The 57,671-nt window shown below is 59.4% G+C and carries 42 protein-coding genes and 1 tRNA gene (1 of these 43 cut by a window edge); 29 read left to right on the top strand and 14 right to left on the bottom strand.

The genetic code is table 11. The features are described from left to right. The first annotated feature begins 7 nt into the window (after positions 1-7). Positions 8-2,341, top strand: coding sequence for a primase-helicase zinc-binding domain-containing protein (locus ACJ8IL_RS14115; RefSeq protein WP_442516609.1), 2,334 nt, complete (start codon positions 8-10; stop codon positions 2,339-2,341). A gap of 390 nt (positions 2,342-2,731) precedes the next feature. Here the strand turns inward: ACJ8IL_RS14115 and ACJ8IL_RS14110 are convergent, their stop codons facing one another. Both ACJ8IL_RS14110 and ACJ8IL_RS14105 read right to left on the bottom strand, forming a co-directional pair. After that, positions 2,732-3,997 (bottom strand): tyrosine-type recombinase/integrase, encoded by a 1,266-nt coding sequence (locus ACJ8IL_RS14110; RefSeq protein WP_197762517.1) that lies wholly within the window; start codon positions 3,995-3,997, stop codon positions 2,732-2,734. 165 nt (positions 3,998-4,162) lie between these two features. Further along, positions 4,163-4,247: transfer RNA gene (locus ACJ8IL_RS14105), tRNA-Leu, on the bottom strand. A gap of 279 nt (positions 4,248-4,526) precedes the next feature. Here ACJ8IL_RS14105 and deoC point away from each other — a divergent pair. The 5 genes from deoC to ACJ8IL_RS14080 all read left to right on the top strand — a co-directional run bounded on the left by deoC (position 4,527) and on the right by ACJ8IL_RS14080 (position 10,464). Beyond that, positions 4,527-5,240 carry a deoxyribose-phosphate aldolase gene (gene deoC, locus ACJ8IL_RS14100; RefSeq protein WP_442516608.1) on the top strand — a complete coding sequence of 238 codons (714 nt, stop codon included), beginning with the start codon at positions 4,527-4,529 and terminating at the stop codon, positions 5,238-5,240. A gap of 65 nt (positions 5,241-5,305) precedes the next feature. Continuing rightward, entirely contained in the window at positions 5,306-6,832 is a 1,527-nt protein-coding gene (locus tag ACJ8IL_RS14095; RefSeq protein WP_043136284.1) for a xylulokinase, read from the top strand. Beyond that, entirely contained in the window at positions 6,832-8,163 is a 1,332-nt protein-coding gene (fucP, locus tag ACJ8IL_RS14090; protein ID WP_427192546.1) for an L-fucose:H+ symporter permease, read from the top strand. The genes ACJ8IL_RS14095 and fucP overlap by 1 nt, the downstream gene beginning before the upstream one ends. Position 8,164: 1 nt before the next feature. Beyond that, the gene (locus ACJ8IL_RS14085; RefSeq protein ID WP_049208826.1) at positions 8,165-8,557 is read left to right on the top strand and encodes a VOC family protein; all 393 of its coding nucleotides are present in this window, start codon (positions 8,165-8,167) and stop codon (positions 8,555-8,557) included. A gap of 1,214 nt (positions 8,558-9,771) precedes the next feature. Further along, the gene (locus ACJ8IL_RS14080; protein ID WP_080287126.1) at positions 9,772-10,464 is read left to right on the top strand and encodes an acyl-homoserine-lactone synthase; all 693 of its coding nucleotides are present in this window, start codon (positions 9,772-9,774) and stop codon (positions 10,462-10,464) included. On the opposite strand, the gene ACJ8IL_RS14075 is transcribed toward ACJ8IL_RS14080, so the two are convergent. Then, positions 10,465-11,181 carry a helix-turn-helix transcriptional regulator gene (locus ACJ8IL_RS14075; protein ID WP_033636878.1) on the bottom strand — a complete coding sequence of 239 codons (717 nt, stop codon included), beginning with the start codon at positions 11,179-11,181 and terminating at the stop codon, positions 10,465-10,467. It lies immediately after the preceding gene. Positions 11,182-11,381: 200 nt separating this feature from the next. On the opposite strand from ACJ8IL_RS14075, the gene ACJ8IL_RS14070 reads away from it, so the two are divergent. Continuing rightward, a complete protein-coding gene (locus ACJ8IL_RS14070; protein WP_033636877.1) occupies positions 11,382-12,140 on the top strand; it encodes a DeoR/GlpR family DNA-binding transcription regulator in 759 nt (252 codons plus the stop codon). 61 nt (positions 12,141-12,201) lie between these two features. On the opposite strand, the gene lptG is transcribed toward ACJ8IL_RS14070, so the two are convergent. Together lptG and lptF are read right to left on the bottom strand one after the other, a co-directional pair. Further along, positions 12,202-13,272, bottom strand: a complete 1,071-nt coding sequence (gene lptG, locus ACJ8IL_RS14065) for an LPS export ABC transporter permease LptG (protein ID WP_019453290.1) — start codon at positions 13,270-13,272, stop codon at positions 12,202-12,204. Further along, positions 13,272-14,366: an LPS export ABC transporter permease LptF gene (gene lptF, locus ACJ8IL_RS14060; protein ID WP_043139168.1), complete on the bottom strand. Its 1,095-nt coding sequence runs from the start codon at positions 14,364-14,366 to the stop codon at positions 13,272-13,274. Before lptF ends, lptG begins: the two co-directional genes overlap by 1 nt. Positions 14,367-14,648: 282 nt before the next feature. On the opposite strand from lptF, the gene pepA reads away from it, so the two are divergent. The 5 genes from pepA (at position 14,649) to ACJ8IL_RS14035 (ending at position 22,268) form a co-directional block, all read left to right on the top strand. Further along, positions 14,649-16,160, top strand: coding sequence for a leucyl aminopeptidase (gene pepA / locus ACJ8IL_RS14055; protein ID WP_004933352.1), 1,512 nt, complete (start codon positions 14,649-14,651; stop codon positions 16,158-16,160). Between the two features lie 231 nt (positions 16,161-16,391). Continuing rightward, positions 16,392-16,841, top strand: coding sequence for a DNA polymerase III subunit chi (locus ACJ8IL_RS14050; RefSeq protein ID WP_004933353.1), 450 nt, complete (start codon positions 16,392-16,394; stop codon positions 16,839-16,841). 12 nt (positions 16,842-16,853) lie between these two features. Next, positions 16,854-19,730, top strand: a complete 2,877-nt coding sequence (locus ACJ8IL_RS14045; protein ID WP_063918055.1) for a valine--tRNA ligase — start codon at positions 16,854-16,856, stop codon at positions 19,728-19,730. A gap of 199 nt (positions 19,731-19,929) precedes the next feature. Next, on the top strand, positions 19,930-20,433 hold the full coding sequence (locus tag ACJ8IL_RS14040; RefSeq protein WP_004933360.1) for a GNAT family N-acetyltransferase: 504 nt from the start codon (positions 19,930-19,932) through the stop codon (positions 20,431-20,433). 227 nt (positions 20,434-20,660) lie between these two features. Continuing rightward, positions 20,661-22,268 carry a GMC family oxidoreductase gene (locus ACJ8IL_RS14035; RefSeq protein WP_060434041.1) on the top strand — a complete coding sequence of 536 codons (1,608 nt, stop codon included), beginning with the start codon at positions 20,661-20,663 and terminating at the stop codon, positions 22,266-22,268. A 15-nt stretch (positions 22,269-22,283) separates the two neighbouring features. On the opposite strand, the gene miaE is transcribed toward ACJ8IL_RS14035, so the two are convergent. Together miaE and rraB are read right to left on the bottom strand one after the other, a co-directional pair. Then, complete coding sequence (gene miaE, locus ACJ8IL_RS14030; protein WP_015376459.1) at positions 22,284-23,048, bottom strand: tRNA isopentenyl-2-thiomethyl-A-37 hydroxylase MiaE; 765 nt, start codon at positions 23,046-23,048, stop codon at positions 22,284-22,286. 180 nt (positions 23,049-23,228) lie between these two features. Continuing rightward, positions 23,229-23,654: a ribonuclease E inhibitor RraB gene (gene rraB / locus ACJ8IL_RS14025; RefSeq protein ID WP_261425342.1), complete on the bottom strand. Its 426-nt coding sequence runs from the start codon at positions 23,652-23,654 to the stop codon at positions 23,229-23,231. A gap of 162 nt (positions 23,655-23,816) precedes the next feature. Here rraB and argF point away from each other — a divergent pair, with 162 nt between their 5' ends. The 6 genes from argF (at position 23,817) to ACJ8IL_RS13995 (ending at position 32,171) form a co-directional block, all read left to right on the top strand. After that, complete coding sequence (gene argF / locus ACJ8IL_RS14020; protein ID WP_147823132.1) at positions 23,817-24,836, top strand: ornithine carbamoyltransferase; 1,020 nt, start codon at positions 23,817-23,819, stop codon at positions 24,834-24,836. 194 nt (positions 24,837-25,030) lie between these two features. Further along, a complete protein-coding gene (locus ACJ8IL_RS14015) occupies positions 25,031-26,599 on the top strand; it encodes an ABC transporter substrate-binding protein (protein ID WP_261425343.1) in 1,569 nt (522 codons plus the stop codon). A gap of 424 nt (positions 26,600-27,023) precedes the next feature. After that, the gene (gene pyrB, locus ACJ8IL_RS14010) at positions 27,024-27,959 is read left to right on the top strand and encodes an aspartate carbamoyltransferase (protein WP_148123084.1); all 936 of its coding nucleotides are present in this window, start codon (positions 27,024-27,026) and stop codon (positions 27,957-27,959) included. Between the two features lie 12 nt (positions 27,960-27,971). Continuing rightward, positions 27,972-28,436, top strand: coding sequence for an aspartate carbamoyltransferase regulatory subunit (gene pyrI / locus ACJ8IL_RS14005; RefSeq protein ID WP_033641690.1), 465 nt, complete (start codon positions 27,972-27,974; stop codon positions 28,434-28,436). Between the two features lie 159 nt (positions 28,437-28,595). Beyond that, positions 28,596-28,982 (top strand): 2-iminobutanoate/2-iminopropanoate deaminase, encoded by a 387-nt coding sequence (ridA, locus tag ACJ8IL_RS14000; RefSeq protein ID WP_004933379.1) that lies wholly within the window; start codon positions 28,596-28,598, stop codon positions 28,980-28,982. 204 nt (positions 28,983-29,186) lie between these two features. Continuing rightward, a complete protein-coding gene (locus tag ACJ8IL_RS13995) occupies positions 29,187-32,171 on the top strand; it encodes an amino acid adenylation domain-containing protein (RefSeq protein WP_442516607.1) in 2,985 nt (994 codons plus the stop codon). A gap of 36 nt (positions 32,172-32,207) precedes the next feature. On the opposite strand, the gene ACJ8IL_RS13990 is transcribed toward ACJ8IL_RS13995, so the two are convergent. Both ACJ8IL_RS13990 and mgtA read right to left on the bottom strand, forming a co-directional pair. Then, on the bottom strand, positions 32,208-34,601 hold the full coding sequence (locus ACJ8IL_RS13990) for a family 20 glycosylhydrolase (protein WP_442516606.1): 2,394 nt from the start codon (positions 34,599-34,601) through the stop codon (positions 32,208-32,210). 211 nt (positions 34,602-34,812) lie between these two features. Then, the gene (gene mgtA, locus ACJ8IL_RS13985) at positions 34,813-37,521 is read right to left on the bottom strand and encodes a magnesium-translocating P-type ATPase (RefSeq protein ID WP_288398352.1); all 2,709 of its coding nucleotides are present in this window, start codon (positions 37,519-37,521) and stop codon (positions 34,813-34,815) included. Positions 37,522-37,944: 423 nt separating this feature from the next. On the opposite strand from mgtA, the gene treR reads away from it, so the two are divergent. The 3 genes from treR to treC all read left to right on the top strand — a co-directional run bounded on the left by treR (position 37,945) and on the right by treC (position 42,177). Then, positions 37,945-38,892 (top strand): trehalose operon repressor TreR, encoded by a 948-nt coding sequence (gene treR, locus ACJ8IL_RS13980; protein ID WP_042783558.1) that lies wholly within the window; start codon positions 37,945-37,947, stop codon positions 38,890-38,892. Between the two features lie 137 nt (positions 38,893-39,029). After that, positions 39,030-40,445: a PTS trehalose transporter subunit IIBC gene (gene treB / locus ACJ8IL_RS13975; RefSeq protein WP_097102885.1), complete on the top strand. Its 1,416-nt coding sequence runs from the start codon at positions 39,030-39,032 to the stop codon at positions 40,443-40,445. Positions 40,446-40,512: 67 nt separating this feature from the next. Then, positions 40,513-42,177: an alpha,alpha-phosphotrehalase gene (gene treC / locus ACJ8IL_RS13970; RefSeq protein ID WP_406902865.1), complete on the top strand. Its 1,665-nt coding sequence runs from the start codon at positions 40,513-40,515 to the stop codon at positions 42,175-42,177. Between the two features lie 28 nt (positions 42,178-42,205). Here treC and ACJ8IL_RS13965 read toward each other — a convergent pair whose 3' ends face one another. After that, positions 42,206-42,730: an NAD(P)H-dependent oxidoreductase gene (locus tag ACJ8IL_RS13965; RefSeq protein ID WP_060434030.1), complete on the bottom strand. Its 525-nt coding sequence runs from the start codon at positions 42,728-42,730 to the stop codon at positions 42,206-42,208. Between the two features lie 105 nt (positions 42,731-42,835). Here ACJ8IL_RS13965 and ACJ8IL_RS13960 point away from each other — a divergent pair, with 105 nt between their 5' ends. The 3 genes from ACJ8IL_RS13960 (at position 42,836) to nrdG (ending at position 46,766) form a co-directional block, all read left to right on the top strand. After that, a complete protein-coding gene (locus tag ACJ8IL_RS13960; RefSeq protein WP_060434028.1) occupies positions 42,836-43,750 on the top strand; it encodes a LysR family transcriptional regulator in 915 nt (304 codons plus the stop codon). 244 nt (positions 43,751-43,994) lie between these two features. Further along, positions 43,995-46,133, top strand: a complete 2,139-nt coding sequence (nrdD, locus tag ACJ8IL_RS13955; protein ID WP_060448234.1) for an anaerobic ribonucleoside-triphosphate reductase — start codon at positions 43,995-43,997, stop codon at positions 46,131-46,133. Positions 46,134-46,301: 168 nt separating this feature from the next. Beyond that, positions 46,302-46,766 (top strand): anaerobic ribonucleoside-triphosphate reductase-activating protein, encoded by a 465-nt coding sequence (gene nrdG / locus ACJ8IL_RS13950; RefSeq protein WP_117187880.1) that lies wholly within the window; start codon positions 46,302-46,304, stop codon positions 46,764-46,766. Between the two features lie 229 nt (positions 46,767-46,995). On the opposite strand, the gene ACJ8IL_RS13945 is transcribed toward nrdG, so the two are convergent. The 4 genes from ACJ8IL_RS13945 to ACJ8IL_RS13930 all read right to left on the bottom strand — a co-directional run bounded on the left by ACJ8IL_RS13945 (position 46,996) and on the right by ACJ8IL_RS13930 (position 54,030). Further along, a complete protein-coding gene (locus tag ACJ8IL_RS13945; protein WP_049204460.1) occupies positions 46,996-48,147 on the bottom strand; it encodes a reverse transcriptase family protein in 1,152 nt (383 codons plus the stop codon). A 203-nt stretch (positions 48,148-48,350) separates the two neighbouring features. After that, positions 48,351-49,667, bottom strand: a complete 1,317-nt coding sequence (locus ACJ8IL_RS13940; protein WP_442516605.1) for a phosphoribosyltransferase-like protein — start codon at positions 49,665-49,667, stop codon at positions 48,351-48,353. Positions 49,668-50,154: 487 nt separating this feature from the next. Further along, positions 50,155-52,494 (bottom strand): KAP family P-loop NTPase fold protein, encoded by a 2,340-nt coding sequence (locus ACJ8IL_RS13935; protein WP_049204458.1) that lies wholly within the window; start codon positions 52,492-52,494, stop codon positions 50,155-50,157. A 480-nt stretch (positions 52,495-52,974) separates the two neighbouring features. Then, the gene (locus ACJ8IL_RS13930; RefSeq protein ID WP_442516604.1) at positions 52,975-54,030 is read right to left on the bottom strand and encodes a permease; all 1,056 of its coding nucleotides are present in this window, start codon (positions 54,028-54,030) and stop codon (positions 52,975-52,977) included. Positions 54,031-54,257: 227 nt separating this feature from the next. Here ACJ8IL_RS13930 and phnF point away from each other — a divergent pair, with 227 nt between their 5' ends. The 5 genes in view from phnF to ACJ8IL_RS13905 are tightly spaced (at most 3 nt apart) and all read left to right on the top strand, a layout consistent with a single transcriptional unit that may run on beyond the window. Further along, positions 54,258-54,986, top strand: a complete 729-nt coding sequence (gene phnF / locus ACJ8IL_RS13925; protein WP_015376439.1) for a phosphonate metabolism transcriptional regulator PhnF — start codon at positions 54,258-54,260, stop codon at positions 54,984-54,986. Continuing rightward, positions 54,987-55,430 carry a phosphonate C-P lyase system protein PhnG gene (phnG, locus tag ACJ8IL_RS13920; RefSeq protein ID WP_019453314.1) on the top strand — a complete coding sequence of 148 codons (444 nt, stop codon included), beginning with the start codon at positions 54,987-54,989 and terminating at the stop codon, positions 55,428-55,430. It begins immediately after the preceding gene. Positions 55,431-55,433: 3 nt separating this feature from the next. Next, positions 55,434-56,015, top strand: a complete 582-nt coding sequence (gene phnH, locus ACJ8IL_RS13915) for a phosphonate C-P lyase system protein PhnH (RefSeq protein ID WP_442516603.1) — start codon at positions 55,434-55,436, stop codon at positions 56,013-56,015. After that, positions 56,015-57,100: a carbon-phosphorus lyase complex subunit PhnI gene (locus tag ACJ8IL_RS13910; RefSeq protein WP_342122676.1), complete on the top strand. Its 1,086-nt coding sequence runs from the start codon at positions 56,015-56,017 to the stop codon at positions 57,098-57,100. The genes phnH and ACJ8IL_RS13910 overlap by 1 nt, the downstream gene beginning before the upstream one ends. Next, positions 57,093-57,671 carry the 5' portion of an alpha-D-ribose 1-methylphosphonate 5-phosphate C-P-lyase PhnJ gene (locus tag ACJ8IL_RS13905; RefSeq protein ID WP_019453317.1) on the top strand. Its footprint extends 282 nt past the window's final position, so the window shows 579 of its 861 coding nt (coding positions 1-579); it begins with the start codon at positions 57,093-57,095; its stop codon lies beyond the right edge, outside the window. Before ACJ8IL_RS13910 ends, ACJ8IL_RS13905 begins: the two co-directional genes overlap by 8 nt.

Below are 57,671 nucleotides of genomic sequence, written 5' to 3'. Positions count from 1 at the left end.
CAAAACAATGACCGCAACAAGCGTTTCTCACACCTCACGTGCAGCGACCGGCCACTGGCCGGTCTTACTCACCGCGCTGGGCATTCACATTACTGCAGGGGGCCGGGCGCAGCCCTGCCCGGTCTGCGGCGGCAAAGACCGTTTTCGCTTTGATAATCTGCAAGGCCGTGGCACATGGTTCTGTAACCAGTGCGGCGGTGGCGACGGCCTGAATTTGGTCGAAAAAGCACTGGCCGTGACCACCAAAGAGGCCGCCGCGAAGGTAGCCGGGATATTAGGTGAACCGTCATGCAGCGCCATGCCGGAGCACAATCCCCAGCAGGTACAGCAGGACAAAGCGCAGGCGCGGTATCATGCAGCGCAACAGGCCAAAAAACTGCTCGCCAGTGCCCAGCAACTGGCCGGGAATAGCTATCTGACTGCGAAAGGCTGGCCGGACACTGACGCCCTGACATTACAGGGGGCGTCACTGCGTGTCGGCGGTATCACTTACCAGCCCGGCGACCTGCTGTTGCCACTGACCGACAGCACCGGGGACGTGGTCAACGTCCAGTTAATTAATGCCGCGGGCGACAAGCGCACGCTGGCCGGAGGACAGGTGAAAAACGCCTGCCATTTCCTGCCGGGGCAGGATGACGCCGTTATCTGGCTGACCGAGGGTTACGCCACCGGCCTGACCGTGCACCACCTGACCGGGGAAAGCGTCTGCGTTGCGCTCAGCGCCAATAACCTGCCCGCGATGGCGCAGCAGTTGCGCGCTCACTATCCAGATGCGCTGTTGTTGCTGGCGGCCGACAATGACGAGAACGGCACCGGGCAGGCCCGCGCTGCCGAAGCCGCGCAACTGAGTGGCGGTAAACCGGCGTTACCGTCAGAAACAGGCGACTGGAACGACGTATACCAGCAACAGGGCAAGCTGGCCGCGCTTGCACAATTGACTGCCTTTAGCCAGCCCAAGCAACCCAGTCCGTTTGATACGCTCAGCGATGCCGACCTGAAAGCCATGAGCGCGAGTGAAAAGGCCGAACTGCTGGCGGAGCACTACCAGCACCTGCTGGCCGTGCCACAGGTCGGTGAAGACCTGTGCCGCTATGAAAACGGTGCATGGCAGGTGTTGCCGTACCGGGTGCTTAGCCGGGAAATTGCCGCCCTGTTTCAGAAAATCCGCGCGCCGTTCTCGGCGGCGGGTATCAACAGCATTCTGGACACACTCAGGCTGATGGTGCCGCAAATGGGCACGCCGGCACGACACCTGATTGGCTTTCGTAACGGGGTGTTTGATACCACCACAGGGCAATTCGGTGCGCACCAGAAAACGCACTGGCTGCGCACCGTCAACAGCGTGGATTACACGCCGCCCAAGACCGGGGAAAATCTGGCCGACCACGCCCCGCACTTCTGGCGCTGGCTGACCCGCGCTGCCGGGCAGCAACCCGACAAGCAGGCGCGTATTCTTGCTGCGCTGTTTATGGTGCTGGCGAACCGTTATGACTGGCAACTGTTCCTTGAGGTCACCGGTCCCGGCGGCAGCGGCAAAAGCGTGATGGCCGCGATAGCCAGTCTGCTGGCGGGGAAAGACAACACCACATCAGCCACCATCGATAACCTCGAGTCGGCACGCGAGCGTGCATTGGTTGTTGGCTTTTCGTTGATTATTCTGCCTGACCAAGAAAGGTGGAGCGGTGACGGGGCAGGCATCAAGGCGATCACCGGTGGCGATGCGGTGGCTATCGATCCGAAACACCGTGCCCCTTACGCGGCGCACATTCCGGCGGTGATTCTGGCGGTGAATAACAACCCGATGCAGTTCAGTGACCGCAGCGGCGGCGTGTCTCGTCGCCGGGTGATCCTGCCGTTCCCGGAGGTGATACCGGCCAGCGAGCGTGACCCGCAGTTGCTGGCAAAAATCACCGGCGAGCTGGCGGTGATCGTGCGCCACCTGATGCAGCGTTTTGCCGTGCCCGATGACGCCCGCACATTGCTCGAAGCGCAACAGAACTCCGATGAAGCGCTGGAGATTAAACGCAGTGCCGATCCGCTGGTCGATTTTTGCGGCTACCTGCTGGCAGTCAATGCGCCTGACGGTCTGTATATCGGCAATGCCAACATTACCCCGGCGAACCCGCGTAAATACCTGTATCACGCGTACCTCTCTTACATGGAGGCCCGGGGACACAAGTACCCATTGAATCTGACCGCGTTCGGGCGCGCCGTGCCACAAACCTTGCGAGAGTATGAAATAGCGCTGTTGAAGCGCAAGACCAATCAGGGGATGCAGACTAACCTGATATTAAACGAAGACTGTGAAGCCGACTGGCTCCCAAAGTGTGAAATGCGCTGAGCGAATGGCGTCACGATCGTTTCTGCCGATCAATAGCCGGTTATTGATCTACCGAACCCATTGGACGCCGTTGCGCGGGGCCACTTATAGTCGAACGGTACAAACCGCATACACCCAACACCGGGGAACCCCGTAGCGGTGACTACTCAGGCCTGCATTGCAGGCCTTTTCTCTGCCTGAAATCTCTCCCTGCCCTTCACCCACAGCGCAATAAATCACCGGTTCAGGCCGGTATTTTGCATTTTTGGGTCTGACTGTTCACTGTGAGTGACCAGTCAGGGCAAACTCATCACCAACTAATCACTGGTTAATTGATTGTTTTTAAACAACTAAAACCAAAAGTGAACACTGTGACCAGTTTTTCTATAAATCTTTTTTTTCTGTCTCAGCTTACCGAGGTTGTTTTGTCATTTTTGCAAACTCATACGGTGTGATGTAACGCTCACTGTTCATATCCAAATAATCAGCCCACCATTGCACCATCAACCGGCGTTCTTCCATATGCTCGGCTTTATGAATATATGCTGCCCTCACGCCGTTGCGTTCTTGGTGGCTCATCTGGCGTTCAACCGCATCCCTCGACCACAGACCTGATTCGACCAGCGCGCTGCATGCCATAGCCCTAAAACCATGGCCGCATACTTCAGTTTGAGTGTCATAACCAATAGAGCGTAGCGCCTTGTTTACCGTATTCTCGCTCATTGGTTTATGTGGATGGTGATCCCCGGGAAAAACCAGATCATTGCCTGCTGAAAGTTCGTGTATTTGTTCAAGCAATTGGATCGCTTGTTTGGATAGTGGCACGAGGTGAATAGTCCGCATCTTTGATCCTCGGTGCGAATGCTTAACCCCCTCGATAGCTTCACGCTCAGCAGGAATTGTCCAAAGTGCCTTTTTAAAATCGATCTCTCCCCAACGAGCAAAACGTAATTCACTGGAACGAATGAAAATACTGAGTGTTAACCTGACCGCTAGTCCGGTCAGCATTCTGCCTTTGTGAGTATCAAGGCGCTGAAGGAATTCAGGGAGACGCTCAAGCGGTAAAGCAGGCCGATGTATGGCCTTACGGGTTGTAATCGCTCCTGCTAAATCTTGGGCAGGATTACGAGGAATAAGCCCACTTTGCACCGCAAAACGCATAATGCCGGTAATTCGCTGCTGCAACCGGGAGGCGACATCCAAACGACCACTTAACTCAACCTCTCTCAGAGGGACTAAGAGGTCTCTGGTTTCAAGGTCAGCAATATTACGCTTTCCAATCACCGGGAAAATATTCCTCTCTAAATCCCGCATCACTCGCAAAGCGTGGCCTTCAGACCAACGCTTATTCATCGCATGCCAGTCACGGGCAACCTTTTCAAAGGTCAAGGTTTCAGCTAATGCCTCGACCTTACCCTGTTCTCTCTGAGCGCTAGGGTTAATCCCATCGGCAAGTAATGCTCTTGCTTCGTCACGTTTTTCACGTGCTTTCGCCAGTGTCACAATCGGGTAAGCGCCAAAAGCGATCCGGCTCTCTTTGCCTTCATGTCGAAATTTGAGGTACCAGCGCTTTGAACCGTTTGGTTTGACTAAAAGATATAAACCGTGGGAGTCAGTGATTTTGTATTCTTTGTCGCGAGGCTTTGCTGTGCGGGCTGCTACGTCTGTTATTGCCATAAATTGGGGGTCAAACCTTTATCGAACCGAGCTGACCCCCATTGTGACCCCCAAAAGATCTGGATGTCAACGGATGTGCTCGGACGGATTCAGACCAAAAAAAAAGCCTTTCGGCTTTGATTTTAGTAACTTACGGACTGTTACGGACGTTCTCGAACATACTAATGGTGCCGAAGGCCGGACTCGAACCGGCACGTATCTCTACGGTTGATTTTGAATCAACTGCGTCTACCGATTTCGCCACTTCGGCACTGAAGTAGTATGCGGAAAACGGGTGCATTATACCTTCCCGCGATCGGTGCGCAAGAGTTATCAGGCATTCAATGAGTTAAATGTCGAAAAAAGCGTCACAATCCCCATTTACCCTCTTATTGCGGCGTTTGCCGCATCTTCCTCCCGCACTTTCATGCCCCCCATAACAAAATCGCAGAACCGATCACAATTTCACCAAATGATGATTTTAAAGCCATATGAAAGAGAATAAGGTGAAAAAATAAAATCAAATGAAAATAAAAGAAGGATAAACGCAATGAATGAAACAACCAGACGCATGGCCAGGTTGATCGATCTGAGCGCGGTGCAGGCCACCAATACCGAGGAAGACGTGCGTCACTGCGCCGCGCTGGCCAGCCGCTATCGCATCATCTCGGTGCACGTGCTGCCATGCTGGACGCGTTTCCTCAGCACCCTGCTACCGGAGCGCGGCCAGGCGGACGTGATGATTGGCGGGCCGGTCGGCTTTCCCGGCGGCGGGCAGACCACCGATCTCAAGGTGCAGGAGGTGCGCCAGCTGATCGCCGAGGGCGCACGCGAGGTCGATATGGTGGTGAACATCGGTAAGGTGCTGTCGGGGGATTACGGCTACGTGCGTGAAGATCTGCGCCGAATAGTCGAGGCCGCCGCACCGGTGCCAGCCAAAGTCATTCTGGAGACGCACTATCTGAACGAGCAGCAGATCCGTCGGGTGTGCGATATCGCCGTCGAAGTCGGCATGGTCTGGGTGAAAACCTCCACCGGCTGGGCACCGACCGGCGCCACGGTAGAGAAAGTGGCGATCATCGCCGATCAGTTGCGTGGCCGCATCCAGATCAAAGGGGCCGGCGGCATTCGCGATTTGGACACGGTGCGCGCGTTGTATCGGCTGGGCGTACGCCGCTTTGGCATGAGCGCGGCGGCCACCCAGCGCGTGCTGGAGCAGCTCGAACAGGAGCCAGGCCTGTTCCCAGAGCTGAACGATAACTAATCTTGCGCGATCCCAGCGCACGCTTCTGCGGGTGGCCCGCACCATCCGCCACGGGAGTGATAACAATGAAAGATTTACTTCTTACCCTTGATATCGGCACCGGCAGCACCCGCGCCGGGCTGGTCACCAACACCGGGGAAATCCTTGGCTTCGCCCAGCGTGAGTACGAACAGATCACGCAGCAGGCCGGTTGGTCGGAACAACCGCCTTCACTGTGGTGGCAGAGTGTCTGCCAGTGTACGCAGGAGCTGTACGCGCGCTACGCCGAATACTGGCCGCGTATCGCCGCCGTCGGCGCCTGCGGGCAGATGCACGGCACGGTCTTGCTCGATGCCGACGGCGAGCTGGTCGTCGATCGCGCCATGCTGTGGAACGACAAACGCGCGCAGCCGCAGGTGGCGCGCTTTAGCCACCAACAGCCGCCGCAGCCCTGGCTCGAACTGTTGAACAATCCCCCCACCGCCGCCTGGCCGGCGTTCAAGCTGGCCTGGCTGCGTGAGCATCACCCATCGCAGTGGGAGCGCATCGCCACGGTGTTGATGCCTAAGGATTACGTCAATTTCCGGCTCTGCGGCGTACGCGCCACCGACTACAGTGAAGCCTCCTGCTATTACCTGATGGACAGCGCCACGCTGCAGTGGTCGCCAGAGGCGCTACGGCAGTTCGGGCTGCGCGCCGATCAGCTGCCCGCCATCCACCTCTCCAGCGAGGTGATTGGCCACATTACGCCCGCAGCGGCAAGCGTTACCGGTCTGCCGCCGGGCGTGCCGGTAGTAGCGGGCACGGCGGATATGGCCGCTACCCTGCTCGGTTCCGGCGTCTATCAGGCTGGCATCGCCTCCGACAGCACCGGCACCTCCACGCTGCTCACCGTGGTCTCGGAACACCCGCTGCTCTCTGCCAGCGTCAACAACCTGCACCTGGCCAACTCGGCCTGGGGCGGCTTTACCCTGCTCGATGCCGGTGGCGACGCCATGCGCTGGGCGCGTTCGGCGCTAAGCGCCGGCCAACTCAGCCACCAACAGATGCTCGATATGGCGGCCGAGGTGCCGCCGGGTGCCGAGGGGCTGCTGTTCCTGCCCTACCTAACCGGCGAGCGGCTGGCGGAACACACCAACTCGCGCGCGCAGTTCTTCGGCCTGCAGCGCAAGCATGGGCAGCCGCATCTCTACCGCGCGGTGCTGGAAGGCGTAGCGCTGGCCTCCCTGCGTAATCTGCAGCAGCTCAGGCGCCACGCACAGGAGCCGGAGGCAATGATCGCCTCCGGCGGCGGCGCGCGCAGCCCGCTGTGGCTGCAGATCAAAGCCTCGGTCTATAACCTGCCGCTGCTGCAGACGCGCAATCAGGAGAACGGCACCACCGGCTGCGCGATCGTCGCCGGGGTCGGCGTCGGGTTATTCAGCAGTTTCGCCCAAGGGGTGAGCCGCACTGTCAGCATCGAGCGCGAATTTACTCCCGATCCACGCCAGCACGAGCACTACCTGCGCTGCTTCGAGCTGTTCGAACAGCTCTACCGCCAGGCGCAGCCCCTCTACGAGCAGCTTGACGTTATTAGCTCGTTCTCTTTTTCTCCGGATGAAGGAACACCGTAATGAGCGACTCTCTGATTAATAAGGGCGACGTGGCGCAACACGCCGCGGCCGAAAGCATCGACCGCAGCGCCTATCTGCCCGCCACGCCCTGGCTGCAGCTGATGCTGGTCTGCTGCCTGTTCGCCCTGTGGGGCATGGCCGGCAACCTGAACGATATTCTGATCGCCCAGTTCAAAAAAGGCTTCGATCTGTCGGATACCCAAACCGCACTGGTGCAGTCGATCTTCTTCCTCGGCTACTTCGTGATGGCGCTGCCCGCCGCAGCGGTAATCAAACGCTACTCGTACAAGGTGGCGATCGTGATCGGCCTGTGCCTGTACGCGCTCGGCTGCTTCCTGTTTATCCCTGCAGCGCAGATCATGACCTACGGCGCTTTCCTGGCCTGCCTGGGGGTGATCGCCACCGGGCTGTCGTTCCTGGAAACCTCCGCCAATACCTACTCCAGCCTGCTGGGGCCGCTGGAAACCTCCACCCAGCGCATCAACTTTTCGCAGATCTTCAACTCGCTGGGGATCATTTTTGGCGTATTGATCGGCCAGCAGCTGGTGTTCGGCAAAAACGATCCCAGCCACGCCGAGCTGCTGCAGATGCCACCGGCGGCGGCCGAAGCGGCACGCACCCAGATGGTGTCACAGGTGGTCACACCTTATCTGATCATCGGCAGCGTGCTGATCGTGCTGGCGCTGATCTTCGTGGCGGTGAAATTCCCCGCCTGCAAAACCCAGCGCTCGCACCAGGGAGCGGGCAAGCCGCTGATGCAATCGCTGAAGATCCTGCTGGCGCTGCCGCGCTTCCGGTTGGGAGTGCTGTCGCAGTTCCTGTATGTCGGCGCGCAGGTAGGGCTGTGGAGTTTCACCATTCGTTTTGTGCAGATGATTGAACAGGGGGCAACCGAGCATTCAGCCACCTACTGGCTGCTGGCCACGCTGGTCTGTTACTCGGCCGGCAAGGTGGTCACCACCGCGCTGATGAAAAAGTTCAGCCCGGCGCGGCTGCTCGGCGTGTTCTGCTCGGTATGCGTGCTGCTGTTGCTGCTGGCCGTCAACATCCAAAGCCTGCTGGCGGTGGTGGCGATCATGGGCGTCAACTTTTGCATGGCGCTGTGCTGGCCAACCAACTTTGGCCTGACGATCAAAGGGCTGGGCGAAGAAACTCAGGTGGCCGGTTCGATCGTAGTGATGTCGATCATCGGCGGTGCGGTGGTGCCGTTAATCATGGGCATCATCTCCGATCTCAACGGCGGCGATATGCAGATCGCCTTCGCGGTGCCGCTGATCTGCTTCGCCTACGTCGCCTTCTATGGCTTCTACTGCGCGCGCAAGGGGATTTGATATGGCACACCGAATTAACGGGCTGATGCACGTCGGTTTGCGCTGCGCCGATATCGAACGAGCCGCCGGCTTCTATCGTTCACTCGGTTTCGAACCCCGGCAAACGCTGGCGCTCAGCGGCCCCGTCACCGTACAGTTTTTGCAGTTGGGTGAGTTAACGCTGGAGTTATACCAGCTACCCGCCGAAGGGCTGACTCGCCCCGCCAGCGCCTATGGTATCGACCACATCGCTTTGCGGGTCACCGATCTGGCGGCCACGCAACGCTGGCTGGCGGATCTGGGCTATCCGGTGATTGAAGGGCCGACGCTGCAGCCCAGCGGCGCCAACGGCGTGCGCTATCTGATGATCGCCGGGCCGGACGGTGAGCGGGTGGAGTTCAGCCAACCGTTGTAATGTTTCTTCCCACATAGCACAAGGCCCGATGGCTGTTATAAGCCATCGGGCCTCATTCGCTTTTTTGTCAGCTCACGCGTCTTTATAACCTTGGCTCGCCGCTTGTCGGGTTATGCTTGTTACTCCCCCGATCTATGTAAACGATGCCAAATAATCCCGAACCGGGATAACAATGCTGAAAATAATTGCATCACAATAATTCAGCCAATAAAAAATATGTTTGCACAACATTTCGACAACACTATTTTTTCATCTACGGCAGTCATAACTGGAATAAGTCAATGGGAACGGGGTTGTCAGGGGAGAGATGTTATTTCTTGATATGGGATTTTATCTAGAACCAACAGAAAATAGCGTGCATACGTAACAAAACAGCAACCCAAAGCTAAAAACCAGCAGAGAACACTTGCCTCTGCTGAGTTGATAGCTTTAAGATGGTGTAAGAAAATTTTCCCTGGTGTTGGCCGATCTTGGCAGCCTGACCCTACGAGGTCAGGTTTTTTTTATGTTTTTTTCATCAAAAATTGACTAGAAAAGTGTATCGCCTTAGGGAGTTAGAAGCTAGTTAGACTAAAGTATAGTACCCTACTAGACCTTCATCAGTTCAGTTGGGTTATTATTTCACATAGCGGAAATCGGGTGCTAGCACTATTTTTCGCTCTGTATCTCAGCCGCCACGGCGTTCTATCAAGACCACCACACATTGCTCATTTCACCCAGCAGCCCAACATACCCGCAGAACCATCACGAAATAGCACCGTTCCTGTCATTACAATAATGTGATCTCTATCAGATATTTTTTAATAGCGGACTTGGTCACGCAGGAGTACAGGTCCGAGGACATACTGTAAAAATCACACTGGCCGCCATTTTCACGCTTATTCCTCTGCGGGACGACGAAGTCATGCCTTATAGGCAAATCTTCAGTAGGAAAATATCACCAATTCACTATTAAAATAATTAAGACACCATTCATTATAAAATCACCAGTTAATATTTCGCCATGGCAGACAAGGCCGGGCAGCCCATGATAGCAATTCTGGAATCCTCTCCTGTCTTTAATCGGCCAGGCCGTTCAATTTCGCCGGCCTGCTGTGTTCACTGTGCCATTGCCCTGAAACTGCCTCGCGGCACGGCATAATAAGGTTAGCGCCGATCGCTTAAAAAGCCTTATCATTCTCACGCACCGGCATGCTCGTAGTGAAACTTCGCTGATGTTACTGGATAAAGTTATTTCTCTTAATTTATTCAAAGGTAACATTATGTTTAATATTTACAGCACCAACTACGCATCAATGAGCACCGAAAAATCAGCAGATCTTTATGTTTTAAGGAAAAATGTCTTTAAAGACAGGCTGCAATGGGCCGTGAACTGTTCAGACGGCAAGGAGCTGGATGAGTTTGATAATGATAAGACAAACTATATATTTGGCGTAAAGGACAACATGATAGTTTGTGGTACCAGGATGATTGATATGAAACACAAGAATATGCTCAACAGCGCATTTTCCTCTTTCTTTCATGACATCGTCATTCCAGAAGGGAATTTCATCGAATCCACACGCTTTTTCGTTGATAAAGAAAGAACCCAGTCACTGCTGGGTCGCCGGTTCCCTGTGACTCTGGCGCTGTTCTTGTCGCTGATCAACTATGCGCGGCAACACGGCTATGACGGCATACTGGCCGTCTCCAGCCATCCGATGTTGCATATCATCAAAAGCTCCGGCTGGAACGTCACGCTGCTGAAGACAGGCATATCGGAAAAGAACGAGCCCGTTCATTTGCTGTTGGGCCACGTTGATCGTCAGAGCCAGGAGGCATTAAAAAACAAAATATTCAAAAAGTTGAATACGCAAGACGAGCACATGCTAAACGCCTGGCCGTTGAGCGACGAACCTGCATTCTAATCACCCCACCGGTTTAATCAGCTGAAGTTCCATCCCTAAACGGATAGCATGCCGGGCATTCGCCACCCCCAGCTTTTTGACAATGTTCCCCATATGAAACTTGATGGTGCAGGTTTTGATCCCTAGGATCATACCCATTTCCTGGTAGGTTTTCCCTACGCTGGCCCAATAGAGGATCTCGTTTTCTCTCTCGGTAAAACGGGCGTTTTTTTCCTGGCGCGCGGTGTTTTTTTCGGACAGTGAAGTCAGCGTCAAATACATCTCATGGGTCGATGCCAGCAGCAACGAAATATCGCCTTTATGCTGATTCAACATCTGCATGGTTTCCGCCTTGCGCTCGGCAGCGAGGGTAAAGGAAAGGGTCACCAGATTATTATTAAAATCATGCAACACGAAGGTATAGCCGTCGGCTACGCCGAATTCGCGTGCTTGCTCGAACAACTCAGAAAAGCGGAAGCCGGCACCGGCCATCAGATTTTCATCCCAGGCAAAAGGCGTCAGGCGATTGAGCGCCGTAATGACTACCGGATCGGTATATTGTAGCCCTTGCTCTTTATATTGCTTTACCCATTCACCGGGATAATTGGTGACGCCAAAGATACATGACATATCTTTCTTGGATAACACCACGTAGGCCCAGATAAGCTCGCCGAAATCGCCTAATGCCGCTTCCAGATGCTTGCTGATAATGTGACTGATATTCTCTTCATATTCCATTAACTGCCTGCCCCGCTACCCAATACGCTGCTGGGTAGACTATACCAAAAAGGATCGACGCGCCGTAACCTTCACATCTTGCACGGATAATGCCCGGTGGAATATTGCCAGCGACGGCCGGCACGCGCTTTGCCTGCGGCCGATGTGCAAGGTATATTAGCCGCACATCCATTGTGCCGGTCAGGAGTGAATGAGTGAGCATGTTCGCAGAAGAGCGCCAGGAAAAACTTCTCGCCATTCTCAAGGAGAAGCGCAAGCTCTCCGTGGGGGAAATGAGCTCGCGCTTTAACGTCTCCGGCGCCACCATCCGCACCGATCTGCGCATTCTTGAAGACGCCGGTATGCTGACACGTACCCACGGCGGCGCCATTCTGCGCACCCGTGCCAGCTTCGAGGTCGGCTCCGATCAGCGTGAAGAGGTGAACCTCAGCGCCAAGGAGCAAATCGGTCAATTGGCCGCCGGCCTGGTGGAAGACGGCGACATCATCGTATTGGATACCGGCACCACCACCCTGCAGATCGCCCGCCATCTGCGCCAGCGCCGCAACCTGACCGTGGTCACCAACGATTTCATGATCGCCAAGAGTCTGGAAGACGTCGAATCGATCCAGATCATCCTGCTGGGCGGCATCGTCAAAAAGGGTTATCACTGCGCGGTCGCCATCAACGGCCGTTCGCTGCTGGATACGCTGAACATCGACAAGGCGTTTATGGGTGCCAACGCATTGTCGCTGAAACAAGGCGCCTGTGTGGCCGACATCATGCTGGCCGAAACCAAGCGCGCGATGGTTGAGCATGCCAATCAAGTGATCGTAGTGTGCGATCACTCCAAGCTGAGCAACACCTCGCTGGCGCAGTTCGCCTCCCCTGCACAGATCGATACCCTGGTGCTGGATCGCCTGCCGGAAGACGCGCAGGCCTATCAGGATGCCGGCATCGCGCTGCTGAGCGTTAGCTAATCCTCCCAACAAAAAAGGCGCGGCCCCACGGCCGCGCCTTTCTTCACTACCGATCGCCCCGCTACTTGCGTTTGAGCAGCATATATACGCTGATCAGCAGGAATAGCATGCTCGGCAGCAGCGCGCCCAGCACCGGCGGCATGCTGTAGACCATGCTCAGCGGGCCGAAGATCTGATCCAGCACGTAGAACAGGAAGCCGAAGCTGATGCCGGTCACCACGCGGATACCCATCGGCACGCTGCGCAACGGGCCGAAGATGAACGACAGCGCCATCAGCATCATCACCGCCACCGACAGCGGCGAGAAGATTTTGCTCCACATGTTGAGCTGGTAACGGTTGGATTCCTGGCCGCTCTGCTTCAGGTACTTCACGTAGTTGTGCAGCCCACTGATGGAGAGCGAATCCGGATCCAGCGCCACCACGCCCAGCTTGTCCGGGGTTAGGTTAGTTTTCCATTCGCCGGTCAGCGTCTGGGTGCCGGTCACCTGTTTCGGGTTGGTCAGATCCGAGGTGTCCACCTGCGAAAGCTGCCACAGGCCGTTCTCGAAGCTGGCGGTAGCGGCATAGCGCACCGTTTCCAGGCGACGCTGATCGTTGAAGTGGTAGATGTTCACACCGGAGAGTTCTTTATCGCCGGAGACGCGCTCGATGTAGATGAAGTCATTGCCGTCCTTCGCCCACAGCCCGCTCTTGGTGGAGAGCAGCGAGCCGCCGTACATCTGCTGGGCGCGGTAGTTGCGCGCCATCTGCTCGCCCTGCGGCGCTACCCACTCGCCGATCGCCATGGTCAGCAGCACCAGCGGAATGGCGGTTTTCATCACCGAGCCGGCGATCTGCAGGCGGGTAAAGCCGGAAGCCTGCATCACCACCAGTTCGCTGCGCGTCGCCAGTTGGCCCAGGCCGAGCAGCGCGCCAAGCAGCGCCGCCATCGGGAAGAAGATCTCGATGTCTTTCGGCACGCTCAGCAGGGTGTACATGCCGGCGCTCAGCGCGGTGTACTCGCCCTGGCCGACCTTGCGCAGCTGATCGACGAACTTGATGATGCCGGACAGCGACACCAGCATGAACAGCGTCATGATGATGGTGTTGAAAATCGTTTTACCGATATACCGGTCTAATACGCCAAACATCAGGCCGCTCCTCTCAGGCGTGCGCGCAGCTTACGCATCGGCACGGTATCCCACAGGTTCAGCGCCAGCGCGATCGCGAAGTAAACGCCGTTAACCAGCCACAGCCACAGCATCGGATCCAGCTTGCCCTTGCCGGCGTTGGAGCGCAGCGAGGTCTGCAGCAGGAAGAAGATCAGATACAGCAGGATGGCCGGTAGCATGCTCAGCACGCGGCCCTGGCGCGGGTTCACCACGCTGAGCGGCACCACCAGCAGCGCCATCAGCGCCACCGAGACCACCAGCGTCAGGCGCCAGTGCAGCTCGGCGCGCGCGTCCGGATCGTCGGACTCCCACAGCGTCTGCATCGACATCTGTTCGGATTCGGTGTTGTCCGCCGCCACGGTGCGGTGGCCAATCACCGCCTTGTAATCGGTGAAGTCGGTAATGCGGAAGTCGCGCAGCAGCGCGGTGCCTTCAAAGCGGGTACCCTTGTCGAGCGTCACCACCTGCGAGCCGTCTTTCTGCTGCACGATGTTGCCGTGCTCGGCCACCACCACCGACGGGCGTTGGTTGCCGTTTGGTCGCAGCTGCGCCAGGAACACGTCGTTGAAGGTGCTGCCCTTCACGTTGCCGATAAACAGCACTGCGTTGCCGTCCTGCGAGGGTTTGAACTGCCCTTCCGCCAGCCCGGCGATGCTCGGGTTGGCCTTGGCTTCGTTCACCACCACGTCCTGATAGCGCGAGGCCCAGGGGCCGGCCCAAAATACGTTCACCGCCGCGATCGCAGAGGTGAGCAGCGCCAGGATCATGGCAGCGATAATCAGGGTACGTTTGCCCAGCCCGCAGGCGTGCATGACGGTGATTTCGCTCTCGGTATACAACCGCCCAAGCGTCATCAGCAAGCCGAGAAACAGGCTCAAAGGCAGGATGAGCTGCGCCATTTTCGGCACGCCCAGAGCGAGCAGAGAGAGTACTAAGTTTGTCGGGATATTGCCGTCCACCGCGTCGCCCAACACCCTGACCAAATTCTGACAAAAGAAGATCAGAAGCAGGATGAACAGGATGGCGATTTGGCTCTTGAGCGTTTCCCGTACCAGATATCTTATGATGATCACGCTTATTACGCCTGTGAAAACTTGTCTTTTTGCAGGAAAATCGATAATTTCATCGTTAATCCGCCATTTATTCTCATCATATGGCAACCTTCACAGCTAAAATAGTATTACAACATCAAGCCGTTTGGGTGTCCTATAGGAACTTGCTTATAGTCGCCAAAACAGAGCAATTTATGCCGTTCAGGTTAACATAATCCGTTAACTCAAATGGCAGGAGATCGTTACGGAGTCGGTTATTCTAGCCGTAGCGTCCGCCTTTGTCTTTAAGATTCAGGAGAGTGCATGGAGTTCAGTGTAAAAAGCGGTAGCCCGGAAAAACAGCGCAGTGCCTGTATTGTAGTCGGCGTTTTCGAACCGCGCCGCCTGTCCCCTATCGCAGAACAACTCGACAAAATCAGTGATGGTTATATCAGCGCATTGCTGCGCCGTGGCGAACTGGAAGGCAAGGTCGGGCAGACGCTGCTACTGCACCATGTGCCCAACATTCTCTCCGAGCGCATCCTGCTGATCGGCTGCGGCAAAGAGCGCGAGCTCGATGAGCGCCAATACAAGCAGGTGATCCAGAAAACCATCAATACCCTCAACGACACCGGCTCGATGGAAGCGGTCTGCTTCCTGACCGAACTGCACGTGAAAGGCCGCAACACCTACTGGAAAGTGCGTCAGGCGGTGGAAACCGCCAAAGAGACGCTCTACACCTTCGATCAGCTGAAAAGCAACAAGGTGGAGCCGCGTCGTCCGCTGCGCAAAATGGTGTTCAACGTGCCGACCCGCCGTGAGCTCACCAGCGGCGAGCGCGCTATCCAGCACGGCCTGGCGGTGGCTTCCGGCATCAAGGCGGCCAAAGATCTCGGCAACATGCCGCCGAACATCTGTAACGCCGGCTACCTGGCCTCGCAGGCCCGTCAGTTGGCGGACGCCTTCAGCACCAATATCACCACCCGCGTCATCGGCGAACAGCAGATGAAAGAGCTGGGCATGAACGCCTATCTGGCGGTCGGCGCCGGTTCGCAGAACGAATCATTGATGTCGGTGATGGAATATAAGGGCAACCCAAATCCGGACGCTAAGCCGATCGTGCTGGTAGGCAAAGGGCTGACCTTCGACTCCGGCGGCATCTCGATCAAACCGGCCGACGGCATGGACGAGATGAAATACGACATGTGCGGCGCGGCGACCGTGTACGGCGTGATGCGCGTGGTGGCGGAGCTGAACCTGCCGCTGAACGTGATCGGCGTGCTGGCCGGCTGTGAAAACATGCCGGGCGGCCGGGCGTATCGTCCGGGCGACGTGCTGACCACCATGTCCGGCCAGACCGTCGAGGTGCTCAACACCGACGCCGAAGGCCGCCTGGTGCTGTGCGACACCCTGACCTACGTCGAGCGCTTCGAACCGGAGCTGGTGATCGACATCGCCACCCTGACCGGCGCCTGCGTGATCGCCTTGGGCCACCACATCACCGGCCTGATGTCGAACCACAACCCGCTGGCGCACGAGCTGCTGGGCGCTTCCGAGCAGGCCGGCGACCGCGCCTGGCGCCTGCCGATGGCCGACGAGTACTACGAGCAGTTGGACTCCAACTTCGCCGACATGGCGAACATCGGTGGCCGCCCTGGTGGCGCCATCACCGCCGCCTGCTTCCTGTCGCGCTTCACCCGCAAGTACACCTGGGCACACCTGGATATCGCCGGCACCGCCTGGCGCTCCGGTAAAGCCAAGGGCGCGACCGGCCGCCCGGTGGCGCTGCTGTCGCAGTTCCTGCTCAACCGTGCAGGTCTGAACGGCGACGATTAAATACCCTTCATCTTTCAAGCCGCAGCGTTGTTGGCCGCATTCGTTCACCCCAGTCACTGACTTGATGTCAGCTCCTGGGGATGAACGAACTTGCCGCCTAGCTGCAACTTGAAATCTATTGGGTATATAATCCTCTCAGCAGCGAAGGGGTAGAGTTATCTGCTCCGTTCCCAAAAAGGGCGCAACCTACATGTTGTGCCCTGTTTTTTTATCGGCAGCGGTGGATCCTTAATGAAACAGGCGACGTTTTATTTGCTCGACAACGCGGAACCGTCTGGTGCGCTCAGCGCCCATGAGGCCGTGGCCTGCGCCGTTGCCGCCAACGGCTTCCGCGCCGGCAAGCGGGTGCTGATCGCCTGCGAGAGCCAGGAGCAGGCCCAGCGGCTGGACGAAGCGCTGTGGCAGCGCGAGCCGCATGAATTTGTGCCGCACAACCTGGCCGGCGAAGGGCCGCACTACGGCGCGCCGGTGGAACTGTGCTGGCCCGGCAAGCGCGGCAACGCCCCGCGCGATCTGCTGATCGCCCTGCTGCCGCAGTTTGCCGATTTTGCTACCGCTTTCCATGAAGTGGTAGACTTCGTTCCTTACGAAGACACTCTGAAACAGTTGGCGCGCGACCGTTACAAGGCCTATCGCAGCGTCGGCTTCCATTTGACCACGGCTACGCCGCCAACTCACTGAATACGATAAAGAATGGAAAAGACAAACAGTCAGCTCGACACCGCATACGACCCAAAACAGATCGAACAGAAGCTGTACGATCACTGGGAGAATCAGGGTTACTTCAAGCCGAACGGCGACACCAGCCAGGAAAGCTTCTGCATCATGATCCCGCCGCCGAACGTCACCGGCAGCCTGCACATGGGCCACGCGTTCCAGCAGACCATCATGGACACCATGATTCGCTATCAGCGCATGCAGGGTAAAAACACCCTGTGGCAGGCGGGCACCGACCACGCCGGCATCGCCACCCAGATGGTGGTGGAGCGCAAGATCGCCGCGGAAGAAGGCAAAACCCGCCACGACTACGGCCGTGACGCGTTCATCGACAAAATCTGGCAGTGGAAGGCGGAATCCGGCGGCACCATCACCCGCCAGATGCGCCGTCTGGGCAACTCCGTGGACTGGGAGCGCGAGCGCTTCACCATGGACGAAGGCCTGTCGAACGCGGTGCGCGAAGTGTTTGTCCGTCTGCACAAAGAAGACCTGATCTACCGCGGCAAGCGCCTGGTGAACTGGGATCCGAAGCTGCGCACCGCCATCTCCGATCTGGAAGTGGAAAACCGCGAATCCAAAGGTTCCATGTGGCACCTGCGTTACCCGCTGGCCGACGGCGCGAAAACCGCCGAGGGCAAAGACTACCTGGTGGTCGCCACTACCCGTCCGGAAACCGTGCTGGGCGATACCGGCGTGGCGGTCAACCCGGAAGATCCGCGCTATAAAGATCTGATCGGCAAAGAGATCATTCTGCCGCTGGTCGGCCGCCGCATCCGCATCGTCGGCGACGAACACGCCGATATGGAAAAAGGCACCGGCTGCGTGAAGATCACCCCGGCGCACGATTTCAACGACTACGAAGTCGGCAAACGCCACGGCCTGCCGATGATCAACATTCTGACCTTCGACGGCGACATCCGCCAGGAAGCGGAAGTGTTCAACACCCTGGGCGAAGTCTGCACCGACTACTGCAACGAGATCCCGGCCGAGTTCCGTGGCCTGGAGCGCTTCGCGGCGCGTAAAGCGGTAGTGGCCGCCTTCGACCAGCTGGGCCTGCTGGACGAGATCAAACCGCACGACCTGACGGTGCCTTACGGCGATCGCGGCGGCGTGGTGATCGAGCCGATGCTGACCGACCAATGGTACGTGCGCACCGCGCCGCTGGCCAAAGTGGCGGTGGAAGCGGTCGAACAGGGCGAAATCCAGTTCGTGCCGAAGCAGTACGAAAACATGTACTTCAGCTGGATGCGCGACATTCAGGACTGGTGCATCTCGCGTCAGCTGTGGTGGGGCCACCGCATCCCGGCCTGGTACGACGTGAACGGCAAAGTCTACGTGGGCCGCAGCGAAGAAGAAGTGCGCAGCGAGAACAACCTGGGCGCCGACGTGGTGCTGACCCAGGACGAAGACGTGCTGGACACCTGGTTCTCGTCCGGCCTGTGGACCTTCTCCACCCTGGGCTGGCCGGAGCAGACCGAGGCGCTGAAAACCTTCCACCCGACCAGCGTGATGGTCAGCGGCTTCGACATCATCTTCTTCTGGATCGCGCGCATGATCATGCTGACCATGCACTTCATCAAGGATGAAAACGGCAAGCCGCAGGTGCCGTTCAAGACCGTCTACATGACCGGCCTTATCCGCGACGACGAAGGCCAGAAGATGTCCAAGTCGAAAGGCAACGTGATCGATCCGCTGGACATGGTCGACGGCATCTCGCTGGAAGATCTGCTGGAAAAACGCACCGGCAACATGATGCAGCCGCAGCTGGCGGAGAAGATCCGCAAGCGCACCGAGAAGCAGTTCCCGAACGGCATCGAGCCGCACGGCACCGACGCCCTGCGCTTCACCCTGGCGGCGCTGGCTTCGACCGGCCGCGACATCAACTGGGACATGAAGCGCCTGGAAGGCTACCGCAACTTCTGTAACAAGCTGTGGAACGCCAGCCGCTTCGTGCTGATGAACACCGAAGCGCACGACTGCGGCTTCAACGGCGGCGAGAAAGTGCTGTCGCTGGCGGATCGCTGGATCCTGGCCGAATTCAACCGCACGGTGAAAGCCTACCGCGAAGCGCTGGACACCTACCGCTTCGATCTGGCGGCCAACATCCTATACGAATTCACCTGGAACCAGTTCTGCGACTGGTATCTGGAGCTGACCAAGCCGGTGGTGAGCAACGGCAGCGAAGCGGAACAGCGCGGCACCCGCCACACGCTGATCACCGTGCTGGAAGCGCTGCTGCGCCTGGCGCACCCGATCATTCCGTTCATCACCGAAACCATCTGGCAGCGCGTGAAGCCGCTGACCGGCACGACCGCAGACACCATCATGCTGCAGCCGTTCCCGGCCTACGACGCCGCGCTGGAAGACGAGCAGGCGCTGAACGATCTGGAGTGGATCAAGCAAACCATCATCGCCGTGCGCAACATCCGCGCCGAGATGAACATCGCGCCAAGCAAAGCGCTCGACGTGCTGCTGCGCAACTGCAGCGCCGACGCCCAGCGCCGCGTGCAGGAGAACCAGAGCTTTATCGCCCGTCTGGCGCGCCTGGAATCCATCGCGCTGCTGCCGGCCGGTGAGAAAGGCCCGGTCTCCGTCACCAAACTGGTGGACGGCGCCGAGCTGCTGATCCCGATGGCCGGTTTCATCGACAAGGACGCCGAGATCGCGCGTCTGGCGAAAGAGATGGGCAAGCTGGATGCGGAAATCGCTTCGATCGAAGGCAAGCTGGCGAACGAAGGCTTCGTGGCGCGCGCGCCGGAAGCGGTAGTTGCCAAAGAGCGCGATCGTCTGGCGGCCTGCAAAGAAGGCAAAGTGAAGCTGCAGGAACAGCAGGCGACCATCGCCGCGCTGTAATCCACCGGCTCACGCCAACGCCTGAAAAACAGCGGGGTCTTCCCCGCTGTTTTTTTATCGCCGTTGCATCCGGGCCGGGTTAGATGTTATTACAAGATATTACTGCCGCAAGGACGCCGCCGGGAAATAACCCCGGCGCGTTTCGCGCTGCGATAAAAATGAAAAACGAACGTGGTCTCTTTCAATGGCGAGTGTAAACATGACAACAGCAACCCCGGCGCGCCTGCTGGTGCGCCCCATCACGGCGGAAGACAATCCCGCCATTGCTCACGTCATTCGCGAAGTCTCCGCCGAGCACGGCCTGACGGCGGATAAAGGCTATACCGTCTCCGATCCCAACCTGGATGCCCTGTATCAGCTCTACAGCCTGCCGCGCAGCGCTTACTGGGTGATCGAGGTGGACGGCCAGGTCGCCGGCGGCGGCGGCATCGCGCCGCTGCAGGGTGGCGCAGACGATATTTGCGAATTGCAGAAAATGTATTTCCTGCCGGTGTTGCGCGGCAAGGGATTGGCGAAACGCCTGGCGCTGCAGGCGCTGGATTTCGCCCGCCAGCACGGCTTCCGCTGTTGTTACCTCGAGACCACCGCCAGCCTGACGCAGGCCGTTGCGCTGTACGAACACCTGGGCTTCGAACACATCGATCACGCGATGGGCGCCACCGGCCACGTCGATTGCGAAGTCACCATGCTGAAAACGCTGTAATCGCCCCCCGCCTCTTCATCAGGGCGCAGCTTGCTGCGCCTTTTTTATTAATATCGCAATCAATCAGTAAAACTCGCTATAACGCCGTTTTTCAAGCAGATAAACTGACGTTAAAAACCACGATGTAAATTTAATGTGAAGTTCGTTAATAAATTAACGATCGTAAATTGACCGTTTTTCCCCCCGCGTTACTCTGCCAGTATCCCAATCGCGCACGGAGAGCTGTCATGTCGGAAAATACCTTTGATTACATCATCGTCGGCGCCGGATCCGCCGGCTGCGTGCTGGCGGCGCAGCTGATCCGCCGCACCCAGGCGCGGGTGCTACTGCTGGAAGCCGGCGGCGACGACAATAACCTGTTCATCAAGATGCCGGCCGGGGTGGCTAAGATCATCGCCAAAAAAAGCTGGCCCTACGAGACGGAACCGGAACCGCACGCCAATAACCGCCGTATGCAAATCGCGCAGGGCAAGGTGCTGGGCGGCAGCAGCTCGGTCAACGGCATGATCTACCTGCGCGGCCAGCCGCAGGACTACGACGACTGGGCCGAACGCTACGGCTGCACCGGCTGGAGCTACCGGGAGGTGCTGCCCTACTTTAAACGCGCCGAGGCCAACGAAAGCCTGTCCGACGACTACCACGGCGCCGACGGGCTGCTGCCGGTCAGCGAAAACCGCTACCGCCACCCGCTCAGCATGGCGTTTATCCGCGCCGGCCAGGAGCTGAACCTGCCCTATCGCAACGACTTCAACGGCGACAGCCAACACGGCGTCGGTTTCTACCAAACCACCACTCACAACGGCGAACGCGCCAGCACCGCCCGCACCTACCTGAAGACGGTGCGCGACGAACGGCGGCTGGTGGTGAAACTGAACGCCCTGGCGCACCGGCTGACCTTCGAGGGCAACGTCGCCACCGGCGTGGTCTACAGCCAGAACGGCGGCGCCGAAGTCACCGCGCGCGCCACCAAAGAGGTGATCGTCAGCGCTGGCGCGGTCGGTTCGCCGAAGCTGCTGATGCTGTCCGGCATCGGCCCGCGCGACCATCTGCAGCAGTTGGGCATCGAGGTGCGGGCGGATCTGCCGGTGGGCAAAAACTTCCACGACCATCTGCACATGTCGATCAACGTCAGCACCCGCGAGCCGATCAGCCTGTTCGGCGCCGATCGCGGCCTGCAGGCGCTGAGCCACGGCGCGCAGTGGCTGGCGTTTCGCAGCGGGGTGCTCTCGTCCAACGTGCTGGAAGGCGCCGCCTTCACCGACAGCCAGGGCGACGGCCGGCCGGACGTGCAGATCCACTTCCTGCCGCTGCTGGACAGCTGGGACGACGTGCCCGGCGAGCCGCTGCCGAACATTCACGGCTTCACGCTCAAGGTCGGTTACCTGCAGCCCAAGGCGCGCGGCGAAGTGCTGCTACGCAGCAGCAACCCGCGCGATCCGGTCAAGCTGCACGCCAACTACCTCGGCCACCCGGACGATCTGGCCGGCAGCGTGCGCGCGGTGAAGTTCGGCCTGGGCTTCCTGCAAACCGCGGCGCTGAAGCCTCTGATCAAAGATCTGCTGATGCCGCAGCCGGAGTGGACACGCGACGAGGCGCAGCTGGAAGAGTTCGTGCGCAACTTCTGCAAGACGGTGTATCACCCGGTGGGCAGCTGCCGCATGGGGCCGTCGCCGCAGGACGCAGTGACCGATCCACAGCTGAGGGTGCACGGTTTTGAACAGCTGCGGGTGATCGACTGCTCGGTGATGCCGCAGCTCACCAGCGGCAACACCAATGCGCCGACCATCATGCTGGCGGAAAAGGCGGTGGATCTGTTGCTGGGCGCGCCGCAGTAGGGGCGCCCCTCAACGTCATGCGGCGGCGGGCACGCCGCTGTGGAAGCGCAGCTCGCTGTCCGGCGACAGGATCAGTTCAGCTTCGAGGCGGCCGAAATGCGCCACCCGTTCGCTGATGTCACCGCCGGCGATCTGCTCGGCCAGCGTCAGGTAGTCCTGATAGTGGCGCGCTTCGGATCGCAGCAGCGAGACGTAAAAGCGGTTCAGCTCATCATCCAGGTGCGGCGCCAGTTTGGCGAAGCGTTCGCAGGATCGCGCTTCGATGTAAGCGCCGCAGATCAGTTTGTCGATCAGCGTCGCCGGATCGTGAGTGCGGATCTCGCGGATCATGCCCTTGGCGTAGCGGCTGGCGGTGATCTTGCGATACGGGATCCCGCGCGCCTGCATGATCTCCAGCACCTGCGAGAAGTGATGCAGCTCTTCCTTGATCAACAGCACCATGCGATCGGCCAGATCCTGGCCGTAGGCCGAGCCGTTTTTCGGCAGGATCTTGCGGGTGAACTGGCCCTGGCGGAACAGCGTGTCCGGCGCACCCTGCGCCTCGTGCAGAAACGCCTCGTAGGGCCGCAGCAACGCCAACAGCGCGTCGCCGCTCTCTTTGTCCGCCACGTAGCGGCGGATCAGCCACATGCCGGTCTGCGCGGCTTTCAGCTCGCACACCAGGTGGTCGGTCAGCAACAGCTGCAGGTTTTCCGGACGGCGCGCGGCGTCTATCCAGGCGTCGGGAGTTTCACAATGCAGGAAGCTTAAAATCGGGGCTAACAGGGATTGGTATGTCATCGGCTTCATTGCCCTATGTATTTCAAGTTGCAGCTAGGCGGCCAGCTCACTCATCCCCAGGAGCTTACTCAGGTAAGTGACTGGGGTGAGAGAGTGCAGCCAACAACGCTGTAACTTGAAAGACGACGGGGATATCAGGGGCCGGCGAGAGCCGGCCCACAGGCATTAATCGGAAAGGAATCAGTGGCGTTTGCCGTCGTCGTCTTCGTCGATATAGTCGCCATCTTCGTCACCCTCACCGTCTTCACCGTTCGGATCTTCGAAGTAGGTGCCCCAGCCGTCGTAGTTGACGCCGCAGCGTTCCGCCAGCGCCACCAGCTGTTCTACCTGGGCGTCGATCAGCTCGGCGTTCAGGCCGACTTCGCTGATCACGTCGCAGCACATCACCATCGAACCGTCTTCCACTTCCAGCTCTTCGGCGTCGGTCACTTCGTAGCCCAGCTTGAAGGCTTCAACGGCGGCCTGCTCCAGAACCTCAAATTTCTCGGCGGACAGATGGTGCTCGATGGTGTAGAGCGCGTCCGGATCGCTGCCGTCTTCCAGCAGTTCTTCGATGATCAGGCGGGTCTCTTCACGTTGTTCTTCCAGCAATTCGCGGTTTGCCATGCCTATATCCTCAAGTCAAATGGCCTTCATTCCTTCTATTTTCACACACCGCCGACATTGCTTCCACGATAAACGTGAAAGATTTCCTCGCTGGGGTTGAAATTGAATATTCATACATATAAAGTGAATTTTAATTCAATTAAGCAATCAGGGAATCGGACTATGAGCACCGGCAATGCGTTCTACCAACGTCACTTTCTGAGGTTAATGGATTTCACCCCCGCCGAGCTGCAGGCGCTGCTGCGGCTTTCGGCCGATCTGAAACAGGCCAAGAAGCAGGGGCAGGAACAGCGCCGGCTGCAGGGCAAAAACATTGCGCTCATCTTCGAAAAAGACTCGACCCGCACGCGATGCTCTTTCGAAGTTGCCGCATTCGATCAGGGCGCGCAGGTGACCTATCTCGGCCCAAGCGGCAGCCAGATCGGCCATAAAGAGTCGATGAAAGACACCGCCCGGGTGCTGGGCCGCCTGTACGACGGTATTCAGTATCGCGGCTACGGCCAGGCGCTGGTGGAAACCCTGGCGCAGCACGCCGGCGTGCCGGTGTGGAACGGCCTGACCGACGAGTTCCACCCTACCCAATTGCTGGCGGATCTGCTCACCGTGCAGGAACACCTGCCGGGCAAGGCGCTGAGCGAGGTGAAGCTGGCGTACGTCGGCGACGCACGCAACAACATGGGCAACACGCTGCTGGAAGCCGCCGCGCTGGCGGGCATGGATCTGCGGCTGGTGGCGCCGAAGGCCTGTTGGCCGCAGCCGGAACTGGTGGCCGAATGCCAGGCGCTGGCGCAGCAAACCGGCGCGAAACTCACCCTGAGCGAAGACATCGCCGAAGGGGTACAAGACGCCGACTTCCTCTACACTGACGTCTGGGTGTCGATGGGCGAACCGAAAGAAACCTGGCAAGAGCGTATCGCGCTGCTGCGGCCGTATCAGGTCAACATGGCGATGCTGAAGCTGACCGGCAACCCGAACGTGAAGTTCCTGCACTGCCTGCCGGCTTTCCACGACGACCAAACCACGCTCGGCAAGCAGATGGCGCAGCAGTACGACCTGCACGGCGGCATGGAAGTGACCGACGAGGTGTTCGAATCGGCGCACAGCGTGGTGTTCGATCAGGCGGAAAACCGGCTGCACACCATCAAGGCGGTGCTGGTCGCCACGCTGAGCGAAACCCTCTGATTGTTCCCCCTCCGCCCTGGCACCCCCGGCCAGGGAGGCTAATATATTCCTGGAATATCAAATAGCGGATTAACCTTTGCCCGCCGCCGGCAAAGGTTCTACCGTGACAGGCCGACGGCGCCCGCGCCGTAAAAACCAACGATAACAAACCGTTCTCAGCGCCGCCTTGCGGCGCCTTCAGGGGATACACACCGATGAAAGCCAAACTCTTGCCGCTGTTCCTGCTCGCCGCCCTGCCCACCGCCACGTTAGCCGCCACGCCGCCGAATACGCTGGTGGTGGTGCAATCGCTGGATGACATCGTCAGCCTCGATCCGGCGGAAGCCAACGAACTCTCCAGCATCCAGACAGTGCCCAGCCTGTATCAGCGTCTGGTGCAAGCGGATCGCGACGATCCAGCTAAGGTGGCGCCGGTGCTGGCGGAAAGCTGGCAGGGCGATGCGGCGGCCAAAACGCTGGCGGTGAAACTGCGGCCGCAGGCGGCGTTTGCCTCCGGCAATCCGCTGACCGCTGACGACGTGATCTTCTCTTACAGCCGCGCGGTGAAAATGAACAAATCGCCGGCGTTCATCCTCAACGTGCTCGGCTGGCAGCCGGACAACATCGACGCGCAGCTGAAGAAGATCGACGACCATACCGTGCAGCTGCGCTGGACGGCGGACGTCAGCCCGACGGTGGCGCTGAATATCCTCTCGACGCCGATCGCCTCGATCGTCGACAGCAAGGCGGCGCTGGCCAACGTCAAAGACGGCGACTTCGGCAACGCCTGGCTGAAAATGCACTCCGCCGGCAGCGGCCCGTTCAAGATGCGCGTCTATCAGCCGCATCAGGCGATCGTGCTGGACGCCAACCCCACCTCGCCGGGCGACAAGCCGCAGCTGAAAAACATCATTATTAAAAACGTGCCGGATCCGGCCACCCGCCGCCTGCTGATCCAGCAGGGCGACGCCGATATCGCCCGCGAACTGGGCGCCGATCAGACCGACACGCTGAAAAACCAGCCGGGCGTCAAGGTGCTGGAGATCCCGTCCGCCGAGCAAAACTACCTGGTGTTCAACACCGGCAACGGCGCCAATCCGCTGCTGAACAACCCGGCCTTCTGGGAAGCGGCGCGCTACCTGGTGGATTATCAAGGCATCACGAAGGATCTGCTGAAGGGCCAATACTTCGTGCACCAGAGCTTCCTGCCGGTCGGGCTGCCGGGCGCGCTGGAGACCAACCCGTTCAGCTACGATCCGGCCAAGGCGAAAGCGATCCTGGCCAAGGCGGGCATCACCCACGCCGCCTTTACGCTGGACGTCGAGAACAAACCGCCGTTCATCACCATCGCGCAGGCGCTGCAGGGCAGCTTCGCCGCCGCCGGCGTGAAGATCGAACTGCTGCCGGCCGCGGGCAGCCAGGTTTACTCCCGCGTGCGCGCCAGGCAGCATCAGGCGGCGATCCGGCTGTGGATCCCGGATTACTTCGACGCCCACTCCAACGCCAGCGCCTTCGCCTACAACGACGGCAAGAGCAGCACGGTGGCGTGGATGAACGGCTGGCAGATCCCGCAGTTGAACCAGCAGACGCTGGCGGCGCTGGCCGAAGCCGATCCGGCCAAACGCCGCGCGCGGTACACCGCCATGCAGCAGGCGCTGCAGCGCAGTTCGCCGTACGTGTTTATCGATCAGGCCAAAACCGAAGTGGTGCTGCGCGACAACGTCAAAGGCTACCAGCAGGGGCTGAACGCCGACATGGTCTACTACGATCGCGTCAGCAAATAGCCGGCGGGCGGCCATCGCCGGCCAATCGATTGCGGGGCGGCAAAAAACGGCGTTTTAACGCTTGCAGTGGCGAAAAGCGCGAGTATAATGCGCCACAATTTGCCAGGAGAAAGCATGAAAAACGACGTTTGTTTTGTTAGCCGCAATCGACAAAACCGACTGCCTATCGGCGGCCAGCTGCCGTTGTTTCTCCTGTTGCTAAACCGATCGTTTCAAGCCCCTCATTGAGGGGCTTTTTTTTGCCTTAAAAAATTATGCCCGAAAGATTTCGGGGCGCAGCCAGGCGGCAACCGCTGGAGTCCCCAGGAGCTTAGACAACTAAGTGACTGGGGTGACGGCGGGCAGCCAACGCCGCTGCGGCTTGAAAGATAAAGGGCATACCCAAAGTCCCGCGCCACGGGCACGCGTCGAGGAGGAGTGAAAAATGGCCAACCCGCTGTATCACAAACACATCATCTCTATTAACGATCTCAGCCGCGAGGATCTGGAGCTGGTGCTGCGCACCGCCGCCGGTCTGAAAGCCAACCCGCAGCCGGAACTGTTGAAACACAAGGTGATCGCCAGTTGCTTCTTCGAAGCCTCGACCCGTACCCGCCTATCGTTCGAAACCTCGATGCACCGCCTCGGCGCCTCGGTGGTCGGTTTCGCCGACGGCAGCAACACCTCGCTCGGCAAGAAAGGCGAAACCCTGGCCGACACCATCTCGGTGATCAGCACCTATGTGGACGCCATCGTGATGCGCCATCCGCAGGAAGGCGCAGCGCGCATGGCCTCGGAATTCTCCGGTAACGTGCCGGTGCTCAACGCCGGCGACGGCGCCAACCAGCACCCGACCCAGACCCTGCTGGATCTGTTCACCATCCAGGAAACCCAGGGGCGCCTGAGCAACCTCAGTATCGCCATGGTCGGCGACCTGAAATACGGCCGCACCGTGCACTCGCTCACCCAGGCGCTGGCCAAATTCGAAGGCAACCGCTTCTACTTCATTGCCCCGGACGCGCTGGCGATGCCGGCCTACATCCTGAAAATGCTGGAAGAGAAAGGCATCGAGTACAGCCTGCACAGCAGCATTGAAGAAGTGGTGCCGGAGCTGGATATTCTCTACATGACCCGGGTGCAGAAAGAGCGCCTCGATCCTTCCGAGTACGCCAACGTGAAGGCGCAGTTCGTCCTGCGCGCCGCAGATCTGGCCGGCGCGCGCACCAACCTTAAGGTGCTGCACCCGCTGCCGCGCATCGACGAGATCGCCACCGACGTGGATAAAACGCCGCACGCTTACTACTTCCAGCAGGCGGGCAACGGCATCTTCGCCCGCCAGGCGCTGCTGGCGCTGGTGCTCAACGCAGATTTGGCTCTTTAAGGGGGAACCACCATGACTCACGACAACAAACTGCAGGTCGAAGCGATCAAATGCGGCACGGTGATCGACCACATTCCGGCGCAGATCGGTTTCAAACTGCTGACGCTGTTCAAGCTGACCGCCACCGACCAGCGCATCACCATCGGTCTGAACCTGCCCTCCAACGAGCTGGGCCGCAAGGATCTGATCAAGATCGAGAACACCTTCCTGACCGAGCAGCAGGCCAACCAGCTGGCGATGTACGCGCCGAAGGCCACGGTAAACCGCATCGATAACTATGAAGTGGTGCGCAAACTGACCCTCAGCCTGCCGGACCACATCGACGGCGTGCTGACCTGCCCGAACGGCAACTGCATCAGCCGCAGCGAGCCGGTGGCGTCGAGCTTCAGCGTCAAATCGCGCGACGGCGAAGTGCACCTGAAATGCCGCTACTGCGAAAAAGAGTTCGAGCATCAGGTGGTACTGCAGGCGGACTAAGCCCGGCATGGGCGCCGGGAGATGGCGCTGTCATTCTCCCGGTGACGCCCTATAATGGGTCCTCTGAAAATTACTCTACCCACGTTGCTACCCACCGAATTTTACGCTGCGGCCGACCGCGCGGCGGCGTGAAAGACAACGGGTCTATCAGGAGAAAACATGTCACGTAATATCAGCACTGAACTCGCCCCGGCAGCCATTGGTCCTTACGTGCAGGGCGTTGATCTGGGCAGCATGATCATCACTTCCGGCCAGATCCCGGTCGATCCGAAAACCGGCGCCGTCGCCGACGACGTCGCCGCTCAGGCGCGCCAGTCGCTGGAAAACGTTAAAGCGATCGTCGAAGCCGCCGGCCTGATCGTTGCCGACATCGTGAAAACCACCGTATTCGTGAAAGACCTGAACGACTTCGCCACCGTCAACGCCGCGTACGAAGCCTTCTTCACCGAGCACAGCGCGCCGTTCCCGGCCCGCTCTTGCGTAGAAGTGGCGCGTCTGCCGAAAGACGTGAAGATCGAAATCGAAGCCATCGCCGTGCGTCGTTAATCGACACGCATGCGAATCACGGCCAGTGCAGACTGGCCGTTTTTATTGATAAGAATTTTATTAATTCAATTAATTTATAGCGATAGCGTAATATCGCCCACATTTACAATCCCACAATAAAAATACGCCTATAATTGTTTTTCACCCGGCCGGGTCATTGCTGTTTCATTTCGTTCACCCCGTGAATAATGACAGGAGATAACCATGGCACCTAGCGTATTGGATTATTTTATCCAACAAGTTTCCCGTTATCCGGAAAAACTTGCCGTCGTCGGCAATAATAAACACCTGACCTACCGTCAATTGGATGAAGCCAGCAGCGCACTGTGCGCGCTGTTGCTACGACGGGGCGTGGCGCCCGACAGCTATGTGCCGCTCGTCACGCTGCGCACGCCGGAAATGCTGATCGGTATGTTGGCGATCGTCAAAGCCGGCGCAGGCTATATTCCCATCGATGCGCGTTACCCGGAAAAAAGAATACAGGATATCGTTACGCAAAGCGGTTCCCCTTTAATACTCGCCAGCAACGCGACAATTGCGTTATCGGAAGATAATTTCAGCGAAGACGTTATTTATATTGATAATATATCAATTTCGCCACAGGAAAATATAACGTTAATCTCTCCGCCTCCCGATGCCATCGTTTATCTCATTTTCACTTCAGGCACCACCGGCAAACCGAAAGGTGTGCTGATCGAACATCAGTCGCTGCTGAATTTAATTCTCTGGCATAACAAGCAATTCGCTATGGATGCCGAAAGTCGTTCTACGCTGATCGCCGGCTTGAGTTTCGACGTCGCGCAATGGGAGATCTGGTCGCCTCTGACCAGCGGCGGCACATTGTATCTGCCGCCGGAAGACGCTCGCCTGCAGCCGGAAGTGCTGCTGGTCTATTTTGCCGAACAGGGTATCACTCACGCCAGCCTGCCCGCCGTACTGGTTGCCGAAGTGGTCGGCGCGCCGCAGCCGGCCAATCTGGCGCTGCGGTATCTGTTCAGCTCGGGGGAAAAACTTCATCCGGTCGATCTGCGCGGCATCGATTATCCCTTGATCGATTACTACGGCCCGACAGAAGCCACCATATTCGTCACCTGCAACCGGGTGGCTTGCGCCACGCAAAATCCGCCCGCCAGCATTGGGCGGCCCATCGGCGATACCGAAATCTTCATCCTCGATGACCGACTGCAGCCCGTGATCGGCGATCGCCCCGGCGAGCTGTATATCAGCGGTCGTTGCCTGGCACGCGGCTACCTGAACAATCCGGCATTGACGGCCGAACGCTTCATCACCCCGCCTCACTTCGCCGGGTTACGTCTGTATCGCAGCGGCGATCGGGCTCGTTGGCTGGCGGATGGCCGCATTCAATATCTGGGCCGTATCGACGATCAGGTCAAAATCCGCGGCAATCGCATTGAACTGGGCGAAATCGAAAACGCCATGCTGCAGGTTGCGGGCGTCCGTAAAGCGGTGGCCGCCGTGGCAATGGCTGACGATCCGCTGGGCAAGAAAATCGTGGCGTTTCTGATCGCGGAGAGTGACAGCGAAAACGTGACCGCACGCGTCCGACAGAAACTGAAAGAAACGCTGCCCACCGCATTTCTGCCCGCCGATTATCGTTTACTGGAACACATGCCGCTGAACAACAACGGCAAGATCGACAAAGCGGCTCTGTTGGCGCATTACCAACCGGTCAGCGTCAGTGTCGGCGTTGCGCAGCCGCTGACCGCCGACCAGCGCGTCGTCGCCGATCTCTGGCGCTCGCTGCTGAAAGTGGAACAGCCCGCATCCGGCGATGATTTTTTCTCGCTGGGCGGCCATTCGCTGTTAGCGGCCAAACTGATGGCGGCGCTGGCCGAGGCATTTGCCGTCGAGACTTCGGTGCACGACATCTATGAATATCCCACTCTGGGCGCCCTAGCGCAGGCACTGGCACAACGCAGAGACCGGCAACCGACACAGCGGCAAGGCGAAGCGCGTGCCTTGCAGGATGATGTTTATTTGCCGTCGGATCTCGTCATCGATCCGACGTTCGATCCGCGGCAAATCAGCGCGCCGCGCGCCATTTTGCTGACCGGCGCCACCGGCTTCGTCGGCGCGCATCTGTTGGCCGATCTGCTGCGCACCACCGACGCCGAGCTGTACTGTCTGGTGCGCGACGGCGCCAAACTGCCGCCGAGACAGCGGCTGGAGGCGGTGCTGCAGCGCTACCGGATCGCGCTGAACGCCAGCCAGCACGCGCGCATTCATATCGTGCCTGGCAACGTCGCGGAACACGACTTTTCGCTGACGCCGGCGGCCTACAGGGCGTTAAGCCGAGATATCGATCTGATTTACCATTCGGCCAGCGCGGTGAATTTTATCCAGCCTTACGCCTACATGAAGCGCGACAACGTGCAGGGCCTGCGGGAAATCATTCGCTTCGCGGCGCATAGCCGCACCAAGCCGCTGATGCTGCTGTCGACCATCTCCGTATACAGCTGGGGGCATCTGCACACCGGCAAGCGGGTGATGCGGGAAAGCGACGATATCGACCAAAACCTGCCGGCGGTCAGCCGCGATATCGGCTACGTGCGCAGCAAATGGGTGATGGAGAAAATCGCCGATTTAGCGGCGGCGCAAGGCCTGCCGCTGATGACCTTCCGCCTGGGCTACGCCACCTGCCACAGCCGTACCGGCGTCAATGCCGATTATCAATGGTGGGGACGGCTGGTGAAAACCTGCATCAGCAGCGGCACGGTGCCGGATTTACGGGATATGCGCGAAGGGTTGACCACGGTGGATTACATGACCCGGGCCATCGCCCACGTCTCTCGCAACCCGCAGGCGCTGGGGCAGAAATTCAACCTGATCCATCAAGGTGACAATAATCTGACGCTGCGTGAGTTTTTCAGCCTGCTGGAGCGCGAGTTCGGTTATCGTTTTCGCCCCTTGCCCTTCGCACAGTGGCGGGCACAATGGGAAAACGACAGCGACGCGCCGCTGTACCCGCTGCTCAGCCTGTTCAAGGATCCTATGGTGGACGAGCTATCGACGGTGGAGCTCTATCAAGACACCTATCGGTGGGACTGCAGCAACCTGCAACGCTTCCTGCAGGGCAGCGGTATCGATGAGCCGCGCTTCACCCGCCAGCTGCTGCTGAATTACCTGCAGCACGCCATCGGGTATGCGCCGCTGTCGCTACAGGCGTAACAAAACCGGGGCTCAACTGGCCGAGCCCCGTCACCCTCACTCCGTTTTAAGCCCCCGCAGCAGCGCCTCCAGCGGGTACACCGCGGCAATCACCACTTCGTCGCGCGTCTGCGCCGCCGCATCCAGCTGGCGCTGCGCTTGCTCGGCCTCGGCCCGGCTCAGCGGTTTGCCATGCTGATGGCGATCCAGCAGCGTTAAGCCCAGCGAGGCCAAGGCACCGACGTCCTGCGCCACCGGCGCCAGATCCCGCAACGTGCGGTTGCCCGCGATCGCCGTTTGCAACGCCGTGCCATTCGCCTGCCAGCGCTGCAGCCGTTCGCGCAGCGCCTGCGCGGCCGCCTTATCGCGCTTATCCTTCAACAAGGCCGCGACCTGCGCATGCATGTCGCGCACCGCGCCGCTCTCCGGCGGCAGCGCATCGGCAAAGCGGTTCAGCGGTTCGAACTGGTGATAGTTACCGGCCTGGAACTTCAGGTGCTGGCGGGTGTAATAGTGCGCCGGCTCCACCGCCTCGGCCAGGATCTGCAGCGGCAGGATCTGCACGCTGTTGCTCAGCCGGGTGAATTCGCGCGCCGTTTCCGCGTGCTGCTGCAGGCCGACCGATACCACCGACCAGGCATCGATCGCCGCCAGCCGCCGGTACATGCTGCTTTCGTCGGTGACGTCCTGCGCCGACCACAGCCGCTCGGCCACCGCGAAGGCGCGCGGCCACAGCTTGAGATCGATCAGCGGCGCACGCACGTTTTCCGCCCACAGCGCCGCTTCACCGCCGAGAATGTTGGCCTGTCCCTTCTCGTCCGGCACCACCGGCATCTTGCCCGCCGGCGCCGCCGCCAGCTTGTCGCCGCGGGTGGGGTAACGCACGTTGCCGATCAACGTATAGCCGCTGAGCTTGTCCTGCTGCAGCGTGAACACCGGCCGCGTGTCGCCCATCCAGGTATCGACGCGGAACGTCACCTGCTGCGGCGTGCGCCAGACGATGTCGTGCACCGCGCGGCGCGATTTGCCGTTGAAATCGATAAAGCCGCGCCAGCCCTGCTTGCCCTCGATCAGCGTGAAGCTGCCCTCCACCGCGCTGCCCTTCAGGCGCGGCATGCTGAAACGCCAGCTTTGCGCCTGTTCGCCGGGTTGCACCGCCGTCTCGACCCCCAGCGGCTGCGGCAGAATTTCATTGCGGTAGTGATAGGCAGTGCTTTGCGGCTGATCGAGGTAGAAACCGGTGGAAAGAATGCCCTGATAGCCGTCCTGCGCGCTGGCGCCCAGCGAGTCTTGCCCCTGCCAGGACTGAATTACGATCGAGCGCGGCAGCGACGGATGGTAGATCTCATCCCAGCCGACCATCTGCCGCTGGTGTTTCTCGAGGATCTTTTCCAGCTTCTGGTTGAAGTAGGCCTGCAGCGCATGGGTATCCGCCAGCCCGTTCTTCTGCATAAACGCCTGAATCGACGGCGACGCCCGCCACTGGCTGGCGTCCACCTCGTCGCCACCGATGTGCAGATAAGGATCGGGGAAGATCGCCGCCAGCTCGCCGACGATCGTGTCGACAAACTGATACACCTCGTCGCGGGTCGGATCGAGCGTCGGCTTATGCACGCCCCACTCGCGCTCCATGCGATACGGCCCCGGCGCGCTCATCAGGTCGGGATAGGCCACCGCGATGCTGGAGGCGTGCCCCGGCATGTCTATCTCCGGCACCACGCGAATGCCGCGCGCCGTGGCGTAAGCCACCACCTGCCGCATCTGCTCGCGGGTGTAGAACTGGCCGTCGCTGGCCTGCTGTTGCAGTTTGGGGTAATGCTCGGAGGCAAAGCGCCAGCCCTGATCGTCGGTCAGGTGCCAGTGGAACACGTTAAGCTTGGCCGCCGCCATGCCGTCGAGCTGGCGCAAAATGTCCGGCAGCGGCAGAAAATGGCGCGCCGAATCCAGCAGCACACCGCGCCACGGAAAACGCGGCACGTCGCGGATATCCACCAGCGGCAGGAAGGTGTTTTGCCCGTCGGTCTGCAGCAGCTGCAGCAGGGTTTCCATGCCGCGCAGCGCGCCGAAGCGGGTGTTGGCGGTCAGCGTGGCACCCTGCGGCGTGACCGCCAGCCGGTAACTCTCGTCGCTGCCCGGCAGCGGCTGCGCCGCCACCCGGTCTTTAATCATCACCCTGATCGTCGCGCCGCCCTTCGCTTCACCCGCCGGCGCCAGCGTCCAGCCGGTCTGCAGTTCGATGCGCTGGCGCCAGCGCGGCAGCGCGTCGCCCAAGTCGTCACCCTGCAGCGTCAGGGACAAGCGGTGATCCAGCACCAGCTTGCCCGCCGGTTGCGTCACTTCCACCTGCTGCGGCCAGGGCATCAGCGGCAAATCACCCGCCGGCTGCGCCAGTGCGCCGCAAGAAAACCATAACGATGAAGCCAGTAGCGTATAACGGAAAGGTCTGTGCATCGGAAATTCCTCAGAGGAAAAAAACAAAATATCCCCAATGAATTTCAAACCACCGCTAGGCGATAAACAACAACGCGTTGGTTTGAAAGGCGCAGGGGAAAACAGCCAACGCTGTAGATAAAGACTCAGCACAGAACAGATGTCCAACCGTTGCGGTGAAAAAGCGGACGGGATCACAGTTGCCCCCTCCCGGCCGGAGGGGGCGAACGGGTTATTGCCAGCCGTAGCGGCGCACGAACCAGCCTTTCACACACTGGGTCAGCACCATGTAACCGGCGAGGATCAGCACCAGCCACGGGAAGTAACCGAGCGGCAGCGCCTGCAGCTGCAGGAAGCCGGCCAGCGGCGAGAACACCAGGCCGATGCCGGTGGCGATCACCGCCAGCGTCATGATGCACAGCGGCCAGGACGGGCGGCTCTGGATAAACGGAATTTTGCGCGTGCGGATCATGTGCACGATCAGCGTTTGCGACAGCAGCCCTTCCACGAACCAGCCGGACTGGAACAGCGTCTGCATTTCCGGCGTGTTGGCCTTGAATACCCACCACATCAGGCAGAAGGTCAGCACGTCGAAGATCGAGCTGATCGGCCCGAAGAACACCATAAACCGCCCCAGATCGGCGGAGTTCCAGCGCTGCGGCTGGGTGATCTGATCGTCGTCGACGTTATCGAACGGGATGGCGATCTGCGAGATATCGTACATCAGGTTCTGAATCAACAGGTGCAGCGGCAACATCGGCAGGAACGGCAGGAAGGCGCTGGCAATCAGCACGCTGAACACGTTGCCGAAGTTGGAGCTGGCGGTCATCTTGATGTATTTCAGCATGTTGGCGAAGGTACGGCGCCCTTCGATCACCCCCTGCTCCAACACCATCAGGCTTTTTTCCAGCAGGATGATGTCCGCCGCTTCCTTGGCGATGTCCACCGCCGAATCGACGGAGATGCCGATATCAGCCGCGCGCAGCGCCGGCGCGTCGTTGATGCCATCGCCCATAAAGCCCACCACGTGCCCCTGGCGGCGCAGCAGTTTAACGATGCGCTCTTTGTGCAGCGGCGTCAGCTTGGCGAACACCGTGGTGCGCGCCGCCGCCTGCGCCAGCTGCTCGTCGTCCATCTGTTCGATCTCGCTGCCGCGCAGCAGGTGCTCGGCCGCCAGCCCGACGTCCCGGCACACTTTGGCGGCCACTAGCTCGTTGTCGCCGGTGAGGATCTTCACCGTGACGCCGTTCTGTTTCAGCGCCGCCAGCGCCGGCGCGGTGCTCTCCTTCGGCGGATCGAGGAAGGCGACGTAGCCTTCGAGGATCAGATCCGACTCGTCCGCCACGCCGTATTCATGGGTTTGCGCCGGCAGGATCTTGTTGGCCACCGCCACCACCCGCAGCCCCTGCTGGTTGAGATCGTCGGTGATGCGGCGGATCCTCGCCAGCAGCGCCTCGCTCAGCGGGATCACCTCGTCTTCGTGGCGCACGTGGCTGCAAATCGCCAGCATCTCTTCCAGCGCGCCCTTGCACACCAGCTCGTGATACTCGTTGTCCTTGGCCACCACCACCGACATGCGGCGGCGCACGAAGTCGAACGGGATCTCATCCACCTTGCGGTAGTGCTGCAGCGCTTCCGGCTGCTGATTTTGCTCCGCGCAGCTCAGCACCGCTACGTCGAGCAGGTTTTTCAGCCCGGTCTGGTAGAAGCTGTTCAGCCAGGCGTAGCGCAGCACCCGCTCGCTGCTGGCACCGAACACGTCGGTGTGGCGCTCCAGCACGATCTTGTCCTGGGTCAGGGTGCCGGTTTTGTCGGTGCACAGAATGTCCATCGCGCCGAAGTTCTGAATGGCGTCCAGGCGTTTGACGATCACCTTCTGGCGCGACAGCTTCACCGCCCCTTTGGCCAGCGTCGAGGTGACGATCATCGGCAGCATTTCCGGCGTCAGCCCGACCGCCACCGACAGCGCGAACAGCGCCGCCTCCCACCAGTCGCCCTTGGTGTAGCCGTTGATCAGCAGCACGATCGGCGTCATCACCAGCATAAAGCGGATCAGCAGCCAGCTGACCTTGCTGATGCCGCTCTGGAAGGCGTTCGGCTGCTCATCCTGGCTGGTGACGCGCTGCGCCAGCTGGCCGAAATAGGTGTTGCCGCCGGTGCCGATCACCATCGCCAGCGCGGTGCCGCTGACCACGTTGGTGCCCATGAAGCACAGGTTCGGGCAGTCGAGCGGATCGGCCGCCAACGCCTGCGGCGCCGCGGATTTTTCCACCGGCAGCGATTCGCCGGTCAGCGCCGCCTGGCTGATGAACAGATCCTTGGCCGACAGCACGCGCAGATCCGCCGGGATCATGTCGCCGGCCGCCAGCTTGATGATATCGCCCGGCACCAGCTGCGCGATCGGCAGCTCCACGTGCTCGCTCTTGCCGGTGAGCGCATCGCTGCGGATCACCGTGGCGGTGTTACTCACCATGGCCTTCAGCGCGTCGGCCGCCCGGTTAGAGCGCGCCTCCTGGATGAAGTTGAGCAGCGTGGAGATCACCACCATCAGCGCGATCACCAAGGCGCCGGTCAGATCCTCGGTGGCATAAGAGATCATGCCGAGCGCGGTCAGCAGCAGGTTGAACGGGTTGCGGTAGCAGTGCCAGAGGTGTTGCCACCAGGCCTCTTTCTGTTGATCGTCGATGACGTTCTCGCCGCAGCGCTGGCGCACCTGTTCCGCCTCATGGGCGGTGATGCCTTCCGGGTGGCTGTGGAAACGCTCAAACAGCTGCATCGTCTCTGCGGCGGCGCATTCCAGCCGCTGCTGCGCCAGGCCGGCCGGCATATCGCGCGCAGCGCCGCCGACGCTGTCCAGCAGGCTGTCGCGGCGCACCAAACGGCGCGGAAGGCCGCGGGCAAACAGGCCCAGCAGCTGACGGGGGAGTTTTTTCAGTTTCATGGTTCGCACCTCGTCGCCCGGTGCCTCACGGCAGCGGGTAAACGGGGATCGTCATCGGCCGGGCGGATGGCGGGCACGCCAAAAAGCCTCTGCCAATGCAGATCCTTATTCTTTTTTTCAGCAGCAGGAGCGAACGACGAAGCGCGCGCCACCGGTTACCGTGATGTACTTCACCGGTAAAACAGCAGCGCCAGGCGGAGAGGTTTTACCGGAGAACCGAGTGAGTGTCTAAAGCAGTCGGGTCGGGGTCCATATGGGGAATAACCTCCGGTAAAGGGAAAAACAGAGCGGCAGGAGCGGCCGTTCATCGCAATGTCACAATCCCGTTTTGCATCAAGATCCGCGTCGGAAAATGAGCTATGCTGACGGGCATTCATTATTGGCCGTCAATTTACGCCTTACAACCTAAACGACAAGTAAACCATGCAAAACCGGCTGACCATCAAGGACATCGCACGCCTGAGCGGCGTAGGTAAATCCACCGTCTCACGCGTGTTGAACAATGAAGGCAGCGTGAGCCCGCAAACCCGCGAACGGGTGGAAGCGGTGATCCGTCAGCAGGGGTTTACCCCCTCCAAGTCGGCGCGCGCCATGCGCGGCCAGAGCGACAAAGTGGTGGGCATTATCGTTTCCCGTCTCGATTCGCCGTCGGAAAACCAGGCGGTGCGCACCATGCTGCCGTTGCTGTACCAGCAGGGCTTCGATCCGATCGTGATGGAGAGCCAGTTCGAAACCCGCCTGGTGCAGGAGCATCTGCACGTACTGCATCAGCGCAACGTCGACGGCGTGATCCTGTTTGGCTTCACCGGCCTGACCGCGGCGATGCTCAAGCCGTGGCAGGAAAAAATGGTGGTGATGGTGCGCGAATACGACGGCTTCTCGTCCGTCTGCTACGACGACGCCGGCGCGGTGAACCTGCTGATGGATCGCCTGTATCAGCAAGGGCATCGGCATATCGGCTATCTGGGGGTGCAGCTCAGCGACGCCACCACCGGCCAGCGCCGCTATCAGGCCTATCTCGACGCCTGTGAACGCCTCACGCTCACGCCGCGCGCCACGCTGGGCGAGCTGAGTTACCAGAGCGGTTTCCAGCACGCCGCCGAAGTGATTGACGCGCACACCAGCGCGCTGATTTGCGCCTCCGACAGCATCGCCCTGGGGGCGATCAAATACCTGCAACAGCAGCCGACGCGCGCCATCCAGGTATGCGCCATCGGCAACACCCCGCTGCTCAGCTTCCTGTTCCCCGACACCCTGTCGGTGGAGTTCGGCTACGGCAGCGCCGGCCTGCTGGCGGCGCAGCAGCTGTTGGCACAGCTCAGTGGCGAACAGGGGATCCGCCGCCTGGTGGTGCCCAGCAAACTTTCCTGACGACCTGATTAGAAGTTGACCATTTTTTGTCATTTTGTGATCCTCGCCCCAATCCGGGAACGTTCCCATTTCATTCAAAAAGCCGAGTGGCTAAGCTTTGATCATTACTCAGTCAACACCTCTGCAGGTATCCCATAATGAGCAAAGTAAAACAGCAGGATATTGATCGCCTGATTGTTTTGGTCGGCGGCCGCGAGAACATCGCCACCGTCAGCCATTGCATTACCCGGCTGCGTTTCGTCCTCAACGATCCCAACAAGGCGAAACCGAAAGAGATCGAAGCGCTACCGATGGTCAAGGGTTGCTTCACCAACGCCGGGCAGTTCCAGGTGGTGATCGGCACCGACGTCGGCGACTACTATCAGGCGCTGATCGCCAGCACCGGCGTCAACGAGGCCGACAAGGAGCAGGCCAAGGTGGCCGCGCGCCAGAACATGACCTGGACTGAGCGCACCATCTCCCACTTCGCCGAGATCTTCTTCCCACTGCTGCCGGCGCTGATCAGCGGCGGTCTGATCCTCGGCTTCCGCAACGTGATCGGCGACATCCCGATGTCCGGCGGCCAAACGCTGGCGCAGATGCACCCGGCGTGGAAAACCGTTTACGACTTCCTGTGGCTGCTCGGTGAAGCGATCTTCATGTTCCTGCCGGTGGCCATCTGCTGGTCGACGGTGAAAAAGATGGGCGGCACGCCGGTGCTCGGCATCGTGCTGGGCGTCACCCTGGTGTCTCCGCAGCTGATGAACTCCTACCTGCTCGGCCAGCAAACGCCGGAAGTGTGGAACTTCGGCTGGTTCGTGATCCAGAAAGTGGGCTATCAGGCGCAGGTGATCCCGTCGATCCTGGCGGGCATGGCGCTGGGCTGGATCGAAACCCGGCTGAAAAAGATCGTTCCCGACTATCTCTATCTGGTGGTGGTGCCGGTGGTCTCGCTGCTGCTGGCGGTGTTCCTGGCACACGCGCTGATCGGGCCATTCGGCCGCATGATCGGCGACGGCGTCGCCTGGGCGGTGAAAGCGGTGATGACCGGCAGCTTCGCGCCGGTGGGCGCCGCGCTGTTCGGCTTCCTGTATGCGCCGCTGGTGATCACCGGCGTGCACCAGACCACGCTGGCTATCGACATGCAGATGATCCAGAGCATGGGCGGCACCCCGGTGTGGCCGCTGATTGCGCTGTCCAACATCGCGCAGGCCTCGGCGGTGCTCGGCATCATCATCATCAGCCGCAAGGCCAACGAGCGTGAAATCTCGGTGCCGGCGGCGATCTCCGCCTACCTCGGCGTGACCGAACCGGCGATGTACGGCATCAACCTCAAATACCGCTTCCCAATGCTGTGCGCGATGATCGGCTCCGCGATCGCCGGCCTTATCTGCGGGCTGGACGGCGTGATGGCCAACGGCATCGGCGTCGGCGGCCTGCCGGGCATTCTGTCTATCAAGCCGCAGTTCTGGCTGATTTACTCGCTGGCGATTCTGGTGGCGATCGTCATCCCGCTGGTGCTGACCATCATGGTCTACAAACGCAAGGCCGCCCGCGGCGAGCTGCCGGTTTGATTGACGCAAGATGAATGTAGGGGCCTGCTCACGCGGGCCCGTTGTCACGATTCAAAGGTATTGAACTATGAGCAACCCAACCCCCTGGTGGCAGAACGGCGTCATCTACCAAATTTATCCGAAGAGTTTTCAGGACAGCACCGGCAACGGCTACGGCGATTTGGCCGGGGTGACCCGGCGGCTGGACTATCTGCAGGAACTGGGCGTCGACGCCATCTGGCTGACGCCGGTCTACGTATCGCCGCAGGTGGACAACGGCTATGACGTGGCGGACTACTGCGCCATCGATCCGGCTTACGGCACGATGGCCGACTTCGAGCAGTTGATCGCCGCCGCCCACCAGCGCGGTATCCGCATCGTGATGGACATGGTGTTCAACCACACCTCGACCGAGCACCCGTGGTTCAAGGCCGCGCAGGATCGCCACAGCCCGTATCGTCAGTTCTACGTCTGGCGCGACGGCGACGGTGAAACGCCGCCGAACAACTGGCGCTCCAAGTTCGGCGGCAACGCCTGGCAGTGGCACGCCGACAGCGGCCAGTACTACCTGCACCTGTTCGCCGCCGAGCAGGCGGATCTCAACTGGGAACACCCGCCGGTGCGCGAAGAGCTGAAGAAAGTGTGTCAGTTCTGGGCGGACAAAGGCGTCGACGGCCTGCGCCTCGACGTGATCAACCTGGTGTCCAAACAGCAGGACTTCCCGTCCGACAGCCAGGGCGACGGCCGCCGCTTCTACACCGACGGCCCGCGCATCCACGAGTTCCTGCAGGAGATGAGCCGCGACGTGTTTCAGCCGCGCGGCCTGATGACGGTGGGCGAGATGTCCTCCACCACGCTTGAGCATTGCCAGCGCTACGCGGCGCAGAGCGGCGAAGAGCTGTCGATGACCTTCAACTTCCACCACCTGAAGGTGGACTACGCCGGCGGTGAAAAATGGACGCGGGCGGCGCCGGATTACGTGGAACTGAAGCAGATCTTCCGCCACTGGCAGCAAGGGATGCATAACCGCGCCTGGAACGCGCTGTTCTGGTGCAACCACGATCAGCCACGCATCGTGTCGCGCTTCGGCGATGAAGGCGCACTGCGGGTGCCGGCCGCCAAAATGCTGGCAATGGTGCTGCACGGTATGCAGGGCACGCCTTATATCTATCAAGGCGAAGAACTCGGTATGACCAACCCCGGCTTCCGCGCCATCGAACAGTATCGCGACGTGGAAAGCCTGAACATGTACGCCGAACTGCGCGCCCAGGGCCGCGGCGACGCGGAGCTGCTGGCGATCCTGGCCGACAAATCGCGCGACAACGGCCGCACCCCGATGCAGTGGAGCGCCGCGCCGCACGCCGGTTTCACCACCGGCACGCCGTGGATCGGCTGCGCCGAGAACTACCCGCAGATCAACGCCGACACGGCGCTGGCCGACCTCGACTCGGTGTTTTACGCCTATCGCCAGCTGATCACCCTGCGCAAGCAGTACCCGCTGCTGACCCACGGCGACTATCAGGATCTGGCGCCGGAACACCCGGCGCTGTGGTGCTATCAGCGCAGCTGGAACGGCCAGCGCCTGCTGGTCGCGGCCAACCTGAGCCGCGAACCGCTGGCCTGGGCGGCGGAGGGCGTGGAAGCCTCCGCGCAGTGGCGCCCGCTGATGAGCAACTACAGCGACTCGGCGGATCAGCCGCAGGCGCTGACGCTGCGGCCGTTCGAAGCGGTGTGGTGGCTACTCGAAGACTAACCCCGCAGGGCGCGGCGAGCGCTGCGCCCTACCATTTCCCCAGCAGCGCCACCACGCCGGCGGCCTCTTGCGCCAGGCGTTCGTCGCTCATGTCGAATACGCCCTGCACCAAATGCGGCGGCAGGTAATCCATGCCGGTCAGGTTGGCCATGGCGTGGAACGGCAGCAGCAGATCCTGCACCGGATAACGGTTGTACCCTTCCGCCGTATAAGCCTGCGCGTTACCGCCGGTGCTCACCACCAGCTGCAACGGCTTGCCGTGCAGTTTAGTGCCCTCGCTGCCGTAGGCGAAACCGTAGGTTAATACCGCATCCTGCCATTCGCTGAGGATCGCCGGCGAGCTGTACCAGTAAAACGGGAACAGCATCACTACCGCATCGTGGCTCTGCAGCAACTCCTGTTCACGCGCCACGTCGATGCGGTAATCCGGGTACGCGCGGATCAGCTCATGTACGGTCACGTTAGGCAGCGTGCGTACGGCCTCGATCAGCGCTTTGTTGATGCGCGACTCGTCGGGGGTGCGGTGGGCGGTTAACACTAAAATGCGTGACATAACGATTCCTCGGTCATAAGAAGATGGGGGCATTTTTCCATTTCCGCCGCTTCGGGTGTAGGCTGTTAGAGGTCACTTCAATTTCAACCGAAAGTATCAACCACTATGTCACTGCCCTTTGACGTGCATCGCCTGTTGCCGGCCTTCCTCGCCGCCGCGCAGGCGCAAAATTTCTCCGCCGCCGCCCGCCAGCTGGGCGTGACGCCGGCGGCGGTCAGCAAAAACATCCGCGCGCTGGAAGAGAAGCTGGCGCTGCGGCTGTTTCAGCGCAACACCCACAACGTGCTGCTGACCGACGAGGGCAAAGCGCTGCTGGCGCAGGTGGCGCCGCTGTGGCAGGCGTTGGCGGCCACGCTGGAAAGCGCCGGCGGCGAACGGCAGGCGCCGGCCGGCGTGGTGCGCGTCACGATGATCCCCGGCTTCGGCCGCCAGATGCTGATGCCGTTGATCCCGCAATTTCTGGCGCGCTACCCGCAGATCGATCTCGATCTGTCGCTGGATGCCCGGGTGGTGAATCTGGTGGGCGAAGGTTTCGACGTCGGCATCGGCAGCCGGGTCGATCCCGACAGCCGGCTGGTGGCCCGCCCGCTCTACCCGATGCACATGGTGCTGGCGGCGTCGCCGGACTATCTGGCGCGGCGCGGTGAACCGCAAACGCCGCACGATCTGCTGCGGCACGACTGCCTGCTGCACCGCAACCCGGCCAACGGCCGCCACGTCAAATGGCAGCTGCGCCATCAGGGCGAAACGCTGGCGCTGGATCTGAACGGCCGGCTGGTGGTCAGCCGCCCGGAGATGTTGCTGGATGCGGCGCTGGCCGGGCTGGGCATCGTCAACCTGGCGCGCTGGTACCTCGATAGGCACTTCGAACAGGGCACGCTGCGGCCGGTGCTGGCGGAATGCTGGCCGCGCCCGGTGCAGCTGTGGCTCTATTACGCCTCGGCGGATCTGCCGCCGCGGGTGCGCGTCTGGGTCGATTTTCTGCTGGAACATTTTCGCGATCGACCAACCGGCGATTGACGTCTGTTCAGCTTGCACACGCTCTTCCGTTTTCCTTGTTCTACATCAAAAGAATCTCGCCAATATCTATATATAGTGCATTAAGAATTACGAACGCCTATATATAGTAGTTATCCACAAAATCATCCACACGTCGCCACAGCCCTTACGCGCTGCGGCTTTGCCCTGTGGATAAGCGAAATTTGACGGTTGCTCGCCATGCCAGGCGGGTATGAACGCTCCCTCGGGGAACAAGGAGTACAACGTGAAACCAGTAGTGATTAAGCGGGACGGTTGCCAGGTACCTTTTGACGAAGCGCGCATCGCGCAGGCCATCGAGCGCGCCGCGCTGGCGGTGGGCGTGGTCGACGCCGACTACTGCGCCACCGTCGCCCGCGTGGTCGCTCAGCGCATGGAGCAGCAGCCGCGCGTCGATATCCACGAGATCCAGCAGGCGGTGGAAAACCAGCTGATGGCCGGTGAATACAAACAGCTGGCGCGCGCCTATATCGAATACCGCCACGATCGCGACGTGGCGCGCGAGCTGCGCGGCCGCCTGAACCAGGAGATCCGCGGCCTGGTCGAGCAGAGCAACCGCGCGCTGCTGAACGAGAACGCCAACAAGGACAGCAAGGTGATCCCCACCCAGCGCGACCTGCTGGCGGGCATCGTCGCCAAACACTACGCCAAGCAGCACATCCTGCCGCGCGACGTGGTGCTGGCCCATGAACGCGGCGAAATTCACTACCACGATCTCGACTACTCGCCGTTCTTCCCAATGTTCAACTGCATGCTGATCGATCTGAAAGGCATGCTGACCAACGGCTTCAAGATGGGCAACGCCGAGATTGAGCCGCCGAAGTCGATCTCCACCGCCACCGCCGTGACCGCGCAGATCATCGCCCAGGTCGCCAGCCATATCTATGGCGGCACCACCATCAACCGCATCGATGAAATCCTGGCGCCGTTCGTCGACGAGAGCTTCCGCAAACACCTGCAGGTGGCGGAAGCGTGGCAGATCCCGGATGCCAAAGGCTATGCCATGGCGCGTACCGAGAAAGAGTGTTACGACGCCTTCCAGTCGCTGGAGTACGAGGTCAACACCCTGCACACCGCCAACGGCCAGACGCCGTTCGTCACCTTCGGCTTCGGCCTTGGCACCAGTTGGGAGTCGCGCCTGATCCAACGCTCGATCCTGAAAAACCGCATCGCCGGGCTGGGCAAAAACCGCAAGACCGCCGTGTTCCCCAAACTGGTGTTCGCCATCCGCGACGGCCTCAACCACCAGTACGGCGATCCGAACTACGACATCAAGCAGCTGGCGCTGGAGTGCGCCAGCAAGCGCATGTACCCGGACATCCTCAACTACGATCAAGTGGTTAAAGTCACCGGCTCGTTCAAAACGCCGATGGGCTGCCGCAGCTTCCTCGGCACCTACGAGCAGGACGGCGAACTGGTGCACGACGGCCGCAACAACATCGGCGTCATCAGCCTCAACCTGCCGCGCATCGCGCTGGAGGCGATGGGCGATGAGTCGCGCTTCTGGGCGCTGCTGGAACAGCGCCTGCAGCTGGCGAAAAAGGCCCTGATGACGCGCATCGCCCGGCTGGAAGGCATCAAGGCGCGGGTGGCACCAATCTTGTACATGGAAGGCGCCTGCGGCGTGCGGCTCAAGGCCGACGACAACATCGCGGATATCTTCAAGAATGGCCGCGCCTCGATTTCGCTGGGCTATATCGGCCTGCACGAGACCATCAACGCGCTGTTCGGCGGCAAAAACCACGTGTATGACGACGAGGCGCTGCGCGCCAAAGCGGTGGCGATCGTCACGCGGCTGCGCGCCGCCGTCGACGCCTGGAAAGACGAGACCGGCTACGGCTTCAGCCTCTACAGCACGCCGAGCGAGAACCTGTGCGATCGCTTCTGCCGACTGGACACCGCCGATTTCGGCGTAGTGCCGGGCGTCACCGACAAGGGCTATTACACCAACAGCTTCCACCTCGACGTGGAGAAGAAGGTCAATCCGTACGACAAGCTGGACTTCGAAGCGCCCTACCCGCCGTTGGCCAGCGGCGGCTTCATCTGCTACGGCGAATACCCGAACCTGCAGCACAACCTGAAGGCGCTGGAAGACGTGTGGGACTACAGCTACACCCGGGTGCCTTACTACGGCACCAACACGCCGATCGACGAGTGCTACGAATGCGGCTTCACCGGTGAATTCTCCTGCACCAGCAAAGGCTTCACCTGCCCGAAATGCGGCAATCACGACTCGGCCAAGGTCTCGGTCACCCGCCGGGTGTGCGGCTATCTCGGCAGCCCCGATGCCCGGCCGTTCAACGCCGGCAAGCAGGAAGAGGTGAAACGCCGGGTGAAACACCTCGGCAACGGGCAGCTCGGCTGAGAAACGCCGTGCAACCAAGGCAGAAGCCTGTTCATCAGGCGTGATTGTCGCAGCCGGTTTGCCTTCGGCCAGCGCGCACCAACCGCAGCGTACACGCAGTACGTGAGGATTGGGAGCACTGCCCGGAGGCAAAATGGCCAGTAAAATAGCCTGATGGGCAGGCCTCACATGAATTATCACCAGTATTACCCGATCGACGTCGTCAACGGCCCCGGCACCCGCTGCACGCTGTTTGTCGCCGGCTGCGTGCACCAGTGCCCCGGTTGCTACAACAAAAGCACCTGGCGGCTCAACTCCGGCCAGCCGTTTACCCCAGCGCTGGAAGACCGCATCATCACCGATCTGAACGATACGCGCGTGCCGCGCCAGGGGCTGTCGCTCTCCGGCGGCGATCCGCTGCACCCGGCCAACGTGCCGAGCATCTTGCAACTGGTGAAACGGGTACGCGCCGAATGCCCCGGCAAGGATATCTGGTTGTGGACCGGCTACCGGCTGGCGGAGCTGGACGCACAGCAAATGCAGGTAGTAGACAGGATCAACGTGCTGATCGACGGCAAGTTCGTGCAGGATTTGAAAGACCCGGCGCTGATTTGGCGCGGCAGTAGCAACCAGGTGGTGCATAGGTTGCGATGAGTTGATAGCTCGTGTCTCGACGTGTGTTAATACAAAGTCGGCATGATACGGCTACGGCACAGAGCTAAACCTGATCTGAAAGGCGGCTTTGTGCCAGAAGCGGACGTTACTCACATCGCGGCTCATTAATAAATGGGAGGTAGATCAGTATGAGTTGTTAATAAGGCTGCTGCAACAGCCCTTTGTCAGAGAGAATATTGTGGCGGTGTTTCATAAGCTGGTCTGCAACTTATACTGGCCATTCAATAGATTGGAATTTTTCAAGAGACACCTCGGCAAAGTCGGGTTCAATCATGTTTGCGTAGTCAATTAACCCGCGGACATGTGACTTCAGCCCCCATACAGAGTCGAACTTTCGGTTGAAGGCATGTTGCACAGGCCCCACTTTTTCCAAAAAGTAGAGATGCTGCCGAATTGAATCTCTTATGCTCTTCGCTAGCCTTGGAAATTCTGATTCTACGTTCAGGCCTAATATGATCTTTTTACCACCTGGTGGAACAATTGTAGTTTTTCTAAATTGTGGCCGAAAGCCAGACTGCGAAATGATTTTGTAAGCCTCAAAAATAAAATGCTTAGCCCGAGAGCGTCCAAAATCTTTGTCTCCTGTAGAGAAACTCAGGTCATCACTATAGCGCGTATAAACTAATCCATTCTTTTTAGCCAAATTATTCAACGCGCTATCGCATTTTTTCATGACAAGGTTTGCAAGGAATGGGCTAGTGGGGGCTCCCTGTGGCAGATAACCTAGCACAGTCTGGTGATACAACGGGATAGCCTCATTGAACTTATTTGTCCTCCATTGCGGAAACTCAGTTCTAGGGCTTAAATCGGCGGTGCCAACCGTACACAGGCGTGTAAGTTCAAAGGCTACTAATGGTTGATATTTTAAAGCTCTAAAAATACGGTAGACTTGAATCTCAGACACTGAACTGAAGAAATCTGCTATGTCAATCTTAATTAACCACTTTGCTCCGCAATGTCGTGAAGCACATTTCTTAATTGAGTTGCCCTTTCTGAAAGCATGACTTGCGGGATGAACGGGCAGGTCTTTGAGAATATGTTCACTGATCCAGCGCTGAGTGTGCATCAGCTTTGGCGATGGAACATGAATAAAACGGCGCCCACCAGATCGTTTACGAATAGAAAATTTCTTGTAAATTTCAAAATTCTCAACCCCATGTAGTGCACTCCGAATCACGAAACTGCGAAGCCACTCATATTCAACGCTAGTACGTTTGGCCAAGTGTTTGAGGCTTAAAATGGAGGGGAGGGTGTATTCCGAGTAAATAAGAAGCTCGCTCTGGGCGATAGCCTCATCGAGCAAGGGTAGCGAGAGCCCGTTGGCTAGTCCCTGGTTTTTGTAGGATTGAGAGGACCACATATAACTACTCCGATGCGTCGCCGCAGGCGACGGCGCACTCTGGTAACCCAAGACTTACGCCGGCGGAGGCAGAGTGCGCCGTCTCCAGCCAAGCGTGGGCTTTTTCGTGAGGTTCAGGAAATCCATCCCCCAACACCCACTGTAAAGTGGTGTAGCAACCCTCTATCATCCCCAAAGGGGTGACTTTGTATTGCTCGTTAGCACTAGTCATATGTAGTCTCTCTCAGTTGCCTAGGATAGTAGTAGTCGGAACCAACGGCAAGATATCCTTTCGGTGAAAAGGATATTTGCTTTGCCGCAGATAGTTCCGATAGCCCCCGAGGGGTGATCCTTCGTTCAGATGTAAGGAATTTCCACTTAATACATTTCGAAAGAAGTAACTCACAGTCTTTTGAATTTAATCCTGTTGCATAGCAGATAGTTGAACGCTTACGTTGGCCTTTTGCGATCAAGCCTAGAACTACGAGAATGAGTGCTCCAATCGCCCCTCGTCTCATTAGTGCGCCAGACATCGCCAATCGTGTCTGACCTACATCATGGAGGGTTTGTATGGTATCGCCACACACAATTTCAGGCGGAAAAACCGAAGCCGTTGTTGTATCCACTGTCCTATTTGGAAATATACCAACCCACTCCCCTTTTTTCTCATCGGGATCCCATAATATGGCTGGTGTATTGTTGGGGCATCCATGCTCAAAAACAAGCGAAGACATACTTTTTTGATAACCCCACCAAAAGTGCTTTCTTCCTTTCAGTGCTTTACGACCATATTTTTCACAAAGTTTCAGCAGTGCTTCTTTTCTTTCCATCTTAATGGGGAGGGTTGTAAAAGTTGCTGAGTCTCGGTAGATAATCAATTCCGGGGATGCTTTCAAAAATTCTAGGCGGCTGAGCCCTTTCTCCGTTGCAGAATAAGCTACAACCTGAATCTTAATATGTTTTGATGATAACCAAGAGGCTATAGTTCTGTCTCTCCAGAATGCGTCAATAAAATCAGAGACTCTTTTCCCAGACCCAATGTAGTCATCAACAAATATCAACGAGTCACATCTTTGAACTCGAAGCTCTTCTTTTGAAGGGTGGTTAAGTATTTTTTCCGGATTGGCTTTAGAAAGCTGTCTAATTATTTGAGCGACAATTGCTTCGCTACCTTGATCTGATGAGACACCAATCGAGTTTACATTTTTCCCATTACTACTTTTAATCACTTGATCAAAAAATGGCACTACATGACTGCTGAATAATTGGCCTTTATCGGGTTCCTTTTTTAGTTCCCTTACGGCATAAAGGGCGACTGGACCCACTATCTTTGTTGAAATGTCCAAAATAAGGGCTTCAAGATTCCGACGAAATTCAGTATGAGAGACAAGAGTCAGTGAGTTAAGCAGAAGCTTCGCAGTTTCCTGGTCTAATGCATCGAATTGGCTTAACCATCTTTCGCCTTGCTTAGTGTAGATTAGTTTTCTTGAATTATGTTGATTTTTATTAATTTTCTCATCCCCCAATCCACAGTTTTCCATATTATTCTGTGACCTGTCTATCGAATAGCTACAGGTTACGTCGATATATCGGGCCTAGTAATCTGACTAAGGTAGTCGCCGAGTGCAAGTTACGCCAGTACTTCCGCTCTTCGCTCATGACGGACCTTTGGTTCAGTAAGCCTGTCCGCTCTGTGCTGAAGCGGACGTTGCTAACAACAGTCTGAGTTGATCAACGGGGAGCAGGTCATGCTTACTGTGAATACGGTAAGAATCGTTGTAAGTATCCCGATTAGACGCCCCATTCTCTTTTAGAGATCCTCTAGCATATGGATTATGTTACCCGAAAACGAACTTCCGTTCATCGCTCACAGCGGACCTTTGGCGCAGTTGGCTTGCCCACTCCGTGCCAGAAGCGGACATCGCGGACGTTATGGCACGTTAGGTCAGATATCTAAAAGCGCATAGTCCACTTAGGTGAGAGATATACAGCAGAACTCCTTGCTTGAGCTGTTGCTGTTCCAACGATCTATAAATCGAGAATGTCGTTTGCTCTCAACCCAAGCCACTTTTCTAGATGCCTAAGCAGCACTCGCAGGGCTTCTTCGTGCTCGGGGAACTGGTCAGGATTAATCGAGTCAATCCTAGCCTTAGCAACATCAATACCAATAAAATCGTCAATTGTTTCTTTGTTGAAACTATTGTGGGGCGTGGAGATCCTATCACCATACGTGTGGCTTGTACCACGGCTCATCAAGCGTGTGACCACGGTTGCGAAGCCCTGGTCGGTTTGAATTGCATTCATCATCCACTTTCGTGGTTCGTCCATTGAGTCTGTATAGGTTCTCCAGCGATAGAGCAGAGATATGAGATCCGGTTCGGCGAACAGCGTGTTGCCGTTGGCTGCGCGGCCCCTCATCAATCGCAGCCATTCTGCTTTCATTGCCGCAACGGTGTTTAGATCGAGCTCCGGTTCGAAGGCCCCACCGTCACTCTCATTTTGATCGTCTGGATCGCTTAGATGAATAAGGAGCGAGGAGACGGATAGCGCTTCAGTTTTACGGAGAGCTTCGAGAGCCAAACCACCTCGAATATCCTCAGGAATCCGCTTCAGGAACCAACTTGTCGCTCGCCATGCTGCTACATATGACGAGTCGAAAGAGCCGCTGTTCGTACCTGCGAGTTTTTCAGCAAGTCCGAACATCCCTGGGAGCAGAACAGCAGCGTTCTCGGTTGGTAATCGGTCGACGGATTCGTCGAGCCTTGCAACGAGTGAATTCAGCAGCCCGTCAGCTTCGACGGTAGCGATTGCCGCAAAGAGCTCGTCCTCTGTCGCTGTTGCATCGAGAAAATCAACAAAACGGCGCTCTGACATTTCTCCGACCGCCGTTTGGAGTTCAAAATAACGTGGGAAGTAACGCGAAGTGCATATTCGTTTCTCCGTCAACCACCGGCGATGGAAGCCGTCTGCATAGTTTGTCCCCCCATATGCCCATTCGAGGGGAGGAAATAAGTCTTTAAGCGCATCACAAATGATATTTCGGCGCTCCTCTGAGACGATCTCAAGAAGCTCTTCAGCCGCTGCTTGGTCCACCTTCCGTCGGCCATCACGGGAGAAGCGTCCTTCCTGGAGAACCAATCCTCTCTCACGGAACAGTGCATCGTGAAGGTCAGGTTCGAAGACCCGGAGTGTTTCCAGAAGCAGGAAATCTACAATGTTCACCTCGAACACGTCACCGACCACATGCAGGGGCATGTGTACAACAATGGACGAGATGAGACGACGCGCATCGCGCATGTTGCGAAGCAGGGGCTGAATGCAGCCAATGCAAGCGTTACCCCAGCGTCTCTGAGAGAACCCGTTAGCCTCAGTCGCGTATGGGCCCGCTATTTCAGAGAGTTCCTCTTCGAACATACGATGCACGAGCGATGCCGGGACAGCTGGTAGATCAAAGTTAGCCTGCACAACCTTCTCAAGGAAGGCTCGGCCGTCGCCGTCGGCGACCGGATCAAGAGCTCGTTCTACGATGCTCGGCTGGAACAAGAGCACAAAAACAATGTTCGGTAGATTAGCATTTGCCTTTACCTGCCGAAGCAGCATCCTTATCTGCTCTGGCTCAAGTCGGTCAATGTCGTCGACGAAGACAGCTAGGGGCCGGTCGAGTTCGCGAAGACGAGCTTCAAGCGATCTGCGTACCTTGTCGAGAGGCTCACCGCTATAGTCACGCCCGAGATGCGATAGCAACCGTCCGACAAGAGGTACTCCGACCGAGAGAAACGCAAGAACAGCCGCAACTTTTGCGACCGTCGGAAGGTCAAAGCCAATGGCTGACGCGACCGCTATAACCGAAGCATTTGTTAACACCGTCGAGATTAGAAGGCCTGAACTCCCAACCTCTTTAAGAGGCTTACCAGCCCCTGTGAGAATCGCGCCGTAGCTTCGCAGTGCTTTGGCTCGGTCGAGTTCAGCCTTCGAATGCTCGCCTCCCAAGCGATCTGCTATTTGTCCAAATAGCGCGCGGGCAATTACGTCGCCGTCCCCCCATTGCCAGGGGTTAAAGTCGAGCCAGTCAGCTCCGCTGCTCTTGGCATCGAGCCGTTCGGTGATGAGGTTTTTCAGTGATGATTTGCCGAAGCCCCATCCCCCGCGAATAGCAAACACCCGGCCCTCGCGCAAACTAAGTTCCGAAAGCACATCTGCTATGCGAGCCGCAAATTCGGCTCTTCTGAGGCGATCTTCGTGTGCTGTCTGAATCGGCGCCTCCGCTCCGATCCCTCTATCCGGCCGCTCATTCTTTGCCACGTAAGCATTAGGCCTCGTGCGACGACGAGCGCACCATGTCGCCAGACAGAAAAACAGCTTACTCATCGCACACCACCTCTCAAAACGTCCTATTGCTAAATAGCTACACTGGCAGCGCAGACCGAGTAAATTAAAGCGAGTGCAAACCTTGTCTGCCGCCAGTTCAACTTGCTGCGCAAACTAACTGAAAAGATAGCTCTGCTGCAATCGCAAGCCAGTATAGCGGTTCTGTTTATTCAACGTGATGAAGCGGAGCTCGGGCAACTACATCAATTGAGCGAGAATACTATGCAGTAGTCGCGAAATCGGCTTATCGCCCAAACCTGTTAACAACATAAAATTTTGTTTTAACTATATAAACTGACAACCTAACCCTGAGCCGATCCCCCCCTCACCCTCCCCCCGCCGATAGCGCGCCATGATTTTCGCTTTAAATAAAGCCATTCGTTTTCCTGCCTCCGAATGGCTTAGATAAACCGCTGTGCCGTTTCTTAAGCGTTCAAAGATGCCATCTCTTCCTTGAGACAGCATCAGGTCATGAATTAGTTACACCAACCCCATACCCACCACGCCGGTCAGCACGCCGCACAGCGCCACCAGCGCCGCCGTCAGGCACAGCGCCCGGGCGGAGAAGGCCTTGTTGAGCATCAACAGCGAAGGCAGGCTGACCGCAGGTAGGGTCATCAGCAGCGCCAGCGCCGGGCCTGCGCCCATGCCCGCCAGCATCATGGTCTGTACGATCGGGATTTCCGCCGCGGTGGGGATAACAAACAGGCAGCCGACGATCGCCAGGCCGATGATCCACAGCAGGCTATTGTCGACGGCGCCGTCGGCGTGCGGGAACAGCCAGACCCGCGCCGCGCCCAGCGCCAGCACCGCCAGCACGTAGATCGGAATGGTCGACCAAAACAGCGCCCACAGCGCTTTGCCCCAGCGCGCAAGGAACGGCTGTTCCTCGCTCTGCGCCATCATCACCGGCGGCTGCGGCGCGGCGGGCTGCGGATCGTTGGCGGTCACGCGCTGCACCAGCCAGGCGATGCCCAGCACCATCACCACGCCCGCCACCAGGCGGATGGCGGCGAACGGCCAACCGAGCACAAACCCCATGAATACCAGCGTCGCCGGGTTCAACACCGGGTTGGCGAGCCAAAAGGCCAGCGCGGCGCCGCTGGACACCGACTGGCGGCGCATGCCGGCGGCAACCGGCGCGGCGCAGCAGGTGCACATCATGCCCGGCAGCGCGATCAGCGCCCCCAGCACGGTGCCGGAAAAACGCCGGTGGCCGAGCGTGCGCGCCAGCCAGTCGCGCGGGATCAGCACCTGCACCAGCGAACCTAACAGCACCCCGAGCAGCGCCGCCTTCCATACCGCGGTGAAGTAGACCAGCGCATACTGCCAGGCTGCCAACCAGGGGCTCGCGGCGCCGTCGGCCAGGATCGACTTGCCGATCGAGTGGCTGTCCGCCGCCACGAACGCCTTGCCGTAGTAAGGCTGCCATTTGACGTAGTAGAGGCCGACGGCCACCACCAGCAGAAACAGGATCGGTTTCCACAGCGGCCAGGCGCGTGGGGCGGGTTCAGGGGCGTTCAGAGGTTGCGGCATAGTAGCGGCCAGAGTCAGTCAACAGAGGCGCCAGCATAGCGCGCCGTCGCCACCCGTGCACGCCCGGGCTGTCCTAAATAGTTCATCTGTTCGCCACCGACGCGTAACGCGATTGTCATCTGCGCCCGGCACCATGATGCCAACTTGAAAACCACAGGGTAGACGCACGATGAAACGCACCGCTTCCGCCTTCATCGCACAGCCATCGGTATGACGAGGTTTTTATTATGATGGAGTTATCTAGACATCCGACCACTTACCCCACGCGCTATCAGCAGATCGCCGCACAGCTGGAACAGGAGCTGCGCACGCAATACCGCTGCGGCGACTACCTGCCTTCGGAACAGCAGCTGGCCGAGCGTTATCAGGTCAATCGCCACACCCTGCGCCGCGCGGTGGATCAGCTGGTGGAGCGCGGCTGGCTGCAGCGCCGCCACGGCGTCGGCATTCTGGTGCTGATGCGGCCTTACGACTACCCGCTGCACGCCAATACCCGCTTCAGCCAGAACCTGTTCGAGCAGGGCAGCCACCCCACCAGTGAGCGCTTACTCGCTGTCTTGCGCCCGTGCAATGGGCATGTTGCCAGCGCACTCTCGCGTGAAGAAGGCGAAATGGTGATCCACCTGCGCACCCTGCGCCGGGTCAACGGCGTGCCGATGAGCGTGATCGACCATTATCTGCCCGATCTGGACTGGTGGCCGGCGCTGCAGCAGTTCCACAGCGGTTCGCTGCACCAGTTTATCGAACAGCACCTGCAGCAGCCGCTGACCCGCCGCCAGACGCGCATCAGCGCGCGCCGCGCGCAGGCCAAAGAGAGCCGGCTGCTGGAGATCGCCACCCACGCGCCGCTGCTGTGCGTGCGCACCCTTAACGTCCGCAGCGGCGGCGAAGACGTGGCGGAATACTCCGTCAGCCTGGCCCGCGCCGACATGATTGAACTGACGATGGAGCACTGAATGCAAGCCTTAGAGTCGAGACAACGCTGGATGTCGGTGCTGGCGCACAGCCGGCCCGAGCAGCTGCGCAGCCACTGGCAGGCGCTGAACCTCAGCCCGGGTTACCGCAGCATCCGCGCGCCGGAGATCGGCCTGGCCCAGCTGCAGGGGCGCATGGGCGCCACCGGCCGCCGCTTCGTATTGGGGGACATGACGGTCACCCGCGCGGTGGTGCAGCTGGACAACGGCGGCTACGGCTACAGCTACATCGCCGGGCGCGACAAGGCGCACGCCGAGCTGTGCGCGCTGGCCGATGCGCTGCTGCAACAGCCGGAACACGGCGAACGCCTGCAACAACAGCTGATCGCGCCGCTGGCCGCGCTGCAGCACGAACAGCGCCAGCTGCGCGCCCGGGCGATCGCCGCCAGCCGGGTGGACTTCTTTACGCTGGTGCGAGGGGATTAAGCCATGAGTTTATTGACCGGTTTTGAACAACCGATAGACCAATCGCAGCACGCTTTCCGTTTGATTCTTAAAGCCTTGAGCGAACCGGGCCACCGGGTGACGCTGCCGGCCGGCCCGGCCTGGGCGCCGCTGAACGCCGCCAGCACCGCCGCGCTGCTGACGCTGGCCGATCAGGAAACGCCGCTGCAGCTGTGCGCTGCGCTCAATAGTGAGCAAGTGCTAACAAACATTCGTTTTCACAGCGGCGCGCCGCTGGCCACCGCGGCGCAGGAGGTCTGTTTTGCCCTGTTCGATGAGCAGCTGCAGGCCGCCGATCTGCAGGCGTTGCCGCACGGCACGGAAATCTCGCCGGAATTCGGCGCCACGGTGGTGGTGCAGCTTGCTGAGCTGGAGAACGGCGCCGCGCTGCGCCTGACCGGCCCCGGCATCGAGAATCATCGCCTGATTGCGCCGCGCCTGCCGCCGGCGCTGCTGGATTACCTGGTCAACCGTCCGCAGCGCTTCCCGCTGGGGCTGGATATTTTACTGACCTGCGGCGATCGCCTGCTGGCGATCCCGCGGACCACCCGCGTGGAGGTGTGCTGATGTACGTAGCGGTAAAAGGGGGCGAAAAAGCCATTGAGGCCGCCCATCAGCTGCAGGAACAGCTGCGGCGCGGCGACGACGCGCTGCCGGCGCTCGGCGCGGAACAAATCGAACAGCAGCTGGGGCTGGCGGTGGATCGGGTGATGACCGAAGGCGGCATCTACGATCGCGAGCTGGCGGCGCTGGCCATCAAACAGGCCAGCGGCGATTTGGTGGAGGCGATCTTCCTGCTGCGCGCCTACCGCACCACCCTGCCGCGCCTGGCGGTCAGCGAGCCGCTGGCCAGCGAAAACATGCGGCTGGAGCGGCGCATCTCGGCGGTTTACAAGGACTTGCCCGGCGGGCAGGTGCTGGGGCCGACCTACGACTACACCCACCGGCTGCTGGACTTCGCGCTGCTGGCGGAAGGCGAGGCGCCGCGCGCGCCGCAGGCCGACGAACCGCTGCCGGACAACTGCAGCCACGTGTTCGATCTATTGTGTCGCCAGCAGCTGGCGCGGGAGGAACAAGACGACGGCAGCGCGCCGGACGACATCACCCGCAACCCGCCGGTTTACCCCTGCTCGCGCTCGGCGCGCCTGCAGCAGCTGGTGCGCGGCGACGAAGGTTTTCTGCTGGCGCTCGGCTACGCCACCCAGCGCGGCTACGGCCGCAACCACCCGTTCGCCGGCGAGATCCGCAGCGGCCACGTTTCGGTGGAGATCGTGCCTGAAGAGCTCGGTTTCGCCATCGATATCGGCGAAATCCTGCTGACCGAGTGCGAAATGGTCAACGGCTTCGTCGATCCCAAGGACCATCCGCCGCACTTCACCCGCGGTTACGGGCTGGTATTCGGCCGCGCCGAACGTAAGGCGATGGCGATGGCGTTGGTGGACCGCGCATTGCAAAGCCCCGACTACGGCGAAGGCGTCGCCGGCCCGGCGCAGGACGAAGAGTTCGTGCTGGCCCACGCCGACAACGTCGAGGCCGCCGGCTTCGTCTCCCATCTCAAGCTGCCGCACTACGTCGACTTCCAGGCCGAATTGGAACTGCTCAAGCGGCTGCGGCAGGAATACAGCGAGCGTCAGGAGGCCCGCGATGAGTGAAGTATTGACCGGCTATAACCTCGGTTATCTGGACGAACAGACCAAGCGCATGATCCGCCGCGCCATCCTCAAAGCGGTGGCGATCCCCGGCTATCAGGTGCCGTTCGGCGGCCGCGAGATGCCGATGCCCTACGGCTGGGGCACCGGCGGCATCCAGCTCACCGCCAGCGTTATCGGCCGCGCCGACGTGCTGAAGGTGATCGACCAGGGCGCCGACGACACCACCAACGCGGTGTCGATCCGCCGCTTCTTCCAGCGCGTCGCCGGGGTGGAAACCACCGAACGCACGCCGGAGGCCACGCTGATCCAAACCCGTCACCGCATTCCGGAAACCGCGCTGCGCGAAGACCAGATCCTGATCTATCAGGTGCCGATCCCGGAGCCGCTGCGCTTTATCGAACCGCGCGAAACCGAGACCCGCAAGATGCACGCGCTGGAGGAGTACGGCGTGATGCAGGTGAAGCTGTATGAAGACATCGCGCGCTACGGCCATATCGCCACCACCTACGCCTACCCGGTGAAGGTCAACGATCGCTACGTGATGGATCCGTCGCCGATCCCGAAATTCGAC

Origin of the sequence: Serratia sp. CY47444 (assembly GCF_052168635.1) — a bacterium.
Taxonomy (GTDB): Bacteria; Pseudomonadota; Gammaproteobacteria; order Enterobacterales; family Enterobacteriaceae; genus Serratia; species Serratia bockelmannii.
Note: the sequence above shows the minus strand (reverse complement) of the source record. Positions and strands in the feature narration are given on the sequence as shown.

Coding starts and splice junctions, on each gene's coding strand:
- ACJ8IL_RS13960 (WP_060434028.1), top strand. CDS start 42,836: ATGTCACTGCCCTTTGACGTGCATCGCCTGTTGCCGGCCTTCCTCGCC.
- deoC (WP_442516608.1), top strand. CDS start 4,527: ATGAATGAAACAACCAGACGCATGGCCAGGTTGATCGATCTGAGCGCG.
- ACJ8IL_RS13945 (WP_049204460.1), bottom strand. CDS start 48,147: ATGTGGTCCTCTCAATCCTACAAAAACCAGGGACTAGCCAACGGGCTC.
- ACJ8IL_RS13995 (WP_442516607.1), top strand. CDS start 29,187: ATGGCACCTAGCGTATTGGATTATTTTATCCAACAAGTTTCCCGTTAT.
- ACJ8IL_RS13965 (WP_060434030.1), bottom strand. CDS start 42,730: ATGTCACGCATTTTAGTGTTAACCGCCCACCGCACCCCCGACGAGTCG.
- ACJ8IL_RS14115 (WP_442516609.1), top strand. CDS start 8: ATGACCGCAACAAGCGTTTCTCACACCTCACGTGCAGCGACCGGCCAC.
- treB (WP_097102885.1), top strand. CDS start 39,030: ATGAGCAAAGTAAAACAGCAGGATATTGATCGCCTGATTGTTTTGGTC.
- rraB (WP_261425342.1), bottom strand. CDS start 23,654: ATGGCAAACCGCGAATTGCTGGAAGAACAACGTGAAGAGACCCGCCTG.
- ACJ8IL_RS14045 (WP_063918055.1), top strand. CDS start 16,854: ATGGAAAAGACAAACAGTCAGCTCGACACCGCATACGACCCAAAACAG.
- phnH (WP_442516603.1), top strand. CDS start 55,434: ATGAGTTTATTGACCGGTTTTGAACAACCGATAGACCAATCGCAGCAC.
- ACJ8IL_RS14075 (WP_033636878.1), bottom strand. CDS start 11,181: ATGGAATATGAAGAGAATATCAGTCACATTATCAGCAAGCATCTGGAA.
- ACJ8IL_RS13935 (WP_049204458.1), bottom strand. CDS start 52,494: ATGAGTAAGCTGTTTTTCTGTCTGGCGACATGGTGCGCTCGTCGTCGC.
- phnG (WP_019453314.1), top strand. CDS start 54,987: ATGCAAGCCTTAGAGTCGAGACAACGCTGGATGTCGGTGCTGGCGCAC.
- ACJ8IL_RS14080 (WP_080287126.1), top strand. CDS start 9,772: ATGTTACTGGATAAAGTTATTTCTCTTAATTTATTCAAAGGTAACATT.
- ACJ8IL_RS14050 (WP_004933353.1), top strand. CDS start 16,392: ATGAAACAGGCGACGTTTTATTTGCTCGACAACGCGGAACCGTCTGGT.
- treC (WP_406902865.1), top strand. CDS start 40,513: ATGAGCAACCCAACCCCCTGGTGGCAGAACGGCGTCATCTACCAAATT.
- nrdG (WP_117187880.1), top strand. CDS start 46,302: ATGAATTATCACCAGTATTACCCGATCGACGTCGTCAACGGCCCCGGC.
- mgtA (WP_288398352.1), bottom strand. CDS start 37,521: ATGAAACTGAAAAAACTCCCCCGTCAGCTGCTGGGCCTGTTTGCCCGC.
- ACJ8IL_RS13930 (WP_442516604.1), bottom strand. CDS start 54,030: ATGCCGCAACCTCTGAACGCCCCTGAACCCGCCCCACGCGCCTGGCCG.
- miaE (WP_015376459.1), bottom strand. CDS start 23,048: ATGACATACCAATCCCTGTTAGCCCCGATTTTAAGCTTCCTGCATTGT.
- ACJ8IL_RS14015 (WP_261425343.1), top strand. CDS start 25,031: ATGAAAGCCAAACTCTTGCCGCTGTTCCTGCTCGCCGCCCTGCCCACC.
- ACJ8IL_RS13990 (WP_442516606.1), bottom strand. CDS start 34,601: ATGCACAGACCTTTCCGTTATACGCTACTGGCTTCATCGTTATGGTTT.
- ACJ8IL_RS14070 (WP_033636877.1), top strand. CDS start 11,382: ATGTTCGCAGAAGAGCGCCAGGAAAAACTTCTCGCCATTCTCAAGGAG.
- ACJ8IL_RS13940 (WP_442516605.1), bottom strand. CDS start 49,667: ATGGAAAACTGTGGATTGGGGGATGAGAAAATTAATAAAAATCAACAT.
- phnF (WP_015376439.1), top strand. CDS start 54,258: ATGATGGAGTTATCTAGACATCCGACCACTTACCCCACGCGCTATCAG.
- lptG (WP_019453290.1), bottom strand. CDS start 13,272: ATGTTTGGCGTATTAGACCGGTATATCGGTAAAACGATTTTCAACACC.
- pyrI (WP_033641690.1), top strand. CDS start 27,972: ATGACTCACGACAACAAACTGCAGGTCGAAGCGATCAAATGCGGCACG.
- ACJ8IL_RS13910 (WP_342122676.1), top strand. CDS start 56,015: ATGTACGTAGCGGTAAAAGGGGGCGAAAAAGCCATTGAGGCCGCCCAT.
- ACJ8IL_RS14110 (WP_197762517.1), bottom strand. CDS start 3,997: ATGGCAATAACAGACGTAGCAGCCCGCACAGCAAAGCCTCGCGACAAA.
- ACJ8IL_RS14035 (WP_060434041.1), top strand. CDS start 20,661: ATGTCGGAAAATACCTTTGATTACATCATCGTCGGCGCCGGATCCGCC.
- ACJ8IL_RS14085 (WP_049208826.1), top strand. CDS start 8,165: ATGGCACACCGAATTAACGGGCTGATGCACGTCGGTTTGCGCTGCGCC.
- fucP (WP_427192546.1), top strand. CDS start 6,832: ATGAGCGACTCTCTGATTAATAAGGGCGACGTGGCGCAACACGCCGCG.
- pepA (WP_004933352.1), top strand. CDS start 14,649: ATGGAGTTCAGTGTAAAAAGCGGTAGCCCGGAAAAACAGCGCAGTGCC.
- treR (WP_042783558.1), top strand. CDS start 37,945: ATGCAAAACCGGCTGACCATCAAGGACATCGCACGCCTGAGCGGCGTA.
- argF (WP_147823132.1), top strand. CDS start 23,817: ATGAGCACCGGCAATGCGTTCTACCAACGTCACTTTCTGAGGTTAATG.
- ACJ8IL_RS14095 (WP_043136284.1), top strand. CDS start 5,306: ATGAAAGATTTACTTCTTACCCTTGATATCGGCACCGGCAGCACCCGC.
- ACJ8IL_RS14040 (WP_004933360.1), top strand. CDS start 19,930: ATGACAACAGCAACCCCGGCGCGCCTGCTGGTGCGCCCCATCACGGCG.
- ridA (WP_004933379.1), top strand. CDS start 28,596: ATGTCACGTAATATCAGCACTGAACTCGCCCCGGCAGCCATTGGTCCT.
- pyrB (WP_148123084.1), top strand. CDS start 27,024: ATGGCCAACCCGCTGTATCACAAACACATCATCTCTATTAACGATCTC.